This is a genomic window from Streptomyces sp. UF-297, from assembly GCF_058245575.1.
The window spans coordinates 55,939-105,243 of record NZ_JBSIBZ010000023.1; the positions used below are offsets into that span (position 1 = coordinate 55,939).

The 49,305-nt window shown below is 73.1% G+C and carries 44 protein-coding genes and 1 pseudogene (1 of these 45 only partly in view); 13 read left to right on the forward strand and 32 right to left on the reverse strand.

Annotated elements, in window-relative coordinates:
- Nucleotides 1-339, forward strand: partial view of an ABC transporter permease subunit gene (locus tag AC4IJH_RS16110; protein WP_490852421.1) — the final stretch only. It extends 2,439 nt beyond the left edge of the window; only the last 339 of its 2,778 coding nucleotides appear in the window; its start codon lies off the left edge, out of view; it ends in the stop codon at nt 337-339.
- A gap of 37 nt (nt 340-376) precedes the next feature.
- Nucleotides 377-1,093, forward strand: a complete 717-nt coding sequence (locus tag AC4IJH_RS16115; RefSeq protein WP_490852386.1) for an ATP-binding cassette domain-containing protein — start codon at nt 377-379, stop codon at nt 1,091-1,093.
- Nucleotides 1,094-1,110: 17 nt separating this feature from the next.
- Here AC4IJH_RS16115 and AC4IJH_RS16120 read toward each other — a convergent pair whose 3' ends face one another.
- Together AC4IJH_RS16120 and AC4IJH_RS16125 are read right to left on the reverse strand one after the other, a co-directional pair.
- Entirely contained in the window at nt 1,111-1,722 is a 612-nt protein-coding gene (locus AC4IJH_RS16120; protein ID WP_490852387.1) for a LysM peptidoglycan-binding domain-containing protein, read from the reverse strand.
- 160 nt (nt 1,723-1,882) lie between these two features.
- A complete protein-coding gene (locus AC4IJH_RS16125; RefSeq protein ID WP_490852388.1) occupies nt 1,883-2,524 on the reverse strand; it encodes a transglycosylase family protein in 642 nt (213 codons plus the stop codon).
- A 531-nt stretch (nt 2,525-3,055) separates the two neighbouring features.
- Here AC4IJH_RS16125 and AC4IJH_RS16130 point away from each other — a divergent pair.
- Complete coding sequence (locus AC4IJH_RS16130) at nt 3,056-3,844, forward strand: DUF8842 C-terminal domain-containing protein (RefSeq protein WP_490852389.1); 789 nt, start codon at nt 3,056-3,058, stop codon at nt 3,842-3,844.
- 158 nt (nt 3,845-4,002) lie between these two features.
- On the forward strand, nt 4,003-4,308 hold the full coding sequence (locus tag AC4IJH_RS16135; RefSeq protein WP_490852390.1) for a hypothetical protein: 306 nt from the start codon (nt 4,003-4,005) through the stop codon (nt 4,306-4,308).
- 96 nt (nt 4,309-4,404) lie between these two features.
- On the opposite strand, the gene der is transcribed toward AC4IJH_RS16135, so the two are convergent.
- The 4 genes from der to AC4IJH_RS16155 all read right to left on the reverse strand — a co-directional run bounded on the left by der (nt 4,405) and on the right by AC4IJH_RS16155 (nt 8,544).
- A complete protein-coding gene (gene der, locus AC4IJH_RS16140) occupies nt 4,405-5,865 on the reverse strand; it encodes a ribosome biogenesis GTPase Der (RefSeq protein ID WP_490852391.1) in 1,461 nt (486 codons plus the stop codon).
- 97 nt (nt 5,866-5,962) lie between these two features.
- Entirely contained in the window at nt 5,963-6,619 is a 657-nt protein-coding gene (locus AC4IJH_RS16145) for a lysophospholipid acyltransferase family protein (RefSeq protein ID WP_490852392.1), read from the reverse strand.
- Nucleotides 6,616-7,338, reverse strand: coding sequence for a (d)CMP kinase (cmk, locus tag AC4IJH_RS16150; protein ID WP_490852393.1), 723 nt, complete (start codon nt 7,336-7,338; stop codon nt 6,616-6,618). The genes AC4IJH_RS16145 and cmk overlap by 4 nt, the downstream gene beginning before the upstream one ends.
- A gap of 120 nt (nt 7,339-7,458) precedes the next feature.
- On the reverse strand, nt 7,459-8,544 hold the full coding sequence (locus tag AC4IJH_RS16155) for a prephenate dehydrogenase (RefSeq protein WP_490852394.1): 1,086 nt from the start codon (nt 8,542-8,544) through the stop codon (nt 7,459-7,461).
- A 194-nt stretch (nt 8,545-8,738) separates the two neighbouring features.
- Between AC4IJH_RS16155 and AC4IJH_RS16160 the strand changes: the two genes are divergently transcribed.
- Nucleotides 8,739-9,473: a nucleotidyltransferase domain-containing protein gene (locus AC4IJH_RS16160; protein WP_490852395.1), complete on the forward strand. Its 735-nt coding sequence runs from the start codon at nt 8,739-8,741 to the stop codon at nt 9,471-9,473.
- On the opposite strand, the gene AC4IJH_RS16165 is transcribed toward AC4IJH_RS16160, so the two are convergent.
- The 11 genes from AC4IJH_RS16165 to pyrG form a co-directional block, all read right to left on the reverse strand.
- A complete protein-coding gene (locus AC4IJH_RS16165) occupies nt 9,435-10,232 on the reverse strand; it encodes a nucleotidyltransferase domain-containing protein (RefSeq protein WP_490852396.1) in 798 nt (265 codons plus the stop codon). The genes AC4IJH_RS16160 and AC4IJH_RS16165 overlap by 39 nt on opposite strands.
- Nucleotides 10,219-11,238 carry an ADP-ribosylglycohydrolase family protein gene (locus tag AC4IJH_RS16170; RefSeq protein WP_490852397.1) on the reverse strand — a complete coding sequence of 340 codons (1,020 nt, stop codon included), beginning with the start codon at nt 11,236-11,238 and terminating at the stop codon, nt 10,219-10,221. The genes AC4IJH_RS16165 and AC4IJH_RS16170 overlap by 14 nt, the downstream gene beginning before the upstream one ends.
- 78 nt (nt 11,239-11,316) lie before the next feature.
- A complete protein-coding gene (locus AC4IJH_RS16175) occupies nt 11,317-12,429 on the reverse strand; it encodes a pseudouridine synthase (protein WP_490852398.1) in 1,113 nt (370 codons plus the stop codon).
- Entirely contained in the window at nt 12,429-13,136 is a 708-nt protein-coding gene (gene scpB / locus AC4IJH_RS16180) for an SMC-Scp complex subunit ScpB (RefSeq protein WP_490852399.1), read from the reverse strand. The genes AC4IJH_RS16175 and scpB overlap by 1 nt, the downstream gene beginning before the upstream one ends.
- Nucleotides 13,133-14,368 (reverse strand): segregation and condensation protein A, encoded by a 1,236-nt coding sequence (locus AC4IJH_RS16185; RefSeq protein WP_490852400.1) that lies wholly within the window; start codon nt 14,366-14,368, stop codon nt 13,133-13,135. Before AC4IJH_RS16185 ends, scpB begins: the two co-directional genes overlap by 4 nt.
- A 158-nt stretch (nt 14,369-14,526) precedes the next feature.
- Nucleotides 14,527-15,117 carry a hypothetical protein gene (locus AC4IJH_RS16190; protein WP_490852401.1) on the reverse strand — a complete coding sequence of 197 codons (591 nt, stop codon included), beginning with the start codon at nt 15,115-15,117 and terminating at the stop codon, nt 14,527-14,529.
- Nucleotides 15,102-16,118 (reverse strand): ParA family protein, encoded by a 1,017-nt coding sequence (locus AC4IJH_RS16195; RefSeq protein WP_490852422.1) that lies wholly within the window; start codon nt 16,116-16,118, stop codon nt 15,102-15,104. Before AC4IJH_RS16195 ends, AC4IJH_RS16190 begins: the two co-directional genes overlap by 16 nt.
- Before the next feature lie 488 nt (nt 16,119-16,606).
- The gene (gene ald, locus AC4IJH_RS16200; protein WP_490852423.1) at nt 16,607-17,722 is read right to left on the reverse strand and encodes an alanine dehydrogenase; all 1,116 of its coding nucleotides are present in this window, start codon (nt 17,720-17,722) and stop codon (nt 16,607-16,609) included.
- Between the two features lie 175 nt (nt 17,723-17,897).
- Nucleotides 17,898-20,030 (reverse strand): tetratricopeptide repeat protein, encoded by a 2,133-nt coding sequence (locus AC4IJH_RS16205; RefSeq protein ID WP_490852402.1) that lies wholly within the window; start codon nt 20,028-20,030, stop codon nt 17,898-17,900.
- Between the two features lie 194 nt (nt 20,031-20,224).
- Nucleotides 20,225-20,851, reverse strand: coding sequence for an NUDIX domain-containing protein (locus AC4IJH_RS16210; protein ID WP_490852403.1), 627 nt, complete (start codon nt 20,849-20,851; stop codon nt 20,225-20,227).
- A 92-nt stretch (nt 20,852-20,943) separates the two neighbouring features.
- On the reverse strand, nt 20,944-22,617 hold the full coding sequence (pyrG, locus tag AC4IJH_RS16215; protein ID WP_490852404.1) for a CTP synthase: 1,674 nt from the start codon (nt 22,615-22,617) through the stop codon (nt 20,944-20,946).
- A 409-nt stretch (nt 22,618-23,026) separates the two neighbouring features.
- Here pyrG and AC4IJH_RS16220 point away from each other — a divergent pair, with 409 nt between their 5' ends.
- Nucleotides 23,027-24,835 carry a glycoside hydrolase family 15 protein gene (locus AC4IJH_RS16220; RefSeq protein WP_490852405.1) on the forward strand — a complete coding sequence of 603 codons (1,809 nt, stop codon included), beginning with the start codon at nt 23,027-23,029 and terminating at the stop codon, nt 24,833-24,835.
- 67 nt (nt 24,836-24,902) lie between these two features.
- Here AC4IJH_RS16220 and AC4IJH_RS16225 read toward each other — a convergent pair whose 3' ends face one another.
- Both AC4IJH_RS16225 and AC4IJH_RS16230 read right to left on the reverse strand, forming a co-directional pair.
- On the reverse strand, nt 24,903-26,234 hold the full coding sequence (locus tag AC4IJH_RS16225; protein WP_490852406.1) for an MFS transporter: 1,332 nt from the start codon (nt 26,232-26,234) through the stop codon (nt 24,903-24,905).
- Between the two features lie 88 nt (nt 26,235-26,322).
- Nucleotides 26,323-27,471 carry a beta-1,3-glucanase family protein gene (locus AC4IJH_RS16230; RefSeq protein ID WP_490852407.1) on the reverse strand — a complete coding sequence of 383 codons (1,149 nt, stop codon included), beginning with the start codon at nt 27,469-27,471 and terminating at the stop codon, nt 26,323-26,325.
- A 158-nt stretch (nt 27,472-27,629) separates the two neighbouring features.
- On the opposite strand from AC4IJH_RS16230, the gene AC4IJH_RS16235 reads away from it, so the two are divergent.
- Both AC4IJH_RS16235 and AC4IJH_RS16240 read left to right on the forward strand, forming a co-directional pair.
- Nucleotides 27,630-28,661 carry a LacI family DNA-binding transcriptional regulator gene (locus tag AC4IJH_RS16235; RefSeq protein WP_490852408.1) on the forward strand — a complete coding sequence of 344 codons (1,032 nt, stop codon included), beginning with the start codon at nt 27,630-27,632 and terminating at the stop codon, nt 28,659-28,661.
- Nucleotides 28,662-28,772: 111 nt separating this feature from the next.
- Nucleotides 28,773-30,395 carry a PucR family transcriptional regulator gene (locus tag AC4IJH_RS16240; protein ID WP_490852409.1) on the forward strand — a complete coding sequence of 541 codons (1,623 nt, stop codon included), beginning with the start codon at nt 28,773-28,775 and terminating at the stop codon, nt 30,393-30,395.
- Between the two features lie 37 nt (nt 30,396-30,432).
- On the opposite strand, the gene AC4IJH_RS16245 is transcribed toward AC4IJH_RS16240, so the two are convergent.
- The 4 genes from AC4IJH_RS16245 to recN all read right to left on the reverse strand — a co-directional run bounded on the left by AC4IJH_RS16245 (nt 30,433) and on the right by recN (nt 35,706).
- Complete coding sequence (locus tag AC4IJH_RS16245; protein WP_490852410.1) at nt 30,433-31,218, reverse strand: phosphodiesterase; 786 nt, start codon at nt 31,216-31,218, stop codon at nt 30,433-30,435.
- 109 nt (nt 31,219-31,327) lie between these two features.
- The gene (locus tag AC4IJH_RS16250; RefSeq protein ID WP_490852411.1) at nt 31,328-32,455 is read right to left on the reverse strand and encodes a glycosyltransferase family 4 protein; all 1,128 of its coding nucleotides are present in this window, start codon (nt 32,453-32,455) and stop codon (nt 31,328-31,330) included.
- A 600-nt stretch (nt 32,456-33,055) separates the two neighbouring features.
- The gene (locus AC4IJH_RS16255) at nt 33,056-33,838 is read right to left on the reverse strand and encodes a hypothetical protein (RefSeq protein WP_490852424.1); all 783 of its coding nucleotides are present in this window, start codon (nt 33,836-33,838) and stop codon (nt 33,056-33,058) included.
- Between the two features lie 131 nt (nt 33,839-33,969).
- The gene (gene recN, locus AC4IJH_RS16260; protein WP_490852425.1) at nt 33,970-35,706 is read right to left on the reverse strand and encodes a DNA repair protein RecN; all 1,737 of its coding nucleotides are present in this window, start codon (nt 35,704-35,706) and stop codon (nt 33,970-33,972) included.
- A 221-nt stretch (nt 35,707-35,927) separates the two neighbouring features.
- Between recN and AC4IJH_RS16265 the strand changes: the two genes are divergently transcribed.
- On the forward strand, nt 35,928-37,367 hold the full coding sequence (locus tag AC4IJH_RS16265; RefSeq protein WP_490852412.1) for an FtsX-like permease family protein: 1,440 nt from the start codon (nt 35,928-35,930) through the stop codon (nt 37,365-37,367).
- A 139-nt stretch (nt 37,368-37,506) separates the two neighbouring features.
- Here the strand turns inward: AC4IJH_RS16265 and AC4IJH_RS16270 are convergent, their stop codons facing one another.
- Genes AC4IJH_RS16270 through AC4IJH_RS16280 form a run of 3 tightly spaced genes read right to left on the reverse strand, consistent with a single transcriptional unit; the run spans nt 37,507 to nt 39,741 of the window.
- Nucleotides 37,507-38,436 (reverse strand): NAD kinase, encoded by a 930-nt coding sequence (locus tag AC4IJH_RS16270; protein WP_490852426.1) that lies wholly within the window; start codon nt 38,434-38,436, stop codon nt 37,507-37,509.
- A 38-nt stretch (nt 38,437-38,474) separates the two neighbouring features.
- Nucleotides 38,475-39,290, reverse strand: coding sequence for a TlyA family RNA methyltransferase (locus AC4IJH_RS16275; protein ID WP_490852413.1), 816 nt, complete (start codon nt 39,288-39,290; stop codon nt 38,475-38,477).
- A gap of 7 nt (nt 39,291-39,297) precedes the next feature.
- The gene (locus AC4IJH_RS16280) at nt 39,298-39,741 is read right to left on the reverse strand and encodes a hypothetical protein (RefSeq protein ID WP_490852414.1); all 444 of its coding nucleotides are present in this window, start codon (nt 39,739-39,741) and stop codon (nt 39,298-39,300) included.
- A gap of 74 nt (nt 39,742-39,815) precedes the next feature.
- Here AC4IJH_RS16280 and AC4IJH_RS16285 point away from each other — a divergent pair, with 74 nt between their 5' ends.
- Complete coding sequence (locus tag AC4IJH_RS16285) at nt 39,816-40,163, forward strand: sterol-binding protein (protein WP_490852415.1); 348 nt, start codon at nt 39,816-39,818, stop codon at nt 40,161-40,163.
- Here the strand turns inward: AC4IJH_RS16285 and AC4IJH_RS16290 are convergent.
- The 3 genes from AC4IJH_RS16290 to AC4IJH_RS16300 form a co-directional block, all read right to left on the reverse strand.
- Complete coding sequence (locus tag AC4IJH_RS16290) at nt 40,147-41,079, reverse strand: ABC transporter ATP-binding protein (RefSeq protein ID WP_490852416.1); 933 nt, start codon at nt 41,077-41,079, stop codon at nt 40,147-40,149. The two genes, AC4IJH_RS16285 and AC4IJH_RS16290, sit on opposite strands and share 17 nt — an antisense overlap.
- A gap of 89 nt (nt 41,080-41,168) precedes the next feature.
- Entirely contained in the window at nt 41,169-42,263 is a 1,095-nt protein-coding gene (locus AC4IJH_RS16295; protein WP_490852427.1) for a FecCD family ABC transporter permease, read from the reverse strand.
- 11 nt (nt 42,264-42,274) lie between these two features.
- Complete coding sequence (locus AC4IJH_RS16300) at nt 42,275-43,333, reverse strand: FecCD family ABC transporter permease (protein WP_490852428.1); 1,059 nt, start codon at nt 43,331-43,333, stop codon at nt 42,275-42,277.
- Nucleotides 43,334-43,413: 80 nt separating this feature from the next.
- Between AC4IJH_RS16300 and AC4IJH_RS16305 the strand changes: the two genes are divergently transcribed.
- A complete protein-coding gene (locus AC4IJH_RS16305; RefSeq protein WP_490852417.1) occupies nt 43,414-44,451 on the forward strand; it encodes an ABC transporter substrate-binding protein in 1,038 nt (345 codons plus the stop codon).
- Nucleotides 44,452-44,498: 47 nt separating this feature from the next.
- Entirely contained in the window at nt 44,499-45,389 is an 891-nt protein-coding gene (locus tag AC4IJH_RS16310; RefSeq protein WP_490852418.1) for a siderophore-interacting protein, read from the forward strand.
- Nucleotides 45,390-45,566: 177 nt separating this feature from the next.
- Here AC4IJH_RS16310 and AC4IJH_RS16315 read toward each other — a convergent pair whose 3' ends face one another.
- Nucleotides 45,567-46,592 (reverse strand): HAD-IIA family hydrolase, encoded by a 1,026-nt coding sequence (locus AC4IJH_RS16315; RefSeq protein WP_490852419.1) that lies wholly within the window; start codon nt 46,590-46,592, stop codon nt 45,567-45,569.
- 125 nt (nt 46,593-46,717) lie between these two features.
- Between AC4IJH_RS16315 and AC4IJH_RS16320 the strand changes: the two genes are divergently transcribed.
- A complete protein-coding gene (locus tag AC4IJH_RS16320; protein ID WP_490852420.1) occupies nt 46,718-48,004 on the forward strand; it encodes a DUF1015 family protein in 1,287 nt (428 codons plus the stop codon).
- A gap of 92 nt (nt 48,005-48,096) precedes the next feature.
- Here the strand turns inward: AC4IJH_RS16320 and AC4IJH_RS16325 are convergent, their stop codons facing one another.
- Entirely contained in the window at nt 48,097-48,891 is a 795-nt protein-coding gene (locus tag AC4IJH_RS16325) for a tetratricopeptide repeat protein (RefSeq protein WP_490852429.1), read from the reverse strand.
- A pseudogene (locus AC4IJH_RS16330) lies at nt 48,828-49,305 on the reverse strand (hypothetical protein); the annotation flags it as partial. The pseudogene AC4IJH_RS16330 and the gene AC4IJH_RS16325, both read right to left, overlap by 64 nt.

Genomic DNA, 49,305 nt, shown 5'->3' on the forward strand with positions numbered 1-49,305 from the left:
CGGGCGCTGCGGCTGCTCGCGCTCGACGGCCCGCTGCGCGACGCCCCGGCCGCCGGGCTGGACACCGCCACCCTGCGCCGCGTCGAACTGGCCCGCGCGCTGGCCGCCCGCCCGCGCACCCTGCTCCTGGACGAACCGGCGGCCGGCCTGGACAGCGCCGAAGTCGGCGCGCTGGCAGCGGTGTTGCGCGCGCTGGCCGCCGACGGCACGGCGCTGCTGATCGTCGAGCACGACCTGGACCTGGTCGCGGGCCTGGCCCACACGGCGTACGCGATGGAGGCGGGCCGGATCGTCACCCGCGGCCCGGCCGCCCGCGTCCTGGCGGAGGCCGTCACATGAGCACCCCAGGCCGCACTCCCCTCGCGCGGACCGCGCCATGAGCGTCGAGATCGAGCTGTGCGCGGCCCGCGTGCGCTACGGCCCCCTGGAGGCCCTGCACGCCGTCGACCTGCCCGTACCCGCCGCCCGCCTCACCGTCCTGGTGGGCCGCAACGGCTCGGGGCGCACCACCGCGCTGCGCGCCCTGGCCGGCACCGTCCCGCTCGCCGCGGGCCGCGTCCTGTGGCGCGGCCGGGACGTCACCGGTGTCCCGGCCCACGCCCGGGCCCGCCGCGGGCTGACCTTCGTCCCCGACCGGGAGGCGGTCTTCGGCTCCCTCACGGTCGCCGAGAACCTCGAACTGTCCTCGCCCGATGGCGAGTTCGCCGCCGCGCTGACCGCCTATCCCCCGTTGCGCGCACTGCTCGCCCGGCGCGCCAGCACCCTGTCCGGCGGCGAGCAGCGCATGCTGGCCGTGGCCCGCGCGCTGCTCTCCCCCGCCCGCCTGCTGCTCCTGGACGAGCCGACCCAGGGCATGTCACCGGCCATGTCGACGCGCACCCATGAACTCCTGGGCGCGACAACCCAGTTGCTGCCGAAAGGCACCCCGCCCGGCCCCCGTACCGTCGTCGTCGCCGAGCAGTCGCTCCCGCCGTCCCTGTGCCGCGCCGCCACGGTCGTGCACGAACTGCGGCGCGGCACCCTCGCCTTCAGCGGCGAACCGGGCGAGCGGAGAGCGACCGGCGGCAGGGGCGGGGCTCACGGCCCGCTGTGACCCCGCCGCGGCGGTCCCTACGGGATCGCCAGCATCGTCCCGATGTTGAGCCGCTCGGGATGCGACCCGATCATGTAGCGGTTGGCGCGGTACAGCGCCTGCCACCCGCCCCGCACCTGGTACTTGCGGGCGATGGAGACCAGCGTCTCGCCGCCGCGTACGACGTGCACCCGGCCGTCCAGCCGGTAGCGCTTGGAGCAGTCGGGCCAGGCCGACCAGCCCTGGTCGCCCAGGACCCGCTCGGCGATGTCGATCTGCTGGGCGCGGGTGGCCAGGTCGGCGCGCGGCGCGTGGTCCAGCCCGCCGTGCTCCCGCCACGTCGACTGCCAGAACTGCAGCCCGCCGTAGTAGTCGTTGCCGGTGTTGGCCCGCCAGTCGCCGCTGCTCTCGCACTCGGCCAGACAACTCCACGGCCACTGTGCCGCTGCGCAGCTGTACGGCCCGAAGGGGCCAGGGGCGGGTCCGCCGCCACCGGCGTGGGCGGCGCCGGGCGCTCCCAGCACCAGGGCGGTGGCGAGGGCGACGAGTGCCCCGGTGACCCTCCTGCCGAAGGCCCGTACCCCCAGAGCGTGTGTGACGGCGGTTCTGGCGACGTTGGCGCGTCCACGCGCCGGAGTGTTGTCAGACATCGCGGGCCACGCTAGGCAGCGGCGCTCCCCGGGCCCGCGCCGCCGCGCCCTGAGCCGGTGGCGCCCCACCCGGTCGGGGTACCTCCGCCGAGTGGGGCGCCGGGCTCGGGGCCCTCGGCCGGATTCCCGCCCGCCTCGCGACGGCGGCGCGGCCGGCCGGTCAGACGCGCAGCCGCTGCCCGGGAACGATCAGGTTCGGATCGCCGCCCACCACGCTCCTGTTGGCGGCGTACAGCTGACGCCAGCCGACGTTGTGGGCCGCGGCGATCCGGCTGAGGGTGTCGCCCTGGCGGACCGTGTACGTGCCGCCGGTGCCCCGCCGCTGCTGGCCGCGGTCGGCGTGCCCGGTGATCCGCGGGGTCCGGTCCTGGCGCACCCGGGGCGCCGCGTAGGACTTCGACGGCTTGTAGGACTTGTGCGCCTTGGGCGCGGAGGGAGCACTGCCGTACGCCCCGGCCCGCACCGAGCACGTGGGCCAGGCGCCCCACCCCTGCGAGGCCTGCACCCTGGTCGCCACGGCGATCTGCTGGCTGCGGCTGGCCAGGTCGGCGCGCGGCGCGTAGGCGCCGCCGCCGTGCCCGCGCCAGGTGCTGGGGGTGAACTGGAGGCCGCCGTAGAAGCCGTTGCCGGTGTTGATGTGCCAGTTTCCGCCGCTCTCGCATCGGGCGATGCGGTCCCAGACCCCGCCGTCCGCCGCCTGCGCCGGCTGGGCGGTGGCGGCCAGCAGCGCGAGCGGAGCGATCAGTGCCGCTCCTGCCGGCGCCGCGATGTCACGACGTATGACGCCCTTCGAAAAAGGCATGAAATCCCTCTCGCCGGACCCGGGTCTCCCCCGGACGCCGCGTCCCCCCTGGCGCCTTGCGCGCCCTGGTTCCGCGTCGCCCCGCCCGCCGCGAGCGGTGCTGTGGTGCTGGTGCCGCACCCGGATCCACTGGGATCCCGGTGCGGACGGCGGGCGTCCCGGGCGGTGCTCGATGCACACGGCCGGAGAATGTATGGAGGTTTACGCCCCGTCATCAACCACATCGCCGTCGTTCCAGGCCAGTTGGGCGTTACTCAAGGTATCGCCCTTTTTCGGCCACCCACTTGATTCCCTGATTTCGGCATTTATGCCCCCGACGGCGAATCGATCTGTGACCCACCTCACCGCATCAACTTCCGTGCGCGGCACATCAGTTGTCATGGAGTGAGCGATTCCGCTCCCCATCTCACCCTGCGCGCCGGTTGGTTCGATTGCGCTCCTACCCGCGCGTGACTCCTGCCACAGATCGCCCGTTGTCTTCATATGAGCCGGGAAACACCCGGTGGCCGCGCACAGATCGAGGAGCCACCCGTGCCGCGCATGCTCGACGTCAGTAACGACGTTCGCGCCGAGATCGGCGACGAAGAGGCGGACCGCCTGCTGGCCGGTGACAACGCCCCCGGCCATTACGACTGCACTTCCTGCCGCACCCCGGGCGACAGCGAACAGGAGCGCACCAGCACCGTCCTGTTCGTGGGCGAGGAGACCGCGGTGCTCGCCTTCGCCCACGCCACCTGCATCCCCTCGCAGGTCGTGCCGGTCTCCGAGGAACAGCTCCAGGGGGCCGTACGCTCCATCACCGGCGAGGACGACACCGCCGCCCTCGCCCCGCAGGGCGGCGACCCCCGCCAGGCCACCCTGGGCGTGACCTGCGGGCTGGTCCTGGTCGAGGGCGAGCTGCGCCCGGCCCTGGTCGTCGAACCGGGCGGCCCCATCGCCCGCCCCGGCTCGCTCGGCCCCGGCGACGACTTCCTCCCGATGCTCATCGAGCAGGGCTTCCTGCCGGTGACGGACATGACCTCGCTGCCCTCGGCGAACGCCGGCTGGTCGGTCCTGCTGGCCATGGGCCGGCTGCACGCCGTCCTCCAGCCCGGCACCGGCGGCGGCCCGCAGACCTCCTGGTGGCAGGCCCACCAGCCGCTGCCGGTCTCCGACGGCTGGCGCGCCGCGGCCGTCAAATCGCAGACGGTGCTGGTGTACGCCGCCCCGGCGGGCTCCATCGGGCGCCAGCCGCGCGAGGATCTGATGCGCCAGGCGCTGGAGAAGGCCGCGGCCCAGGGCTCGCTGGTCGCCGCCGCGATGCCGCTCGCCGGCACCTGAGCGGATCGACGGTCCGCGTCATGTCCCCGGCCGCGCACCCGGCGCGCTCAGCCCTATCTCCGGTGGGCCCGCATCCCGCGGGCCACGGGGTCGTTGGCTCAGACGTGCACTCATACGACCCGACCTCCCGTATCCCGTACCCCCACTCGATCCCCGGCATGCGCCCGTCGCACGACATGACGGCCGCCGCGCACACCGCGGACCGCGCTTCGGCCACGCCGATCTACGACGCGCTGTACGCCGAGTACCGCCGCTCCTTCCGCGCACTGCCCGGGGACCACACGGGCGAGGAGGAGCTGAGCCTGGACGCCATGCGCCGTATCTGGGGCCGTACGACCGCCCCGGCCGGCCACTGGGAGCCCATGGCCCGCGGTCCGCAGCACACCACCCACTACCAGACGCGCGGCCACTTCCCGGCGGCCCTGCCCCCGAGCCCGCGAGACATGCGTCCGCACGGACGCTGACCGTGCCTGCGCGCGGACGCTGAAAGACAAAGCGGGGCCGGTGGTTCACCCACCGGCCCCGCTCCGCTGCGTCTGGCGAGCGCTTACCGCTTCTCGTTACTTCTTCTTGCTGCGCTTCTCGCGCACCCGCACCGAAATGTGGATCGGCGTCCCGTCGAACCCGAACTCCTCGCGCAGCCGGCGCTCGACGAAGCGGCGGTAGCCGGCCTCCAGGAAGCCCGAGGCGAAGAGCACGAAGCGCGGCGGCTTGGTGCCCGCCTGGGTGCCGAAGAGGATGCGCGGCTGCTTGCCACCGCGGATCGGGTGCGGGTGCGAGGCGACGATCTCACCGAGGAAGGCGTTCAGCCGCCCGGTGGGCACGCGGGTCTCCCACCCGGCCAGCGCCGTCTCGATGGCCGGCACCAGCTTCTCCATGTGGCGGCCGGTACGCGCGGAGACGTTGACCCGCATCGCCCACGGGATCTGCACCAGGTCGCGCTCGATCTCCCGCTCCAGGTAGAAGCGGCGCTCCTCGTCCAGCTGGTCCCACTTGTTGTACGCGATGACCAGCGCGCGGCCCGCCTCGACGGCCATCGTGATGATCCGCTGGTCCTGCACGCTGATCGACTCGCTCGCGTCGATCAGGACGACCGCGACCTCGGCCTTCTCCACGGCCGCCGCGGTGCGCAGCGAGGCGTAGTAGTCGGCGCCCTGCTGGAGGTGGACGCGCTTGCGGATGCCCGCGGTGTCCACGAACTTCCAGGTCTTGCCGCCCAGTTCGATCAGCTCGTCGACCGGGTCGCGGGTGGTGCCCGCCAGCTCGTTGACGACCACCCGCTCCTCGCCGGCGACCTTGTTCAGCAGCGAGGACTTGCCGACGTTGGGGCGGCCGATCAGGGCGATGCGGCGCGGGCCGCCGACAGCGGCGCCGAAGGTCTGCTCCGGCGCCTCGGGCAGCGCGTCCAGCGCGGCGTCCAGCAGGTCGCCCGTACCGCGGCCGTGCAGCGCGGAGACGGGGTAGGGCTCGCCCAGGCCCAGCGACCACAGGTAGGCGGCGTCCGCCTCGCCCGAGGGGCCGTCGACCTTGTTGGCGGCCAGCACGACCGGCTTGCCGGAGCGGCGCAGCAGCTTGACCACGGCCTCATCGGTGTCGGTCGCGCCGACCTTGGCGTCCACGACGAAGACCACCGCGTCGGCGGCCTCGATCGCGAACTCGGCCTGCATGGCCACGGACGCGTCGATGCCGAGCACGTCCTGCTCCCAGCCGCCGGTGTCCACCACCTTGAAGCGGCGGCCGTTCCACTCGGCCTCATAGGTGACGCGGTCGCGGGTGACGCCCGGCTTGTCCTCCACGACCGCCTCGCGGCGGCCGATGAAGCGGTTCACCAGCGTCGACTTGCCGACGTTGGGGCGGCCGACGACGGCGAGGACGGGCAGCGGCCCGTGGCCGGCCGCGGCGATGTCGCCCTCGACCTCCTCCAGGTCGAAGCCTTCCTCCGCGGCGAGCTCCATGAACTCCGCGTACTCGGCGTCGCCAAGCGCACCGTGCTCGTCGCCGGTGGGGATCTGGTCGTTCATGAAGTCCGTTCCTCGTTCACTACAGTCGTGTGCGGCTGACGCCGCACGGTCGTCGATGGGCCTCCCGCTCGGGGACGGCCCACTACTCAAGTGTCGGTCAGCGCCCGGTGAGGCGCCTGGCCTTTTCCAGGTGGTCCCGCAGCCGCTCCTGGATGCGCACGGTCGCCTCGTCCAGCGCCGTGCGCGTGCGCCGCCCGCTGCCGTCGCCCGCCTCGAAGGGGTCTGCGAAGACCACGTCGATACGGCCGCGCAGCGGCGGCAGTGCCCGTATGGCCCTGCCGCGGCGTTCGGTACTGCCCAGCACCGCGACCGGGACGACCTGCGCCCCGGACCGCAGCGCGAAGTACGCCAGGCCCGCCCGCAGCGAGGCGAAGTCCCCCTCGCCCCGGGTGCCCTCGGGGAAGATCCCCAGCACCCCGCCGCGCTCCAGCACGCCCAGCGCGGCGGTGATGGCGGTCCGGTCCGTGCTGTCCCGGTCCACCTTCACCTGGCCGATCCCGCGCAGGAAGGGGTCCAGCGGGCCGACGAACGCTTCCTTCTTGATCAGGAAGTGCACCGGCCGCGGCGCGGTCCCCATCAGCATCGGGCCGTCGATGCCGTGCGTGTGGTTGACCGCGAAGATCACCGGGCCGCTGGCCGGTACCCGCCAGGCACCCAGCACCCGCGGCCTGAACAGCCCGTACATCAGGCCGATGCCGATCCGCCGCCCGAGTGCGGCGCCCGCCGCGCTCGGCGCCCTGCCGGTTTCGGTCACTTCGCGGCCCGCTTCTCCTCGATCAGGGTGACCACGCACTCGATGACCTGCTCCAGCGTCAGTTCGGTGGTGTCCACCTCCACCGCGTCCGGCGCCTTGGCCAGCGGCGAGGTCTTACGGCTGGAGTCGGCCGCGTCCCGCTTGACCAGCGCCTCGCGGGTGGCGGCGAGATCGACCGCCTGCTGGGGGTCCTTGCCCTTGAGCTCCCCGCTGCGCCGGGCGGCCCGCGCCTCGGGGGAGGCGGTCAGAAAGATCTTGAGGTCGGCGTCCGGAAGCACCGTGCTGCCGATGTCCCGCCCCTCCACCACGATGCCGTCCGGGGCCTCGGCGGCGATCGTCCGCTGCAGGTCCGTGATCAGGCCGCGGACCTCGGGCACCGCGCTGACGGCGCTGACCGCGGAGGTGACCTCCTGCGTACGGATGGGGCCCGCCGCGTCCAGGCCGTCCACGGTGATGGTCGGCGCGGAGGGGTCCGTACCGGAGACGATCACCGGCTTGGCGGCGGCGTCCGCCACGGCGACGGCGTCGTTCACGTCGATGCCGTTGTTCAGCATCCACCAGGTGATCGCGCGGTACTGGGCTCCGGTGTCCAGGTACCCCAGGCCCAGCTTGGCGGCGACCGCCTTGGACGTGCTGGACTTGCCCGTGCCTGCGGGGCCGTCGATGGCGACAACGACCGGGCGGGCGGTTGCCGGGGCGGTCCGGGCGGCGGTTTCCACGGTGTCGAGCACCTTCCTTGATCACGGGCAGGCCATGGGTCACTACGTATCTGGCTCCCGACAAGGTTACTGGCTGGCAGCACCGCCCCGTGCAGCCCGCCCGCCCCGGGGGCGCTCCGTTCACCGGCGGATGGACCAGCCCCGCTCCCGCAGCGCCCCGGTGAGCGCCTCGGCCGCCTGCGGCTCGACCATGAGCTGGATGAATCCCGCCTGCTGCCCGGTGGCGTGCTCGATGCGGACGTCCTCGATGTTGACCCCGGCCCGGCCGGCGTCGGCGAAGATACGGGCCAGCTCGCCGGGCTGGTCCCCGATGTGCACCGCGACGATCTCGTAAGCGGCCGGGGCCGCGCCGTGCTTGCCCGGCACCCGCTCCCGCCCGGCGTTGCCGCGCCGCAGCACATCGGCCACCCCGCCGGCGCCCGCCGCGCGCTTGTCCTCGTCGGCGGACTCCAGCGCCCGCAGGGACCGTACGGTCTCGTCCAGATCCGCCGCGACCTCGGACAGCACATCGGCGACCGGACCGGGATTGGCGGACAGGATGTCGATCCACATCCGCGGGTCGGAAGCGGCGATCCGCGTCACATCCCGGATGCCCTGCCCGCACAGCCGCACCGCGGTCTCATCGGCGCCCTTGAGCCGCGCCGCGACCAGGCTGGAGACCAGCTGCGGGGTGTGCGAGACGAGCGCCACCGCGCGGTCGTGCGCGTCGGCGTCCATCACCACCGGCACCGCCCGGCACAGCGCGACCAGCTCCAGCGCCAGATTCAGCACCTCGGTGTCGCCGTCCCGCGTCGGGGTGAGCACCCACGGCCGCCCCTCGAAGAGGTCGGCGGTCGCGGCCAGCGGCCCGGAGCGCTCCTTGCCCGACATCGGGTGCGTCCCCAGATACGGCTTCAGGTCGCACCCCAGCGCCTCCAGCTCGCGCCGCGGCCCGCCCTTCACGCTCGCCACGTCGATGTAGCCCCGGGCGATACCGCGCCCCATCGCCCCGGCCAGCGTCGCCGCCACGTGCGCCGGCGGCACCGCCACGACGGCCAGGTCGACCGGCCCCTCGGGCGCCTCGGCCGTACCGGCCCCCAGCGCCGCCGCCGTACGGGCCTGCGCCGGGTCGTGGTCCTCCAGGTACACCTGGACGCCCCGGGCGCTCAGCGCCAGCGCGGCGGACGTGCCGATCAGTCCCGTCCCGATGACGATCGCGGTCCTCACTGCGCATCCCCCGCTTCGCCCCGCGCCCGCCGGACCGCTCCTACCGCCACGTCGCCGCTCCCTGCTGCTCAACCGGCGCCCCGGATGTCCCGGCCGCCGAATTTCCTGTGATCAGGGTAGCCAGCCCCACTGACAGCCGTCGCCGCGGGAATTCAGGTGGCACCCACTCCCCCGCGCACCGCACAATTCCCGCCATGCCCACCGTTTCCGCAGGCCGAGCGCCTGATGACCACGCTCTGGTCACCGAGCACACCATCTACTCCTGCGTCATGGGCTCGCGCGCCTTCGGCCTGGCCACCGAGGGCAGCGACACCGACCGCCGCGGCGTCTACCTCGCCCCCACCCCGCTGTTCTGGCACTTCGAGAAGCCGCCGACGCATGTGGAGGGCCCGCGCGAGGAGGAGTTCTCCTGGGAGCTGGAGCGCTTCTGCGCGCTCGCGCTGCGCGCCAACCCCAACCTCCTGGAGTGCCTGCACTCCCCCTTCGTCGAGCGCCTGACGGACACCGGCCGCGAGCTGCTCGCGCTGCGCGGCGCGTTCCTCTCCCGCGAGGTCCACCGCACCTTCGGCCGCTACGCCCTGGGCCGGCTCAAGAAGCTCCAGGCGGACGTGCGCCGGCACGGCGCGCCCCGCTGGAAGCACGCCATGCACCTGCTGCGCCTGCTGGGGACCTGCCGCGACCTGCTGCTGACCGGCACCCTCGTCCTCGACGTCGGCGACGCCCGCGAGGACCTGCTGTCCGTCAAGCGCGGCGAGGTCCCCTGGCCCGAGGTCGAGCGCCGGATGCGGACGCTGGCCGATCAGGCCGAGCGCGCCGAGTCCCGCTCACCGCTCCCGCCCGCCCCGGACCACGCCCGCGTCGAGGACTTCCTGCTGCGCACCCGCCGCGCCTCAGCGCTCGCTTCTGGCCCGTACGACCACGTCCTCTAGCGCGTCGTACCCGCTGGGAGCCGACGGCAGCCGGGAGGCGGCCTGCGCCGCGTCCAGCCGTGCGTGCAGCGCCTGCACGTCGCCGCGCACCCGGTCGGCCGCGACCACCTCGGCCGCTGAGCCGTGCTCGGCCGCCGCCTTCGCCGCGATCAGCTCGGGCACGTACGCGGGCGCCGCCAACTGGCCGATCAGCGTGGGCAGATGGGCCTGGATCCGGCCGCTCTCCATCAGGTGGATGCCGGTCAGCAGCACCCGCAGCGTGTAGAGCAGCGGCTTGAGCTCGCCGGTCTTCTCGAAAAGCCGCCACTGGGTGGTGGCGAAGCCGCGGTAGTGGTGGGCGTGGTGGCCGGTGATCACGCCGGGGGCCAGCGCCACCAGCTCGGCGTGGGCCTCGGTGGTGTGCACGACCAGCGGCGAGAGCAGCTGTTCCAGTACGTAGCCGTTGCGGCGCAGCATCAGCCGGGCGAACTTGCGCAGGTCGTGCGAGACCAGGTCCATCTCGACCCCGTCGCGCTCCCACATGCGCGTGGCGGTCTCGGCCGGCTCGCGCAGCCCGATCAGTGCGCGCACCGGCAGCAGATGCGCCCCGCGCAGGTCCACGTCCGAGTCGCGGGAGGGGAATCCGTACAGGTGCGCCCCCGAGACCGTGGCGAAGACCAGCGGGTCGTCCTCGGCGGCGATCACCGCGGCCAGGTCCACCTCGGGCAGCCCGGCCGCCCGCAGCACGCTCTCGCGCGCCGCCGTCTCAGCCCCGCTCATCCCACAGCCCTCCCAGCTCCAGCAGCCCGTCGCGGTACTCGATGCGCCCGGCCCACTCCGCGGGCCAGGCCCCGGCCCCCAGGTGGGCGCCCGCGAAGGCACCGGCCAGGCAGGCGATCGAGTCGGAGTCCCCGGAGGAGCAGGCCGCCCTGCGCAGCGCGGTGAGCGGCTCGTCGGGGAAGAGCAGGAAGCACAACAGGCCGGTGGCGAGCGCCTCTTCGGCGATCCAGCCCGCGCCCGTGGCCAGGCACGGGTCGGCCTCGGGGTCGGGCGCGCCCAGCGCCGCCTCCAGACGGTCCAGCGCGCCCAGGCAGTCGTCCCAGCCACGGGCGATGAAGTGCTCGGGGGTGGGGTCCTGGGCCCGCCGCCACAGGTCACCGAGCCAGTCCTGGTGGTAGCGGGTGCGGCTGTCGTGGGCGTACGAGCGCAGCAGGGCGGGGAGTTCGGCGGGGCGGGCGCCCTGCGTGAGCAGGTACACCGCGTGCGCCGTCAGATCGCTCGCGGCGAGCGCCGTCGGGTGCCCGTGCGTCAGCGCGGACTGCAACTGCGCGGCACCGGCCCGCTGCGCCTCGCTCAGCCCGGGCACGAGCGCGAGAGGCGCCACCCGCATATTGGCGCCGCAGCCCTTGGAGCCGATCTGGCTTGCCTCGGCCCAGGGCCTGGCGTCCTCGCTCAGCAGTTGGCAGGCCCGCAGGCAGGTGTTGCCGGGCGCCCGGTTGTTGTCCGGCGAGCGCCACCAGTCCACGAACTCCCGGCGTACGGGCGGCACGAACCGCGCCGGGTTCAGCGGCCCGCGCTCCATCGCCCCGCGCAGCCCCCGCCCCAGCGCCAGCGTCATCTGGGTGTCGTCGGTGACGTACGCGGGCGCGGGCAGCGCCATCTCGCGCCACGGCCCGCTCTTGGCCAGGATCGAGGGCACATCGCTGAACTCGGTGGGAAAGCCCAGTGCGTCACCGAGCGCGAGGCCGATGAGCGACCCGGTCGCGGCGGACTGCGTGGAGGACAAAGAAAACCACCCCTTAATCGTCATGGTGACAATAAGGGGTGGTTCCGAGGTTCCGCAAAGCGGTTTCCCAGCGGATTCCTAGAGGTCGACCTCGCGCATCAGCATGCCGACCTCGGTGTTGGTCATCCGCCGCAGCCAGCCGGACTTCTGGTCGCCGAGGGCGATCGGGCCGAAGCCCGTGCGCACGAGCTTCTCGACCGGGAAGCCCGCCTCGGCGAGCATCCGGCGCACGATGTGCTTGCGGCCCTCGTGCAGCGTGACCTCGACGAGGTAGTTCTTGCCGGTCTGCTCGACGACCCGGAAGTGGTCGGCGCGGGCGTAGCCGTCCTCCAGCTGGATGCCGTCCTTCAGCCGCTTGCCGACCTCGCGGGGCAGCGGGCCGGTGATGGCCGCCAGATAGGTCTTCTGCACGCCGTACTTCGGGTGGGTGAGGCGGTGGGCGAGCTCTCCGTGATTGGTGAGCAGGATGATGCCCTCGGTCTCGGTGTCCAGCCGCCCGACGTGGAAGAGCCGGGTCTCGCGGTTGTTGACGTAGTCACCGAGGCACTGACGGCCGTCGGGGTCCTCCATGGTGGAGACGACGCCCGCCGGCTTGTTCAGCGCGAAGAACAGGTACGACTGGGTGGCGACGGTCAGGCCGTCGACCTTGATCTCGTCCTTCTCGGGGTCGACCCGGGTGCCCTGCTCGATGACGATCTTGCCGTTGACCTCGACCCGGCCGGCGTCGATCAGCTCCTCGCAGGCGCGCCGGGAGCCCATGCCGGCCCGGGCGAGCACCTTCTGCAGCCGCTCGCCCTCCTGCTCCCCGAAGGTCTTGGGGGTCTTGATCTTCGGCTTGTCGGCGTACCGCTGCCGGTTGCGCTCCTCGGTACGGGCGTCGTACTCGCGCGAGCGCGAGGGAGCCGTACGGCCGCCGCCCCGCTGGGGGGACTGCCGGGGGCCGCCCTTGGCGCCACCGCGGGCCGCGGCACCGCGTCCGCGCTTCGGGCCCTGGGCGGAGTCGCCCACGTCGTAGGTGCGCTCCTCGGGGCGGGGGCGGCGCGGGTTGCTCCCGCGCGGGTTGCGGTCGTCGCGGCTGTTACCGGCACCCCGGTAGTTGCCGCGGCCGCCGCTGCTGCCGCGGCCGCCGCTGTTGCCACCACGGCTCCCGCCGTTGTTTCCGCTGCTGTTCCTGCCGCTGCTGCTTCGCATTAAATGTCCGTCTTGTCGTCTGCGTCCTCGGAATCCGGTGCATCCGGATCGAACGACGGGATACCTTCCTGGGTCTCGCCCTCGACCGCGTCCGCCTCGGGGAGGAAGGGTGCGAGCTCGGGGAGCTCGTCCAGGCCGCGCAGGCCCATCCGCTCCAGAAAGTAATTCGTCGTCCTGTACAGGATCGCACCTGTTTCGGGTTCCGTCCCCGCCTCCTGCACCAGGCCGCGCTGGAGGAGGGTGCGCATCACACCGTCGCAGTTGACCCCGCGTACAGCCGATACACGCGACCGGCTGACCGGCTGACGGTACGCGACCACGGCCAGAGTCTCCAATGCGGCCTGGGTGAGCCGGGCCTGCTGGCCGTCCAGGACGAAGCTCTCCACGGCGTCGGCGTACTCGGCACGGCTGTAGAAACGCCAGCCGCCGGCCACCAGGCGCAGGTCGAAGCCGCGGCCCTGGCGGGTGTACTCCTCTGACAGCTCGCGCAGCGCGAGCGCGACCTCGCGGCGCGGCCGGGCCAGCACCCTGGCCAGGTGCTCCTCGGTCGCCGGCTCGTCGACGACCATCAGGACCGCCTCCAGGGCGGGCCCCAGCGCCAGCTCCGCGACACCCAGCGCCCCGGCCGGCTCCCCGCTGCCATTGCCGCTGCCGTCGCCCGGACCGCCCGCCTCCGGGCCGTCGTACGCCTCGTCCACACCGCTCATCCTGCCGAGCCTTCCTCCGTACGGTCCCCCACGATCCCCTCGGCCCCCTCGACGGCCTCCTCAGCGGCCTTCCCGGCGCCGCCCTCCTGCGCGAGCCGCTCCTGTGCCGTCAGATCGAACTCGTCGGTGACGACCGGCTGTGCCCCCTCCACGGCCACCCAGCGGACCGTGAGCAGCCCCAGGGCGTCCTCCTGGTCCAGGGTGACCACGCGCTCGCGGTACAGCTCCAGCAGCGCCAGGAAGCGGGCCACCACGGTCAGCGTGTCCGGCGCGTCCTCGGTCAGCTCGGCGAAGCTCGCCTCGCCCGCCTCCCGCAGCCGCGCGACCAGCACGTCGGCCTGTTCGCGCACGCTCACCAGCGGCGCGTGGATGTGGTCGACGTACACCTGCGGCTCGGGCTTGGGCTGCATCGCCTTGACGGCCAGCTCGGCGAAGCCCGCGGCGCCGATGCTGATGACGACCTCGGGCAGCAGCTCGGCGTGCTGCGGCTCCATCCCGACGGTACGGGGGTAGCGCCGGGCCTCGTCCGCCAGCCGCCCGCTGAAGATGTCCGCGATCTTCTTGTACGCGCGGTACTGCAGCAGCCGCGCGAACAGGAGGTCGCGCGCCTCCAGCAGGGCCAGGTCCGCCTCGTCCTCCACCTCGGCGGCGGGCAGCAGCCGCGCCGCCTTCAGGTCCAGGAGCGTGGCGGCGACGACGAGGAACTCCGTGGTCTGGTCCAGGTCCCAGTCGGGACCCATGGCCCGGATGTGGGCCATGAACTCGTCGGTGACCTTCGAGAGCGCCACCTCGGTGACATCCAGCTTGTGCTTCGCGATGAGCTGCAACAGCAGGTCGAAGGGCCCCTCGAAGTTGTCCAGCCGGACGGTGAACTTCCCGTCCCCGGACTCCTCCTGCGCCCCTTCCCCCTCCTGTGAGCCGTCACCGTCCGACGTCCCGGCCTCAACAGCGGGTCCGGCAGCACGCTCAGCCGCCTGAGGAAGCTCCGTTACGGCCTCCTGAGGAGGCTCCGGCACGGGCTCCGGACTCCGGGGCCCGGCGAGGACCGCGGGAGCGCACAGAGGCCGCTCCTGCGCCCCCACTTCCGGCTCTTCCGGCTCTTCCGGTTCCGGTGCGGCAGCCGCCTCCGGATCCGCCCCCGGCCCGCGGCCGAGCCGCCGGCGGGGCGTACGCGCGGGATGGTCCGCGGAGAAGGCAGGGGCGACGGGGGCGTCGTCGTCGGTCGTCGGCATCGTGGTCCATGGTGCTGCGGTCCCCGCCACAAGCGGCGGGCTGGCCACCGGAGGGCGGTGCCCACCGGTGGCCGCAGGCTATCCCGCTGAGCGCGCGGCGACGCCGATCGCGGCGCCCGCGGCCCCACCGGACGTGGCGGGCCGCGCCCGGCGCCCGGTCAGCGCCCGCGCAGCCGCCGCACCAGGATGCTCGCGTCGCCGCGCGATTCGAGGTCGGCCAGGACCACGGCGACCGCCTCGCGCACGATGCGCCCGCGGTCGACGGCCAGGCCGTGCTCGCCGCGCAGGACGAGACGGGCGTGCTCGAGGTCCATCAGCTCCTCGGCGGAGACATAGACCGTGATCTTCTCGTCGTGCCGCTCGCGGCCGCTGGGGCGGCGGTTGGCGCCCCGGCCGCGGCGGCGGGTCGGTACGGCCGCCTGGGCCGGGTCCGGCTCGGGGGCCTCCTGCCGGCGGCGGCCCTTGGACTGCTCGGCCGCTTCGCGTCCGCTGTGCTCGTGCTCGGCCGACGCGGCGCGCCCCGACCCGCTCTCGCCGTCCTGCGCCCCGTCCTCGGCCCCCGTCCGGGGGGTCCGCTCCGCCGGGTCGCTCTCGCCGCCCGGCGCGGGGACGCGCGGGGTCTCGCCGTTCGCGCCGCCCGTGCCGCCTGCCTGGCGCCGGGAGGACTTGGGCGAGGACGCCTGCAGCGCCATCCCCCCGGTCGTACGGAAGAGCTCGTCGGCGCCCGGCAGACTCACTCGGCGTGACACCGGGCGAGCACCTCCCTGGCGAGCTGACGATAGGCGGCGGCACCGACGGAGTTGGAGGCGTACGTGGTGATCGGCTCGCCCGCGACGGTGGTCTCGGGGAAGCGGACCGTACGGCCGATGACGGTGTGGTAGACGTGATCGTCGAATGCCTCGACGACCCGCGCCAGGACCTCGCGGCTGTGCACGGTGCGCGAGTCGTACATCGTCGCCAGGATGCCGTCGAGCTCCAGGTCGGGGTTGAGCCGCTCCTGGACCTTCTCGATCGTCTCGGTGAGCAACGCCACACCGCGCAGCGCGAAGAATTCGCACTCCAGCGGAACGATGACCTTGTGGGCCGCCGTGAGGGCGTTGACCGTGAGCAGACCCAGCGAGGGCTGACAGTCGATCACGATGTAGTCGTAGTCGGCCATCAGCGGCTTCAGGGCGCGCTGGAGCGTCGACTCGCGGGCGACCTCGCTGACCAACTGCACCTCGGCGGCTGACAAATCGATATTGCTGGGAAGCAGATCCATATTCGGGACCGCTGTCTTCAGCAAAACCTCGTCGGCCGACATGCCCCGCTCCATGAGCAGGTTGTAGACCGTCAGGTCCAGTTCCATCGGGTTGACGCCGAGGCCGACCGACAGGGCGCCCTGCGGGTCGAAGTCGACGAGCAGGACCCGTCGCCCGTATTCGGCGAGCGCGGCGCCCAGATTGATGGTCGAGGTGGTCTTGCCGACCCCGCCCTTCTGGTTGCACATCGCAATGATCTTTGCCGGGCCGTGGTCGGTCAGCGGTCCCGGGATCGGGAAGTACGGCAGGGGACGCCCCGTCGGACCGACCCGCTCGCGGCGCTGGCGGGCAGCGTCCGGCGCGAGCGTGGCCGCGTATTCGGGATCCGGCTCGTACTCCGCGTCCGGATCGTAGAAGTGCCCCTCGGGCAGGTCGTCGTAGTCGGCGAGGCGGGCAGGATCTGAGCCGCCCTTGTCGCCGGCCATGGCGTTCACTTGATGGCCGTCCATGCTCTGATGGGCTGTCGTCGTCATGCTCTGGTGGGCTGCGAAGGTGTGGACAGCTACGGAGCCGACAGCCTTTAGCCCCGAGGGACCCTGGCCCCGTGCAACCGCTCCTGGTTGACCACCTCCGGGAGAAAATGTCGACTCATTCACAAGTCGTCTTACCTCCTTGGATGTGACCAGGAAACTTATCGATAGGTCAGCGTGGCACCATGCCGACGGTTGGCGACTCTATGGCGTGTCGGGCGTTCGCAGCAACACAATCCGCCGTACCCGGCCCGATGTGTCGGCAACCGAACACCCAGATGTCAAGGGTGCAAGGCGCACAACCGGGGTGTTTCGGGGGTGTGCGAAACGGTTAAAGGGCTATGTTCACGGCGAGTTGAGGACGCCTCCTACCGTGTCCGACATAGGGCGTGTCGCAAACGCGACCGGCCGGGCCTTGCTGACAAGGCCCGGCCGGGTGTGCGCTATTGACGCGCGTCGTTGACGGCTCAGCCGAGAAGCGAGCTCAATTCGACCGATTCCAGCCCGTGCGCCTCGGCGACCGGGCCGTAGACGACCTTGCCGTCGTGGGTGTTCAGGCCCTTGGCGAGGGCCTCGTCGCGGCGCAGCGCCTCGACCCAGCCGTTGTTGGCCAGCGACACGATGTAGGGCAGCGTGGCGTTGGTCAGCGCGTGGGTGGAGGTGTTGGGGACCGCGCCGGGCATGTTGGCGACGCAGTAGAAGACCGAGTTGTGGACCTCGAAGGTCGGCTCGGCGTGGGTGGTGGGCTTGGAGTCCTCGAAGCAGCCACCCTGGTCGATCGCGATGTCGACAAGGACACTTCCCGGCTTCATCTTGGCGACGAGCTCGTTGGTGACCAGCTTGGGAGCCTTGGCGCCCGGGATGAGGACCGCACCGACGACCAGGTCGGCCTCGACGACGGCCTTCTCCAGCTCGAAGGCGTTGGAGACGATCGTCTGCACCTTGGTGCCGAAGATCTTGTCGGCCTCGCGGAGCTTGTTGATGTCCTTGTCCAGCAGCGTGACGTGGAAGCCCAGGCCCACCGCGATCTGGACGGCGTTCCAGCCGGAGACACCACCGCCGATGACGACGGCCTTGCCCGCCTGGACGCCGGGGACGCCGCCCGGCAGCACGCCGCGGCCGCCGGCCTGGCGCATCAGGTGGTACGCGCCGACCTGCGGGGCGATACGGCCCGCGACCTCGGACATCGGGGCGAGCAGCGGCAGCTGGCGGCCCGCGGTCTCCACCGTCTCGTAGGCGATGGCCGTGGTGCCGGACTCCAGCAGCGCGTCGGTGCACTCGCGGGAGGCGGCCAGGTGCAGGTAGGTGAAGAGGGTCTGGTCCTTGCGGAGGCGGTGGTACTCCTCCGCGATCGGCTCCTTGACCTTCAGCAGCAGGTCGGCGGTGGCCCAGACCTCATCGGCGGTGCCGAGGATGTTCGCACCGGCGGCGACGTACTCCTCGTTGGTGATGGAGGAGCCGAGACCGGCGTCCTTCTCGACGAAGACCTCGTGGCCGTTGCGTACGAGCTCGTGGACACCGGCGGGCGTGATCGCCACCCGGAACTCGTTGTTCTTGACCTCGCGGGGGATGCCGACCTTCACGTCGATCACGGTCCTTGTAAGAGAGCTTGCAGGAGAAAGATCCATACATCCGCAGATGCGACGGATGTCCGGACAGGCCGCGGCGGACGCGACCAACCCAGTCTATTGAAGGATCTGCTGTTGTCTAGCCTTGCAAAGCATTAATTACCGCGAGAAACTCCACCGATTTCGTAGGTCACTCCGGTTGATCTTCGATGAGCTGCTCCCCGAGACCGCGATGCAGCCGTGCCGCCGCCGGGTCCCCGAGCCGCTCGTAGGTATCCGCAATCCGCAGCTGAAGTGCGGCTTCGAGGCGCTCATCCTTGGCGAGCCGGGCGCATTCGAGCGCTTCGAAACAGGTCCGCAGCGCCTCCTCAGGCCTCCCTGCGTACTCCTGTACCCGCGCCGCCTCACCCATCGCGCGCGCCTGCCCGAGTACGTCACCTAGCCTGCGGTAGGCCCCCGCGGCGGCCCGCCACTGCCCCAGGGCCGCGCCCCAGCGCGCAGCGTAGGTGAGCACCGCGCCGATCCGGCCGTGCAGCCGCGCCGCGTCGGCGCTCTCGTCCCGGGTCAGCCGCAGCTCCAGCGCCCGCCCGTACCAGTCGGCGGCCCGCGCCCAGTCCCCCAGCTCGGTGTACGTGCCGCCCAGCGACTCCAGCGCGCGGCCGGTGGCGACGGCGTCCTTGACCGAGCGCGCCGCCTCCAGCGCGCCCCGGTAACGGGCGAGCGCGTCCTGGGCGCGTCCGGCCTGCCCGTCCAGGTCGCCGAGGTTCAGCAGCGCGGCGGCCTTCTCGCGCGCCAGACCGCGCCGCTCGGCGACCTCCAAGACCAGCCCGTGCAGTCCGTACAGGTCCGCGGCGGCGGCCTCGGCCCCCTGATGGGTGATCAGGGTCCGTACCAGCGCGGCCATCAACCGCCGGTCCAGGGTGTCCAGTTCACCGTCCTCGACCGCGATACGGGCCGAGTCCAGCAGCGCCGCACGGCGGCTGTGCAGCCACTGGGCCGCCTCCTCGGCGGACCCGAAGCGCAAGGAGCGCGGCAGCCCGGAGAGCCGCTGGCGCGCCGGGGAGTCGGCGGGCTCGCCCATGGCCCGGCAGGACTGGAGCAGGCGTACGGTCCGCTCCAGCATCCTGGCGCGGGCGAGCTGGATCTCGGCGGGCCGCTCCCGTTCCTGGAGCAGGGGCCGCACCAGTGGTGCCAGACAGCCGGGCAGACGGTACTGGGGGCGCGCGCCGGCCCCGGTGGACGCGGCGGTGCCGCCCGGCACCGGGCGCAGCAGGCCGAGCCCCGCGAAGTCCGCCAGGGTGGTCTCCGCGGCGGCCACCGAACAGCCCGCCAGCGCCGAAGCGGTGTGCGCGTCCACCAGGCCGCCGGGCGCAAGAGTGATCAGCCGCAGTATCCGGGCGGCCGGCTGCGGCAGGGTGGCGAGCACGAGGCGGAAGGCGCGCGACAGCGGCCGGGCGCCGGTGGGCTGCTCGTCCGGCAGGGGCAGCGCGCGCAGCGCCTGGAGCAGGTCGGCCACCGAGGCCTTGGGCCGGGCCGCGAGCCAGCCGCCCGCCAGGACGAGGGCGGCGGGCTGCCCCCCGCACTGCTCGGCCACCGCGTCGGCCGAGCGCGGGTCCACGGTGATCCGCGTCGGCCCCGCGTAGCGGCCCAGCAGCTCCAGGGCGGCGGCGCTGTCCAGGCCACCCAGCGCGCACGGCCGTACGCCGGTGATGCCGGTCAGCGGGCCCTGGGCGATGACGACGACCAGGCAGTCGGGGGCGTCCGGCAGCAGCGGTTCGACCTGCCGCGCGCCCGGGGCGTCGTCCAGGATCAGCAGCGCGCGGCGCCCGGCCAGCGCGGTCCGCAGCGCCTCGGTCAGCTCGTCCGCGCCGGCGCCGGGCGGGGCCGGGGCGTCCAGACCGGCCAGCAGCTCGCGGGCGACCTGGTCGGTGGGGGCGGGATCGCCGCCGGGGTCGGTCAGGCGGGCCCGCAGCACCCCGTCGGGGTACTCCTCGGCGAGCTCGCGGGCCAGCTCCTCGGCCAGGGCGCTGCGGCCGGAGCCGGGGCGGCCCGCGATCAGCAGCACTCGGCTGCGCGAGCCGCGGCGCCCCGAGAGGGTGTCGAGGCCGGCGCGATCGATGTCGGCGCGCAGCGCCTTGAGTTCACGCCGGCGACCGACGAAATCCGTGGCGGCGGGGGCCGTTGCGGCCGCGGGTACGGTGGGCCGGGCGGCGCCGCTGCGGCTCGTACGGCCCTGTGGAGCGTCCTCGGTATCGGTGCTGGGCACCCTGCGGCCGCGCGCCGCCGCGACGGAACTGTCGTTCCCCACCGCCTGATCCGTCACGGGCCACGCTCCCGTCCACCTGCGCGTTCGGCCCCGCCGCGGTCGCGAACGGGAACGCGACCGAGCGTAGTTCACGACCCGTCACACCCCCTGCGGAGCGCGGCGGTCGGGTCACCCGTCCGGATCAGCCCATGATCGCACCGGAGCCCGGCGGGCCCGCCGGCCGATGGCGCGGCGGCGTGCGGGCGGGGTGGCTACGCCTCGAACGGGCGCGCCGGCCAGGGCGCGTCGGCCGGCCGCAGCGCGTCCAGCCCCTGGCCCGCCTGGGCGGCGGTCAGCGCCATCACGCCCACGACCAGGCAGTTGTTGTGCAGCTCACCCGCCAGTACGCCGCGCACGAGCTCGGCGAGGGGCACCCGCGCCTCCTCCATGTCGGCCTCCTCCTCGGAGACCTCGAAGCGCTCGCCCTCCGCCTCGGACAGGTCGCGCGCCAGGAAGATCCGTACGGCCTCGTCGCAGCCGCCGGGGGTGGTGTAGACGTCCACCAGCACCCGCCAGTCCTCGGCCTTGACGTGCGCCTCCTCGTACAGCTCGCGCTGGGCGGCGTGCAGCGGGTTCTCGCCGGGGACGTCCAGCAGCCCGGCCGGGATCTCCCACAGCTTCTGGCGCACCGGGTGGCGGTACTGGCGCAGGACCAGGACCCGGTCCTGGTCGTCCAGGGCGACGACGGCCACCGAGCCGGGGTGGACCTGGTAGTCGCGCTTGACGGTGGTGCCGTCGGGCATGACGACCTCGTCCGTACGGACGCTGGTCTTGTTGCCGGTGAAGGGCGTCACACTCGCGGTGACCTGCCACTCCTCCGGGGTGTCCTTGATCGCCATGTACGTCGTACGTCCTTCCGGGCTCCAGAAAGCAAGGGACCGGGGCCCGGACCCGTGAAGGTCCGGACCCCGGTCCACCGTATCGGCTGGGCCTACTTGGCCGGCTTGCCGGTCTTGCGCGCGGCTTCCTGCTGCTGCACAGCCGCCTTCACCAGGCCCGCGAAGAGCGGGTGCGGGCGGGTCGGGCGGGAGCGCAGCTCCGGGTGCGCCTGGGTGGCGACCAGGTAGGGGTGCACCTCGCGCGGGTACTCGACGTACTCCACCAGCTTGTTGTCCGGGGAGGTGCCGGAGAAGAGCAGACCGGCCTTCTTCTCCAGCTCACCGCGGTAGGAGTTGTTGACCTCGTAGCGGTGGCGGTGGCGCTCCTCGACGTACGGCTGGTCGTTGTAGACCTCGCGCACGATCGATCCTTCGGCCAGCTTGGCGGGGTACATGCCCAGGCGCATCGTTCCGCCCATGTCGCCCTCGCCCGCCACGATGTCCATCTGCTCGGCCATGGTCGAGATGACGGGGTGGGCGGCGGCCGGGTCGAACTCGGTGGAGTTGGCGCCCTCGATGCCCGCCAGGTTGCGCGCGGCCTCGATGACCACGCACTGCAGGCCCAGGCACAGGCCCAGCAGCGGGATCTTGTTCTCGCGGGCGTAGGTGATCGCGCCGACCTTGCCGTCCACACCGCGGTCGCCGAAGCCGCCGGGGATGCAGATCGCGTCGCAGTCGCCGAGCTGCTTCTTGGCGCCGGCCGCGGTCTTGCAGTCGTCGGAGGTGACCCACTTGATCTTCACGCGGGCCTTGTTGGCGAAGCCGCCGGCCCGCAGCGCCTCGGTGACCGAGAGGTAGGCGTCCGGCAGGTCGATGTACTTGCCGACCAGCGCGACCTTGACCTCGTGGTCGGGGTTGTGGACGCGGTCCAGCAGGTCCTCCCACTGGGTCCAGTTCACATCACGGAAGGGCAGGTCCAGCTTGCGGACGACGTAGGCGTCCAGGCCCTCGGTGTGCAGCACCTTGGGGATGTCGTAGATCGAGGGGGCGTCGATGGCGGCGACCACCGCGGCCTCGTCCACGTCGCACATCAGCGAGATCTTGCGCTTGATGGCGGTGGGGACCTCGCGGTCCGCTCGCAGCACGATCGCGTCCGGCTGGATACCGATGTTCCGCAGGGCGGCGACGGAGTGCTGGGTGGGCTTGGTCTTCAGCTCACCGGAGGGGCCGATGTAGGGCAGCAGCGAGATGTGCACGACGAAGACGTTGTCGCGGCCGACCTCGTGGCGGACCTGACGGACTGTCTCCAAAAACGGCAGCGACTCGATGTCGCCGACAGTGCCGCCGACCTCGGTGATCACAACATCGACATCCTCGGTCGCCATGCGACGGATGCGGTGCTTGATTTCGTTGGTGATGTGCGGGATGACCTGCACGGTGTCGCCGAGGTACTCACCGCGGCGCTCCTTGGCGATCACCGTGGAGTAGACCTGGCCGGTGGTGACATTCGCCGAGCCGTCGAGGTCTACGTCCAGGAATCGCTCGTAGTGACCGATATCCAGATCAGTTTCGGCACCGTCATTCGTGACGAATACCTCACCATGCTGGAACGGATTCATCGTGCCGGGGTCGACGTTCAGGTACGGGTCGAGCTTCTGCATCGTGACCCGAAGGCCCCGCGCCTTGAGGAGCGCACCCAGGCTGGAGGCGGTGAGCCCCTTGCCGAGAGAGGAGGCGACGCCCCCGGTGACGAAGAGGTGCTTGGTCGTCGTGGATTTGGGCGGCATGGCCAAGAGGGAGCTCCCGTGGTCGCGAGGTGGAGAGGTGCGATGCGGCGCTGGCCCCGGATGATCAGGGGGTGCCGTCGCTGCGGTTCGGGGGTGCGGAGTCGTCTGCGTCTTCTTCCGGTCCCACCGGTCCACGGGGTACCAGGCTATCAGCGACCTGGCATGGTCGCTTCCGGGCACGCGCGTGGAGCACTACGTGACCCAGGCCACCCGTTCGGCTCAGCACTGCGCTCAAGAGAGTCGCGCGGATCACTTCCGTGCGTCGTATCCTGCTCGGACACTCGCTACGAGCCGTCCGGCAAGGCACCACCCCCGCCCCAATCCCGGACCCCAAGCTCGGCGGAGTTTCATGGACAGGACGGACAGATCACACGTCCCACGGGGGGCGTCACCGCAGTTCTGACGGGAGATGCACGTGGCCGGGCGCATCGAGGACTACGCACTCATCGGCGATATGCAGACCGCCGCCCTTGTCTGCCGGGACGGCACGGTCGACTGGCTGTGTCTCCCCCGCTTCGACTCCCCCGCGGCCTTCGCCGGCCTGCTGGGCACGGAGGAGAACGGGTTCTGGCGGATCGGACCGGCCCACACCGCCGAGGGGAAACCACTGCCCGCCGACCGCCGCCGCTACCGGGGGGACTCGCTCGTCCTGGAGTCGGAGTGGGACACCCCGCGCGGGACGGTGCGGGTGATCGACTTCATGCCGCCGCGCGACGGGGCACCGCAGCTGATCCGCATCGTGGAGGGGGTCAGCGGGCGGGTGCCGATGCGCTCGGCGCTGCGGATGCGGTTCTCCTACGGGTGGGTCGTGCCGTGGGTGCACAAGGTGGACGGCCGTACGGTGGCCGTCGCGGGGCCGGACTCGGTGTGGCTGGACTCCGACGCCGAGACCTACGGCAAGGACCTGACCACGTACTCCGACTTCACCGTCGGCCCCGGTGACCACATCGCCTTCACCATCAGCTGGCAGCCCTCGCACCACCAGCAGCCCGCGCTGCCGGAGCCGGAGGCGGCGCTGGAGGCCACCGAGAGCTTCTGGCGCGAGTGGGTGGACCACTGCACCTACCACGGGCCCTACCGGGACGCGGTCGTACGCTCGCTGATCACGCTCAAGGCGCTGACGTACGCGCCGACCGGCGGGATCGTGGCGGCGCCGACCACCTCGCTGCCCGAGGACGTGGGCGGCTCGCGCAACTGGGACTACCGCTTCACCTGGCTGCGGGACGCGGCGATCACGCTCTCCTCGCTGCTGCGCACGGGCTACCGCGAGGAGGCCAGGGCCTGGCGCGAGTGGCTGCTGCGCGCGGTGGCCGGCGACCCGGAGAACCTCCAGATCATGTACGGGATCGCGGGCGAGCGGGAGTTGGGCGAGAACGAGCTCAACTGGCTGCCGGGGTATGAGAATTCCAAGCCCGTACGGGTCGGCAACGGAGCGGCGGGCCAGCTCCAGCTGGATGTCTACGGCGAGGTCACCGAGGCGCTGCACCTGGCGCACATGACGGGGCTGGCCCGTAACGACTACGCCTCGCTGCTGCAGCTGAAGCTGATCCAGTGGGTGGAGAAGCACTGGGACGAGCCGGACGAGGGCATCTGGGAGGTCCGCGGGCCGCGCCGGCACTTCGTCCACTCCAAGGTGATGACCTGGGTCGCGGTGGACCGCACGATCAAGCTGATCGAGTCGGGCGACGTGGACGGGCCGCTGGAGCGGTGGCAGGAGCTGCGCGAGACGATCCACCGCGATGTGTGCGAGAAGGGGTACGACCCCGAGCGCAACACCTTCACCCAGTCCTACGGCTCCAAGGAACTGGACGCCTCGCTGCTGCTGATCCCGCAGATGGGCTTCCTGCCGCCGGACGACAAGCGGGTCATCGGCACGATCGAGGCCATCCAGCGGGAGCTGGGCACCGAGGACGGCTTTGTGCTGCGGTATCCGACGCAGGGCGAGGAGGCCGGGGTGGACGGCCTGGAAGGGGACGAAGGGGCCTTCCTGGCCTGCTCGTTCTGGCTGGCCGACGACCTGGCGATGATCGGCCGGGTGGAGGAGGCCCGCAAGCTCTTCGAGCGGCTGCTGTCCTTGCGCAACGACCTGGGGCTGCTGGCCGAGGAGTGGGACCCGCGCCTCAAGCGCCAAGTGGGCAACTTCCCCCAGGCGTTCAGCCACGTCCCGCTGATCGACACGGCGCTGCGGCTGACGGCGAGCGGGGCCTACGGGGCGTGAGCGCCGGACTCCGGCCGGTCCGTGTGCGGGCCGGCCGGACCGCTGTCCGGGTGTGTTCGGGGGCGGATCAGGGTCGTACGCGGACCAGTTGACGCACCGTGAGGACCACGACCGGCAGGACGAGGACGGCCGTGGCCGCGTTCAGCCCGCCGTAGCCGACGGCCGCGACGACGGCACCGGCCAGGGCGCCGCCCGCGGCTCCGGCGAGGTTCATCAGGGTGTCGGTCAGGCCCTGGGCCTCGGCCCGGTGCTCGGGCGCCGTGGACTCGCTCAGCAGGGTGGAGCCCGCGACGGTGGCGCAGGACCAGCCCACCCCCAGGAGCAACAGCCCGGTGACGATGGCCCATTGGGTGCCGCCCGCCAGTCCCGCGACGAGCGCGGCGCAGGCGTAGACGCCCTGGCCCAGGAGGATGACCCGCGGGCGGCCGATGCGGTCGGTGAGCCAGCCCACCAGCGGTGAGAAGGCGTACATCCCGGCGATGTGCACGCTGATGGTGAGGCCGATGACGCTCAGCGCGGCGCCGTGGTGGGAGAGATGGAGGGGCGTCATCGTCATCACCGACACCATGACAGCGTGGCCGAGCACCACCGAGACCAGGCCGAGCAGGGCGGCGGGTGAGGAGCGTACGTGGCGCAGCGCCCCGCGCATCCGGGCGCCGAAGGGGGCACCGGCGGCGCGGGCGGCGGGCGGGGTGCCGGTGCCCGCCAGGCGGAGCGGATCCGGGCGCAGCAGGGCCCAGACCAGTGCCCAGCCCAGCAGGAAGGCGCCGACGGAGAAGACGAAGGTGCCCGCTTCCTCGGGGAGGCCGAGCGCCCGGGCGACCGGTTCGCCGGGGCCCGTGAGGTTGGGGCCGATGACGCTGCCCGCCGTGGTGGCCCACACGACCATGGACAGCGAGCGGGCCCGGTGGGACTCCTCGGCGAGGTCGGTGGCCGCGTACCGCGCCTGGAGGTGGGAGGCGGTGGCGGCGCCGATGAGCAGGCTGCCCAGCAGGAGCAGCGGGAACCAGCCGAGCCGGGCGGCGGCGAGCACGACCAGCGAGCCGGCGGCGGCTATCAGCCATCCGGCGCCCAGGCCCACGCGGCGGCCGCGGGAGCGGGAGAGCGCGGCGAACGGGATGCCCAGCAGGGCTGCGCCCAGGGTGGTGAAGGTGGTGGCGAGGCCCGCGGTGGCCTCGGACCCGGTGAGGCGGCCGGCCAGCAGGGCGCCCGAGGAGAGCATCGCGCCCATGCCGATGCCGGCGACGATCTGGGCGGCCATCAGGACCTGGACCGTACGGCGCTGCACCGCGGCGACTCGCGCGCGCTCGGCGCCCTTGGGTGTTAAGGGTGGTCCGGTCGGTGGGGGCGAGTCGGCCGGTTGTGCAGGGTCTGTGGGGAATTGCGCGGCTCCTGACATGCGGCTCAGCGTAGGAGCGGCTACCAGGGCGCGTGCCGGGGTCGGACGAGTCCGTCACAACGGAGGCCCAAAAGAGGCCAGTTCGGGGTCAGAACGGGGTGAGCGTGAGGGTGATATCGCGCGGCGCCCCGTCCTCGATGTAGGAGGCGAAGCCGGCCACGTCGTCGAAGGCGAAGCCGTACGCCCTGCCGTCGAGGGTCGCGGTGTGCATGGCGCGGGCGTAGTGGTTGGTGAGCCGCTCGCGGTAGAAGACGGCGGGGTCGGTGGTGGGCTGGGCCGGGTGAGACAGCAGGGTGGAGCGGTTGAGGGCGGCGCCGAGGACGGCGGCGACGGGCCCTGTGGTGCCGTCGTTGGGGGCGGCCAGCGCGCCGTCGCAGAAGAGGACGTCACGGGTGGTGGGCTTGGCGAAGGAGACGGTGGCGGGGCCGGTGAAGGTGAGCCTGCCACCGGTGACCCGGCCGGTGAAGGTGCCGGCGGCCGTGGTGACCTTGACGTCCTTGGTCGCGTACGCGGCCCAGGCCCGGTCGATGTACGGGGCCAGGAAGTCCCGGGGGAACCGCCCCGCGTCCAGGCCGTGGCCGGGGGCGAGAATGCGGCGGTCGCCGACGACCAGGCCCGAAAAGCCCTCGGTGGCGGCGAGTTCGGAGAAGAGGCGGGCGCGGGCGCCGTTCTTGAGGGTGCCGGTGGTCTGGTCCCTGGCGCCGGTGAGCCGGATGGCGAGCGGCACGCTGAACATGTCGACCATGGTGGTGTTGCAGTACATGCCGTTCTGGTTGTACGTGAACTCGGCGCAGTCGTGCAGGACTTGGTAGTTGGGGTCGGACTCGACCCAGCCCGCGGGGTAGGCGAGGGCGGGTCTGCCGTTGCCGTCCCGTACGGCCTTGAACTTCAGCTTGGCGCCGAGCGCGGTGTAGATCCGGCCCGACATCCGCGGCAGGTGCAGGGTGGTGGTGCCGGTGGCGGCGAGCGGCAGGGCGTAGTCGGTGTAGCCGTCGGGGCCGTTGTCGGAGAGGGCGACCGGCCGCAGCTGTCCGCCGGGGGCGACCCTGACCTGCTGGGTGCCGTCGTTGCCGACGATGTATATCCAGATGGACGCGTTGGTGTAGCGGCCGGTGTTGTTGACGATGCGCAGCGGCATCGTGGCGGCGCCCGGGAGCGCGGCGGCGTGTCCCGGCCAGGCCGCGGCGGTGGCGGCGCCCGCGGCGAGGCCGCCGAGCAGCGTACGGCGGCTGATCATGGCGTGACTCCCTGCTGTACGGGGGCGGGGACCGGCGCCGCGACAGGGCGGCCGGGGCGGGCCGCCGGAGCTTCTGGGAGCGCTCTCAGCCCGCAACAAGGCACCCTGCCCATTCGTTGTCGGACCGTCAAGTAACCGCGTATGAAAAGGTGTTGGACATGTCTGGAAGCAAGGACGCACGCCCGACCCTGGACGCCGTCGCCACCCTCGCCGGGGTCTCCCGCGCCACGGTCTCCCGCGTCATCAACGGCGGTACGGGCGTACGGGCCACCGTCCAGGAGCGGGTGCGCCGCGCGATAGCCGAGCTGGGGTACGTCCCCAACAGCGCGGCCCGCTCGCTGGTCACCCGCCGCACCGGCGCGGTGGCCGTCGTCATCGCCGAACCGGAGACCCGGGTCTTCACCGACCCCTTCTTCGCCCAGCAACTGCGGGGAATCGGGCGGGAGTTGTCGGCCTCCGACACCCAGCTCCTGCTGCTGCTCGTGGAGAGCCGCGAGGACTACGACCGCATCGGCCGCTATCTGGCGGCCGGGCACGTCGACGGCGCGCTGATGTTCTCGCTGCACCGCGACGACCCGCTGCCCGCCATGGCCGAGGCTTGCGGGCTGCCCACGGTCTACGGCGGGCGGCCCGGCTGGGCGGGCGCCCGGCGCGAACCGCGCCCGCTGTACGTCGACACCGACAACCGCGGCGGCGCCCGCCAGGCCGTCACCCGCCTCCTGGCCCGCGGCCACCGCCGGATAGCGATCATCACCGGCCCGCTCGACCAGACCTCGGCCCAGGACCGGCTGGACGGCTACCGCGACGCGCTGGCCCCCCAGGTGGCCGACCCGCGGCTGATCGCGGACGGCGGCTTCACGGCGCAGGGCGGCGAACTGGCGATGGCCCGGCTCCTGGACGCCGCACCGGACCTGGACGCCGTGTTCGCCTGCTCCGACCTCATGGCCTCCGGCGCGCTGCGCACCCTGCGGGCCCGCGGCCGGCACGTCCCCGACGAGGTGGCGGTGGTCGGCTACGACGACCTGGACCCGGCCACCCTGACCGACCCGCCGCTGACCACGGTGCGCCAGGACGTCGAGGAGATGGGCCGCCTGATGGCCCGGCTGCTGCTGCGCCGGCTGGCGGGTGACGGGGCGGACCTCGCGCCCGTGGTCCTGGAGGCCACGCTGGTCGTGCGCGAGTCCGGCTGAACCGCGCGTACGCCGGGAGCGATCCGCCCGTACGGGCCGGGCCCCGTACCCTGACGCCCCGTACCGGACCATGTCATTCCGCCCGCCGGAATACGGGTAGCGTTCGACGCCATGGGGCCGGAGGCGAACACCGAAGCGGAGATCACGGTACGCAGGGCACTGGAGCTGCCCGCGCTGCGGCGCGGCCTGCCCGAGGTGCTGGCGGGCGAGGACGGACTGGACCGCGCGGTGCGCTGGGTGCACACCGGCGACGCCCCCAATATCGCCGCGCTCCTCAAGGGCGGCGAGCTGCTCCTGACGACCGGCCTCGGCGTCGGCGCCCGCCCCTTCGAACAGCGCGCCTTCGTCCAGCGGCTCGCCGACCGCCGCATCGCCGCGCTCGTCGTGGAGCTGGGGGCGCGCTTCGACTCCCTGCCCCCGGCGATGGTCGACGGCGCGCGGGCCTGCGGCCTGACCCTGATCCAGCTGCACCGCGAGGTCCCCTACGTCGCGGTCACCGAGGAGATCCACACCGAGATCGTCAACAGCCACTACACCCGGCTGCGCCAGGCCGACGAGGTGCTGCGGCACTGTACGGACGTGCTGCTGCGCGGCGGCGGGGCACCCGAAGTACTGCGCCTGCTGGCCGCCTTCACCGGCAATCCGCTGTGCCTGGAGGCGCCCGACGGCAGCCCGCTGTACGCCGCCGGGCCGGACGGCGCGGGCGGCGCCCCGGACGCCGACCCGCTCCAGGCCTGGAAGGGGCTGCGCGAAACCGGCCTGCGGGTGGACGTCCCCGGCGGCGGCCCAGGCCCCGACGCCGTCCGCGCCCGGCTCGTCCTGCTCCCCGTCAACTCCCCCCTCGCGCCCGTCCACCGCATCGCGGCCGAGCGCGCCGCCGACCTCCTGGCGGTCGTCATGCTCCAGTCCCGCCAGGAGGAGGCGCTGGCCGCGCGCGGCCGCGGCGACTTCCTCGCCGACCTGGCGGAGGGCCGGATCGCCGCCGCCGAGGCGCCCGCCCAGGCACGGCTGCTCGGCTTCCGCCCCGGCACCGACCCCGTCCTCCCGGTGGTCATGCGGCTGCCCTCGGCCCTGCCCCCGGGCAGCTGGGCGCTGCTGGCCCAGGCCCTGCGCGAGGAGCTGGCGGCCCCCGGCGTACCCGTACTCCTCGGCGTACGTCCCGTGGAGGGCCGGGTCCCGATGCTCGTCGGCGTCCGCGCGGACCGGGACCACACCGCGGTCGCCGACCGGATCGCCACGGCACTGCACGCGGGGGTGGTGCGCGCCGGACTCGACCGGCCCGCCGGCCCGCGCCCGGTGGTGGTCATCGGCACTCCCGGCGACTGGGCGGCGGCGGGCCCCGGCCTGCGGCACGCGGCCCAGGCGGCGGCCGCCGCCCAGGGACTCCCGGGGCAGCCCTGGTACGACGCCCGCCGTCTGGACATCGAGCTGCTGCTGTGGCGGATGCGCGAACACGGCGAACAGGGCGTGCTGGCCGACTTCGTGGACCGCGCCATCGGCCCCCTGCTCACCCACGACCGGACCGCCCGCCAGCCCCTCCTGCCCACCCTGGAGGCGTATCTGGCCAGCGCGGGCCGCAAGGCCGAGACGGCACGCGACCTGAACGTCAACCGCCAGACGCTCTACGACCGCCTGGCCCGCATCGCCCAGCTCCTCGGCACGGACCTGGAGGACCCGCAGACCGTACTGGGCCTGCGCCTCGCGCTGCGGGCGCGCCGCCATACGGAGGGGTAGTACGGCGGGGTGGTGCGGCGGGGCAGTTCGGCGGGACCTAGAAGCCCACGGTCAGCGCGGCCGCGTGGCTGACCGGCACGGTGTGCGTAATCCAGTGCGCCCCGGCCCGCAGGTGCAGCAGGAAGCCGGTGGGCTCGTGCAGATAGCCCATGGCGCGGTCGGCGCGCAGGCCCAGCTCGCTCTGCCGGTAGGTGCTGGGCGCGACGGCGAGGGTGGTCCCGGCGAACGCCGCGGTGACGGGCCGGTGGACGTGCCCCGCCAAGACCCGTACGACGCGCTGGTGGCGTGCCAGGACCTGCCCCAGCTCCGCGCCGTCGGCCAGCCGCATCCCGTCCAGGTACGGGATGCCGACCGCGACCGGCGGGTGGTGCACACACACCAGCGCGGGGATACCGGGGCGGCTCGCCAACACCCGCTCCAGCCAGTCCAGCTGCGCGCCGCCGAGCCGCCCGGCGGGGGTGCCGGGCGCGTGCGAGTCCAGCGCCACGACCGTCAGTTCCGGGCGCTCCGCGGCGTAGTGCGCCTGCTTCGCCTCCGCCAGATACGGGCCGCCGGCGAAGGTGTCGAGGAAGGCCGCGGGTTCGTCGTGGTTGCCGGGCAGCAGATACAGCGGCAGCGGGAAGCCGTCGAGCAGGTCCCGCAGCGCCGCGTACTCCTCGGGGTGCCCGTGGTCGGCCAGGTCGCCGGTGACGACCACGCAGTCCGGCCGGGGGTCCAGGGCCAGTACGCGGCCGAGCGCCCGGTACAGCCCGGCGGCCGGCTCGGCCGCGAGGGGGCCGGTGGTCAGGTGCGGATCGCTGAGATGTGCGACGGAAAGGGTCATAGGGCCACCGTCCCGCCGCCGTTCGGGCCTGGTCCACCGGTCCGGCTGTGGGCGAAACCGGCCGCCGCCGCGTACCGGCGCAGGGGGCGCAATGACCGGACGGAGCGGCTCAGCGGCCGCTCTGCGTCAGCTCGTCGTAGATGCTGAGCACCTGCGCGACCGTGTCGTCCTCGGTGGGCCACTCGGCGGCCTGCGCGCGGCCCGCCTCGGCCAGCGCCTCCTGGCGCGCCCCGTCCGCCAGCAGCTCGCCGACCGTACGGGCCAGCGCCGCGGCATCGCCGTAGGGGACCAGTTCGGCGGCCCTGCCGACCAGTTCGCGGGTGCCGCCGACGTCGGTGGCCACCAGCGGCACCCCGGCGCGCAGCGCTTCCTGGGCGATCAGGGAGCGGGCCTCCCAGCGGCTGGGCAGCACCGCCAGGTCGGCGGCGGCGAGGAGTTCGAGCACATCGTCGCGGCGGCCCAGGAGGCGTACGGGCAGGCCCTCGGCGTCGATGCGCTGCTGCAGCGCCGCGCGCGAGGCGCCCTCCCCCGCGATGACCACCAGCGGCTGCGGGTCCATCGCGCACCAGGCGTGGGCGGCGTCCAGCAGGACTTCGTGCCCCTGGTGCGCGTCCAGGCGCCCGATGGCCAGGATCAAGGGGCGGTCCATGGCGCCCAGTTCGGCGCGTTCCTTGTAGCGCGTGCGGTCCGGGTCGTCGGGCAGGGTGCCGGGGCGGGGCGGGGGTACGGCGACGGGCGCCAGGCGGGCATCGCGCGCGCCCCGCTCGCGGGCGCGGTCCACCAGCTCCGAGCACGCGCCGAGGACGACGGAGGCGGCCCGCGCCACCCGGCGCTCCATCAGGGCGGTGAGACGGGCGAGCGCGCCGTTCGCGTGCGCCTTGGTGTGCAGCGTGACGACCAGGGGTACGCGGCGGCCGCTGAGCGCCAATGAGGCGCGCAGGCCCGCGTGCAGACCGTGCGCGTGCACCAGATCCGCCTCGCCGCAGGCCGCGCGCAACGCGGCGACGCTGCCCGGGTCCGTGCGCGGCGCCACCCGCTCGAAGTGCGCGCCGGTGCCGGTGAAGTCGTAGACCTCCTCGGTCTCGTCCGCGGCGCAGACCGTCACCCGCACCCCGCGGGCGACCAGCCCGGCGGACAGGGAACGGACATGCGCGGCGCTGCCCGCGCCGCCGCGGCCCAGCACCTGGACCGTGCGCAGCGGCGACTGTCCGTGCGACGGGACCGGTGTGCTGCTCACCTGGGCGGAACTCCTGGTTCGGGGGAGAGTGCAGATCGGGGGATCGTACGGGTGTGACGCCTGTTGCACGAGTGGTAGTCCGAAATTCAAGGAGGGATGGGCGGACTCGCCTCATTCAGGATGCCAGCCCGCGGCGTCAATTCAGCACCGGCTACGAGCCGTTCCGGTGGCATTGCTCGCCCGAACGCCCGCGGGACCACCCACACGGGCGACAACTCGGCCAAGTCTGCCCGTCCCGGCGATCGGGAACAGTCCCAGGCGAAACACATCGGCAACCCGAGGCTGTTCGGAGATGACCGAAGAAGATCCGCACAACGCCGTCGCACGGACCGGCACATCCGCCGTAGCTCCCCAGGCAGAGGGACTGGTGAGGGGATGGGGATGCGGCGGGACAGACTGTCCGCCAAGTCCGTTTTGTCGTACGGGTGGTGAGGCTGTGGGGCTCGGGCGCCAGGGCCCGGACGCTGCGAGTCTGCGGGATGGTGACTCTGACGGGCTGCGGGGGCGGAGTTTCTGCGGGTCTGCGGGGCGGTGGCTCTGCGGGCCTGCGGTGCGGTGGCTCTGCCGGGCTGTGGCGCTGCAACGCCGTAGGGCAGCGGCCTACGCCCCCTCGGCCCCCGCCGCGCGGCTGACCCGGTCACCGGCGGCCGCGGCCGCGATCAGGCCGATGGCGTGCGCGGCCAGACCCGCGCGGCCGTTGCCCGCGACGATGGCCAGCCCCAGGCCCGCGCCCAGCGCGTGGACGCCGGTGTCCCCGAGCATGGTCCGCTCGCCGAGGTCGTCGGCCAGCACCGCGGCCGCGGCCCCCATCGGCGCGGCGGACAGCGCCCGCGCGGGCCCGCGGCGCAGCAGCCCGGGCGCCCCGACGGCCAGTACGGCGCATGCGGCCCGGCCCGGCCGTACGTCCAGCAGATTGACCAGATGCGCCGAACCCGCGACGACCACCCCGGCCAGCAGCTTGTCGACGGGCCGCTCCTTGAGCAGGGCGCCGGCGGCCAGCCCGGCGGCCCCGATCCCGAACAGCTTCACGGCGCCGCTGGTCAACTCCCCCTCGCGCAGCGCCGAGAGGTGCGCGCCGAAGCCGCGGCGCGCATCCTGCGCGCCCGCCACGTCGTCGTACGCTCCGCAGCCCGCGGCGGCGAGCATCGCCAGCGCCGCCGCGCCACGGGTACGGGCGGGCAGCCCGGGCGCGGCGAGGGTCGCGGCCACCGCGCCGACGGCCACTGCGGGCCCGGCGTACAGGTCGACGGTGCTCCCCGCGTAGTTCTTGCGCTCCCACAGTCCGGCGCCGCCCGGCACGCGGCGCCTGAAGGCTCCGTACACGGCGCGCGTGGTCCCCAGCGCCCCGGCCGCCGCGGCGAGCACCCGGACCGCCCCGCGCACCCTGCCGCCCGCCTCTGCCCCGCTCTCCACGTCTTGCCCCCGCTCCGCTTTGCGCACGCCTCTTCCGTGCTCTGTACGCGTCACCCTACGGGCCGCGCGACGGCGGCCCGCACCGGGCACCCGACGCGGGCTCAGCGGCCCGTACGCGCCGTCTCCAGCAGCTCCTCGGCGTGCGCCCTGGCCGTCTCGGAGTCCTCCTGGCCCGCGAGCATCCGGGACAGTTCACGGACCCGTTCCTCGCCCTCCAGGACGGTCACGCCACTGCGGGTGACCGAGCCGTCGTTGGTCTTCTCCACCAGCAGCTGGCGGTCCGCGAAGGCCGCGACCTGCGGGAGGTGGGTGACGACCACGACCTGCGCCGACTTGGCCAGCCGGGCCAGGCGGCGGCCGACCTCGACCGCGGCCTTGCCGCCGACGCCCGCGTCCACCTCGTCGAAGAGATAGGTCGGTACGGGGTCCGAACCGGCGAAGACGACCTCGACCGCGAGCATGACGCGGGAGAGCTCACCGCCCGAGGCCCCCTTGGCGATGGGGCGCGGCGGGGCACCGGGGTGCGGGGCCAGCAGCAGTTCGACCTCGTCGGCGCCGGCCGGTCCGTACAGCACACTCCGGCCGCCGACCTCGATGCCGTCGGCCTCGTCCGCGCCGTCGGCCACGGGCGCCTGGCGGATCTCGACGCTCACCCGGGCGTGCGGCATGGCCAGTTCGGCCAGTTCGGCGGTCACGGCGGCGGCGAAGTGCTTGGCCGACTCCGTGCGGGCGTCGGTCAACGCCTGCGCCAGGTCGCCCAGTTCGGCGCGGAGCGCGTCCCGCTCGGCGGTCAGCTCGCCGATCCGGTCGTCGTCGCCGTCCAGTACCGACAGCCGCCCGGCGCTCTCCTCGGCCCAGGCCAGGACGGCGCCGATGTCCTCGCCGTATTTGCGGGTGAGGTGGGTCAGCGCCGCGCGCCGCTCCTCCACGGCGGCCAGCCGCAGCGGGTCGGCGTCCAGGCCGTCCGCGTAACTGGCCAGCTCGCCCGCCACGTCGGACAGCAGGATGCCGATCTCGCCCAGCCGCTCGGCGAGCGCGGCCAGGGCCGGGTCGTGGTGGCGTACGGCCTCCAGGGCCCGGTGGGCGCCCGCGACCAGGGTGGTGGCGTCCACGACCTCCGGGTCCTCCGGGTTGCCTGCCAGCGCGCCGTGGGCGAGGGAGGCGGCGGAGGCCAGGGACTCGGCGTGGCCGAGCCGCTCGGCCTCGGCGGCCAGTTCGGCGTCCTCCCCCGGCTGCGGCTCGGCGGCCGCGATCTCCTCCAGCCCGAAACGCAGCAGATCGGCTTCCTGGGCGCGTTCGCGGGCCCGGGTCGTCAGCTCCTCCAGCTCCACGGCGACGGCCCGCAGACGGCGGTAGGCGGCCGTGTACTTGGCCAGCGGCACGGACACCGCGTCCCCGGCGTAGCGGTCCAGGGCCTGGCGCTGGCGGGCCGGGCGCAGCAGCCCCTGCTGGTCGGTCTGGCCGTGCACGGCCACAAGGTCGTCCGCCAACTCGCCCAGCAGCCCGACCGGTACGGACCGGCCGCCCACATGGGCGCGCGAGCGGCCCTCCGCCGAGACCGTGCGGCTGATCAGCAGCGCGCCCTCGTCCAGTTCGGCGCCCGCCTCTTCGGCCCGTACCGCCGCCGGGGCCTGCGGCCCGACCTTGATACGGCCCTCCACCACGGCCGATCTGGCGCCGATCCGCACCAGGGCGGGGTCCGCGCGACCGCCGAGCAGCAGGCCCAGGCTGGTGACGACCATGGTCTTGCCCGCGCCCGTCTCGCCCGTCACCGCGGTGAAACCGGGCGACAGCTCGACGACGGCGTCGTCAATGACGCCCAAGGACCGGATCCGCATCTCCTCCAACACGGATACGACCTTACGAGGTCAGGTGCCCGCCCCGCGACGGCCTCCTGCCTCTCCTCGTTCCGGCTCCGGCCCGGCAAGGGGACGACACCGGACGTTACGGGCGCGGTACTGGGGAAAACCCCACCCCGGAAACGGATGAATGCCTCATGGTCCCGCCACCCTCGCCTGCGTCACGCTGAACAGCGAACGCAAGTCGGAAGGATGTGCAGATGGTCAGGGGAACGACGCCCGGGGGGACGCGGGCCGCGAGGCCGACGGTCGGGGGACCGGCGGCGGGCGGCCCGGCGGCGGGCGGTCGGGTGCTCGGCAGCGGACTGGCGCGGGCGGCGCTGCGCGGCCACCGGCCCGCGTTCGTGGGGACCGCCGTCACCGCGCTGTTCGCCGCGGCGGTCGTCAGCGCGACGACGACCATGCTGGCGGCGACGGGCTCCGGCTCCGTGCCCGCCGACGCCCGCCGCGCGCTGGCCGAGCGCGGCATCGGCGACATGGCCGTCGTGCTCCTCATCGGCTCCGTCTACATGTCGATTTTCGTGATCGCCTCGACCATGGGCACGGCCGTCGCCCAGCAGCACCGCGAGTTCGCGATGCTGCGCTCGATCGGCGCCCGGCCGCGCCAGATCCGGCGGGCGGTCGCCGCGCAGGCCGTGACCGCGGCCGTCCCCGCCGCGCTGGCCGGGTGCGCGCTGGGCGCGGTCCTCGCCCGCTGGTGGTTCGAGGGCATGGTGGCGCACGGCCTGATCCCGCGCGGGGTCGCGTTCGGCTTCAGCTGGCTCGCGCTGCCCGTGAGCCTGGCGGTGGCGGTGGTCACCTCCGCGCTGGGCGGGGTGCTCTCCGCCGTCCGCTTCGCCGCGCTGCGCCCCGCGCGGGCGCTGTCCGAGGCCGCGACGGGCCGCCGCACCCTGGGCGTACTGCGCCTGCCGCTCGGCCTGGCGGCGGTGGCGGGCGCCGTGATCGTCTCCCGGGTGCTGTCCACACAGCCGGACAAGGCGGCCCAGGGCTCGTTCCTGGTCCTGCTGCTGTTCTGCGTCGGCGTCGGCCTGCTCGGCCCGCGCATCATCGGCCCCGCGGCCTGGCTGGTCTCCCGGCTCATCGGCCGGTTCGGCAGCACGGCCGAGCTGGCGATGCTCAACATCACCACCCAGTCCCGCCGGTTCGCCGCCGCGGTGGTCCCACTGGTCCTGGTCGTGGCGTTCGGCACCACCAAGATCGCGATGCACACCACCGCCCAGCACCACACCGGTTCGGCGGGCCCGCCGGCCGAGGTCTGGCTCGACTATGTCGGCACGGGTCTGTACGCCGCCTTCGCCGCCATAGCCGCCGCCAACACCCTCGCCATGGTCACCGCCGAGCGCCGCCGCGACCTGGCCCTGCTGCGCCTGGTCGGCACCCACCCGCGTCAGGTGCGCGCCATGGCCGCCTGGGAGTCCGCCGTCGTCACGGCCACCTCCCTGCTCCTGGGCGCCGCCATCGCCCTGTTCACCCTCGCCCCCATGCTCCGGGCGGCATACGGCACCTCACTCCCGTACCTCCCCCTGCCCGTCCTCGCCGCGATATCCGGCGGCACCTTCCTGCTCGCCCTGCTCTCCACCGGCATACCGGTCCACACGGCCCTGCGCCACCGCGCCACCGCAGCCCTGGCCGCGGCGTGACCCCGCTCATAAGAAGCGCGGGGCCGCGTCGATATGCGGCTCCGCCGCGTGGGCGCGCCCAGCCCCCACCGGCCCGCAGCTCCCTGACTGCCCTTCCCGTTCCAGCGAAGCACCCAGCGCGGAGCGCTAGTGGAGGGCGCTAGTGGGGAGCCCCCCGCCACCCCGCCACCGGCAGGGCGAACTTCGCGACCAGCCGGTCGGTGAAGGAGGCATGGTGCAGCCGGGCGAGCCGTACCGGCACGGCCCCGCGCCGCACCTCGACGCGGGCACCGGCGGGCAGTTCCACCGTCCGCCTGCCGTCGCACCACAGCACACCGTGCGGCGTCTTGGGCTGCACCTCGACGGCCAGCACCGACTGGGGGGAGGTCACCAGCGGCTTGGCGAACAGCGCATGCGCGCTGATCGGCACCATCAGCAGCGCCTCGACCTCCGGCCACACCACCGGCCCGCCCGCCGAAAACGCATAGGCGGTCGACCCGGTGGGCGTCGCACAGACCACGCCGTCGCCGCCGAAGCGCGAGACGGGCCGCCCGTCCACCTCGGTCACGACCTCCAGCATCCGCTCGCGCGCGGCCTTCTCCACCGACGCCTCGTTCAGCGCCCAGTCGGTGTGCACGACGCTGCCGTTGTTGCGTACGAGCACATCGAGCGTCATCCGCTCCTCGACCTCGTACGAACGCGTCACGACCCGGTCCACGACCTTGTCCAGATCGTCCCGCTCGGCCTCCGCCAGGAAGCCCACCCGCCCGAGGTTGACGCCGAGCATCGGCACCCCGGACGTGCGCGCGAAGTCGGCGCCGCGCAGCAGCGTCCCGTCCCCGCCGAGCACGACCAGCAGCTCACAGCCGTCGGCCGCGCACTGCTCGTGCTCGACCACCTCGACGGCCGGCGGCAGCGGCAGATCCACCGCCTCCTCCGCCAGTACGCGCACCCCGATCCCGCTGCGCAACAGCCCCTGGACGACGAGTTCGGCGCTGCGGATGGCGGCCGGCCGCCCGGTGTGCGTCAGCAGCAGGACCGTACGCCCGCCCCCCTCCGCTCCCCCCTCCGCCGCCGGTGCCTGGCGCACCTGACCCTCTTCGGCCCCTGCGAACTCTTCTGTAGTGGTCAACGCGGCCCCTCCGCCACTGCACGGTCGACATCCGCCGGGTCGAGTGCAGGCGCCCCGGCGCGCAGCCACAGAAAGTACTCGACATTGCCGGAAGGACCCGGCAGCGGGCTGGCGGTCACACCCAGTACACCCAGACCCAACTCGGCGGCCTTGCCCGCGACCGTGCGCACCGCCTCGGCCCGCAGCTCGGGGCTGCGTACGACGCCCCCGCTGCCCAGCCGCTCCTTGCCCACCTCGAACTGCGGCTTGACCATCAGCACCAGGTCGGCGTCCGGCGCCGCGCACCGCGCCAGCGCGGGCAGCACCAGCCCCAGCGCGATGAAGGACAGATCGCCGACGACGAGGTCGACGGGCTCGCCGTCGATCTGCTCCAGCGTCAACTCGCGTACGTTCGTGCGGTCCTTGACGGTGACCCGCTCATCGCTCTGCAGCGACCAGGCGAGCTGCCCGTAGCCCACGTCCACGGCGACGACATGCCCCGCGCCGGCCCGCAGCAGTACGTCGGTGAAACCGCCGGTCGAGGCGCCCGCGTCCAGCGCCCGCCGCCCCTCGACCTTGAGCCCCTGGGGCACGAAGGCCGCGAAGGCACCGGCGAGTTTGTGGCCGCCGCGCGAGACGTAGTCCGGGTCGCCCTCGTCCTCGCGCACGACCACGGCCGCGCTGGTCTCCACTTGGGTGGCGGCCTTGGTCGCGGTCGTGCCGCCGACGGTCACCCGCCCCGCGGCGATCAGCTGGCTCGCGTGCTCCCGCGAGCGGGCCAGCTTGCGGCGCACCAGCTCCGCGTCGAGTCGGCGTCGTGCCACTCCTGCCACCTGTGGTTCAGCTCCTGTTGTCGTACGTAGCAAAAGCCCCGGGGCCCGGGGTGTTCCCCGGCGTTCCGGGAGGCGCGGGCGGCCCGGGGCGCTGGTCGAGGGCGGCCAGCGCGTCACGCAGCCCACGGTGCACATCCTCGTACACCTGGAGATGCCCGCTGGCGGCGAGGTGGTCGGCATCGGCCAGCCGCCGCAGCTGCTCGTCCACCGCGCCGTGGCCGGTGGGCGTGACGGGCACCCCGATCGGCCGCGGTCCGGCAGGCTGTACGGGTCCCTCGGAGGCGGATGCGGCAGGTCCGGCGGTTACGGCGGGCTCGTCGGCAACCTCCGCCACAGCGGTCATCCCCACCTCGCCCGCCTCGCTCGTCCCATCCAGCACATCCGGCCTACCCGGCCCGTCCGGCGCACCGGTGGACTCCTGTGCCCCCGGCTCCGACGTCGGCTCTTCCATGCCCCCGACGCTACCTCGAACTGTCCCGCCACCGGCGTACGAGCCGTACCCGACCTGGCGTATCGTCGATCACGATGGCAACCCTCGACCAGTGCCGCGCCGCTCTCGACCGCCTGGCACACAACCTCTCCACCGCCAACGGCCAGGTCCGCGGCGCCGCCGCGCTGGACCGCTCGCTGAGCTGCCGGATCACCGACCTCGACGTCACCTTCCTCGGGCGCCTGGCCGACGGCAGCATCCAGGACGTCACCAGCGTCCCTGGACCGCCGCCCGAGCGGGCGCAGATCCGGCTGACGATGGCGGGCGACGACCTGATCGCGCTGGTGGACGGCCGGCTCAACTTCGCGCGGGCCTGGGGCAGCGGCCGCGTCAAGCTGGAGGCCGGCCTGCGCGACCTGCTGCGCCTCAGGACTTTGCTGTAGCCACGGCCGTACGGCTGCCCTCGGCGGCCTCGTCCGTACGCCCGTCCCCAGCCGCCGCAGCCGCCTTGCCCGTCCCGTCCGCGCCCTCCGACTCCGCCACGGCCGCGTCCGCCCTCTCCGACTCCCCCGCCCGCGCCCTGCGCGCGGCCGGGATCACCAGTGGCGTCCCCGTCTCCGGATCGTCGATGATCTGGCACTTGAGCCCGAAGACCCGCTCCACCAGCTCGGCCGTGACCACCTCCCGCGGGGTGCCCTCCGCGACGACCCTGCCGTCCCGCATCGCGATCAGGTGCGTGGCGTAGCGCGCCGCGTGGTTGAGGTCGTGCAGCACGGCCACCAGCGTGCGCCCCTGCTCCTCGTGCAGCTCGGCGCACAGATCCAGCACCTCGATCTGGTGCTGGATGTCCAGGTAGGTGGTCGGCTCGTCCAGGAGCAGCAGCGGCGTCTGCTGGGCGAGGGCCATCGCGATCCACACCCGCTGCCGCTGCCCGCCGGAGAGTTCGTCGACATAGCGCTCCGCCAGCTCGCCGACGCCGGTCGCCGCCATCGACTCCTTGACGATCCGCTCGTCCTCGGAGGACCACTGGCGCAGCAGGCCCTGGTGGGGGTAGCGGCCGCGGGCCACCAGGTCCGCGACGGTGATCCCGTCCGGCGCGATGGAGGTCTGCGGCAGCAGGCCCAGGGTGCGGGCGACCTTCTTGGCCGGGAGCGAGCCGATGGAGGCGCCGTCCAGCAGAACCGTTCCCGCGGTCGGCTTGAGCATCCGCGACAGGGCGCGCAGCAGCGTGGACTTGCCGCAGGCGTTCGGCCCGACGATGACGGTGAAGGACCGGTCCGGAATGGCGACCGACAGATTCTCGGCGATGACCCGCTGGTCGTAGGCGAGGGTCGCGTTCTCGGCCGAAAGACGGCTCACTTCAGCACTCCTGGGGGTTGAACGGCCATGGTGGCCAGGGGGAGGAGCCCCGCGGGTATCGGGTCGCGCGGCGGGCCGGTCCGGCCGGCTCATATCCGCCCCGCCTTGCGCTCGGAGCCCAGCAGCCACAGCAGGTAGACGCCGCCGACGACACCGGTGAAGACACCCACCGGCAGCTGGTCGGCGCCGAAGACCCGCTGCGAGAGCCAGTCGGCGGCGACGAGCAGGGCGGCGCCCATGAGGGCGGAGGACAGCAGATTGGGCCCGGGCGAGCGGGTCAGGCGCCGGGCCAGCTGCGGCGCGGTCAGCGCCACGAAGGAGATCGGCCCGGCCGCCGCGGTCGCCGCGGCGGTCAGCAGCACGGCCACGCTCAGCAGCACGATGCGCACCCGGTCGACCTTGACGCCCAGCGCGTACGCGGCGTCGTCGCCCATCTCCAGCATCCGCAGCGGCCGCCCGTAGACCAGCGCCAGCGGTACGAGTACGGCGCACACCGCGAGCAGCGGCCAGACCTGTGCCCAGTCCCGCCCGTTGAGCGAACCGGTCATCCAGGTCGTGGCCCGGGTCGCCTCGACGATGTTCGCCTTGGTCATCAGGTACAGGATGACCGCGTGCAGCATGGCGGCGGCGCCGATGCCCACCAGGACGAAGCGGTATCCGTGGATGCCGCGCTTCCAGGCGAGCAGGAAGATGGCGAGCCCGGTGACGATGCCGCCGATGACCGCGCCGCCGGCCACGGCGAAGGAGTCGCCCTGCAGGTAGACGATGACGAACAGGGCGCCGACGGCGGAGCCCTGGTTGAAGCCGAGGACGTCCGGACTGCCCAGCGGATTGCGGGAGATGGTCTGGAAGAGCGCCCCGGCGAGTCCGAAGCAGACGCCGACCAGCAGCCCGACCAGGACGCGCGGCAGCCGCAGGTCCTGGACGATGAACTCCTGCGCGGTGGTGCCGCCGCCGGTGAGGGTGCTGAGCACCTCGCCCGGCGACATCGAGAAGTCCCCGGTGCCGATGAGCGCGACGGCGGCGGCCAGCGCCACCACCACCAGCGCGACGGCGACGACGACGGCCCGGGTGTCCACCCGCAGCGAGATCCCGTTGCGCAGGCGCACCGCCCGCACCGGCCTGGCACTCACGTGCTCGGGCGCGGCGCCCTCGGTGGCGTCGTCGGCCCGCTCGGGCTTCACAGCTTGGGCGTTCACAGCTGGGCCATCCTCCGCCGTCGTACGAGATAGATGAAGACCGGTCCGCCGATGACGGCCGTGACGATGCCGACCTGGAGTTCGCCGGGCCGGGTGACGACCCGGCCCACGATGTCGGCGCCCAGCAGCAGGACCGGCGAGAGCACCGCGGAGTACGGCAGGATCCAGCGCAGGTCGGGCCCGGTGATGGCGCGTACGACATGCGGCACCATCAGCCCGACGTAGACGATCGGGCCGCAGGCCGCGGTCGCCCCGCCGCACAGCAGGGTGACGACGATCATCGCCAGCACCCGGGTGCGGGTCAGCTTGGCGCCCAGCGCCCGCGCCTGGTCGTCGCCCAGCGCAATGGCGTTCAGCGGCCGCCCGATCAGGAGCGCGATGACCGCGCCCACCGCGAGGAACAGCGCGACCTGGTTGACGGTGGTCATCGTGGCCGAGGCCAGCGAACCCACCGTCCAGAAGCGCATCTTGTCCAGCGCCGCGGTGTCCATGAGGTTGACCGCGTTGATGTAGCCGATGAGGACGGCGGTGACCGCGGTGCCGGCCAGCGCGAGCCGTACGGGCGTGGCGCTGCGGGTGCCGCCCAGGATGTAGACCGCGACCGAGACCACCGCGGCGCCCAGGAAGGCGAACCACACATATCCGGTCAGCGAGGTGATGCCGAAGAAGCTGATGGCGGAGACCACGGCGGCCGCCGCGCCCGCGTTGATGCCGAGGATGCCCGGGTCCGCGAGGGGGTTGCGGGTCAGCGCCTGCATCACGGTGCCCGCCAGGCCCAGGGCGGCGCCGACCATCAGTCCGAGCAGGGTGCGCGGCAGCCGTACGTCCCGGATGATCACGTCGGTGTCGGTGCCGGAGTAGTGGAAGACCCCGTGCCAGACCTGGTCGAGGGGTATCTGTTTCGCGCCGATGGCTATGCCGAGGACGGTGATGACGGCCAGTACGCCCAGGGAGGCGATCAGCCCCGCTGAGCGCGCGGCGTATCGCCGACGTGGTGCCTCGGTGGCCTGGGGCGCACCGCGCGATGCTTCGGCTTCAGGGGGGCTGTCAACCAACACAACGGTTAGGTTAGCCTACCCTCACGATCGGCTTTCAAGCCCTCCGACAGCACCGTTCAGGAAGAAGCGCATCACCCATGAGCACCCCCCGCACCCTAACTCTGTCCCGCCGCGGCCTGATGGCCGCAGGCGGCGCCGTCGGCATCGGCGCCCTGCTCGCCGCGTGCGGGGACAAGGACGGGGGGAAGGGCGCGGGGGCGGCCAAGGAGGGTGCCGAGAGCGGCCCTTGGACCTTCACCGACGACCGCAAGGAGAAGGTGAGCCTGAAGTCCGTACCGCAGCGCATCGTGGCCTTCACCGGCACCGCCGCCGCGCTGCACGACTTCGGCATCGACGACCAGATCGTCGGCGTCTTCGGCCCGACCAAGCTGCCCGACGGCAAGCCCGACCCGCAGGCCGGCGACCTGGACGTCAACAAGGTCACCATCCTCGGCAACAAGTTCGACCAGTTCAGCGTCGAGAAGTACGCCCAGCTCAACCCCGAGCTGCTGATCACGAACATGTACGAGCCGGGCGCCCTGTGGTTCGTCCCGGAGGCCAGCAAGGACAAGATCGTCCCGCTCGCCAAGACCGTCGCGATCACCGCCTCCCGGGTCTCCCTGCTCAAGATCATCGAGCGTTACGCCGAGCTGGCCCGGTCCCTGGGCGCCGACCTGAAGGCCAAGAAGGTCACCGACGCCAAGGCCCGCTTCGAGAAGGCCTCCCAGTCCCTGCGCGAGGCCGCCAAGTCCCGCCCGCTCAAGGTGCTGGCCTGCTCCGGCAGCCCGGACCTCTTCTACGCCTCCAACCCGGGCATGAACGCCGACCTGATGTACTTCCGCTCCCTGGGCGTGGACATCATCGTGCCGGACAAGCTGGACAGGGCCGGCTACTTCGAGAGCCAGAGCTGGGAGAACGCCGGCAAGTACAAGGCCGATGTCCTCCTGCTGGACAACCGCACCTCGGCCCTCCAGCCCAAGGAGCTGGCCGGCAAGCCGTCCTGGAGCCAGCTGCCCGCCGTCAAGGCCGGACAGATCATTCCCTGGTCCAGCGAGCCGCGCTTCTCCTACGCGGGCTCCGCACCGATCATCGAGTCCCTCGCCAAAGCGATCGAGAGCGCCAAGAAGGTCAGCTGAACCGTTCCACCAGCCGCACGAGCTGAACCCCGGGAGGATTTCCCCGCATGTCCACCACGACCGCCGCCCCCGCCACCGTTCCGTTCCGCTTCTTCGATGTCCACGTCGTCCGCGCGCAACGGCTCAGCCCCTCCATGGTCCGGGTCACCTTCGGCGGCGAGCAGCTCGGCGAGATGGCGGCCGGCGGCCGTGACCAGCGCTTCAAACTCTTCCTCCCGCAGCCGCACCAGGACATGCCCGTCTTCGAGGACCAGAGCGAGGGCTGGTACCCCGCCTGGCGTGCGCAGGACCCTGCCGAACGCAGCATCATGCGCTCGTACACGGTCCGCGAACACCGCCGCGAGGACGGGGAGTTCGACGTGGACTTCGCCCTGCACGGCGATGGGCACGGCACCGACGCGGCCGGCGGCCCCGCCTCCCGCTGGGCGGCGCACGCACGGCCCGGCGACCGCCTGACCGTCCTCGCCCCGACCGTCGAGGACAACGGGGGCGTGGACTTCCGCCCGCCCTCCGGCACCGACTGGATCCTGCTCACCGCGGACGAGACGGCGCTGCCGGCCGTGGCCGGGATCCTGTCCTGGCTCTCCCCCGGCACCAAGGCCAAGGTGTGGATCGAGGTCCCGCACGCCGAGGACCGCCAGGAACTGCCCACCTTCGCCGACGCCGACATCACCTGGCTGGTGCGCGAGGGCGCGGGCAAGGACCGTACGGAACTGGTCCTGGACGCGGTGCGCTCCGCCGAGCTGCCCGAGGGCACCCCGTACGCCTGGATCGCGGGCGAGGCCGGTACGGTACGCGCCCTCCGCCGCCACCTGGTGCGCGAGCGCGCCTTCGACCGCAAGTCCGTGGAGTTCACCGGCTACTGGCGGCGCGGCGCCACCGAGGAGGACCTCATCGAGGAGGCGACGGCAGGCACCGCCGCCCCCGACGAGGGCTGATCGCCACCACCTGCCGTAAGGGCCCGCTCCATCGAAGGAGCGGGCCCTTCTGCGCTCCCAGGCCCGGCTAAGGGGCAGCATCGCTGTGCGGCTCCGCCGCGTGGGCGCCACCGCCCCTCCCGAAACAGCCCGCAGTTCCCCGACCGCACCGCGAGCGGAACGCTCGAAGCAGAGCCCTCACAGCCCGATACGGGCCAGCGCCTTGCCCGCATCGGCCGTGCAGCTGCCGTCCCCGGCCGCCGTCCACGCCGCCGCGCACAGCGCCCGCAGCCCGTCGAGCACATCGCCCTCCCCCTCCACGGCGAACTCGCCGTCGGCCACCGAAGCGGTCCAACCCCCGCACCGGAAGCCGGAGTCCGCCTCCTCGACACCGGGCTGCCCGGTGAGCACCCCGCGCAGATCGGCGTCCACGTACGTCGGCCGGTGCTGCGGCGGCGCGGCCAGCAGCTCCGCGGCGGTGGTGACGCCGGTGAGGACCAACAGCGAGTCCACGCCGCCGTTGTAGGCACCCTCGATGTCCGTGTCGAGCCGGTCCCCGATCACCAGCGGCCGCTGCGCCCCGGTCCGGATCACCGTCTCCCGGTGCATCGGCGGCTGCGGCTTCCCGGCCACCTGCGGCTCGGCACCCGTGGCGATCCGTACGACCTCCACCAGCGCGCCATTGCCCGGCGCGATCCCGCGCTCCTTGGGAATCGTCAGATCCGTGTTGGAGGCGAACCACGGCACCCCGCGCTGCACCGCGTAGGACGCCTCGGCCAGCCGCTCCCAGTCCAGCTTCGGGTCGTACCCCTGCACCACGGCCGCCGGATCCTCCTCGGCCGACTCCACCGGCACCAGCCCGCGCTCGCGCAGCGCCACCCGCAGCCCCTCGCCGCCGATCGCCAACACCCTCGCCCCCTCGGGCACTTGCTCGGCGATCAGCCGCGCCACCGCCTGCGCGGAGGTGATCACATCCCCCGGCTCCGTCGGCAGCCCGAAGCCGGTGAGCTGATCGGCCACCGCGTCCGGCGTGCGGGAGGCGTTGTTGGTGACGTACGCGAGGTGCATCCCGCCGTCCCGCGCCGTCGTCAGCGACGCCACCGCGTGCGCGATCGCCTTGCCCCCTGCGTAGACGACCCCGTCCAGATCCAGCAACGCCGTGTCGTACGCCTCGCTCAGCGCACGCTCGCACCCTCCGGGCCGCATCCGAACCCGATCGCTCATGCCGTCTCGCTCCTCACACCTGTGCACCCCGCACGAAGCAACCTTGCGCGCCCGGGCACTTCCTGCCGGTTTCCGTCTCTCCCCCCGATCATCCCTCACACGTGCGGGCGACATAGCATTTCCCAATGACCACCACCGACGGCCTCCGCCTCGCCCCCTTCCGCGGACTGCGCTACGCGCCGGACCGGGTCAGTTCGCTGACCGCCGTCACCTCGCCGCCGTACGACGTGGTGGTCAGGCCCGACGGCGTACGCCACCTGGAGACCGCCGACCCGTACAACATCGTCCGGCTGATCCTCCCCCAGGCCACCGACCCGGCCACCCGCCACCGCAAGGCCGCCGAGACGCTGCGCCGCTGGCGCGAGGAGGGCGTCCTGGCCCCGGACACCGAGCCCGCGCTGTACGTCTACGAGCAACGCAAGGGCGACGTCCTGCAGCGCGGCATCATCGGCGCGCTCGGCCTGGACGGGCCCGTCCTCCCCCACGAGGACGTCATCCCCGAAGTCGTCGAGGACCGCGCCGCCCTGATGCGCGAGGCCGCCGCCAACTTCGAGCCGCTGCTGCTGTCCTACCGCGGCAGGGGCGCGGCGACCGGCGCCACCGCCGTCATCGAACGCACCGCCCAGCGGCCGCCGCTGCTCGCCACGACCACCGAGGACGGCTTCGCGCACCGCCTGTGGGCCGTCACCGACCCCGCCGACCTCGCGGCCGTGGACGAGGACCTCGCCCGCCGCAACGCCCTGATCGCCGACGGCCATCACCGCTGGGCCACCTACCAGCGGCTGCGCCAGGAGCACGGCGAGACCTCCGCCAACGGCTCCCCCTGGTCCTACGGCCTGGTCCTCCTGGTCGACACCGCCCGCTACCCCCTCCAGGTACGCGCCATCCACCGCGTCCTGCCCCACCTCCCGCTCGCCGACGCGCTCGACCAGCTCGGCGACGCCTTCCGGGTCCGCAAGGTCCCGGGCCCCCTCGCCGCCGCCCAGGGTGCCCTCGACGCCACCCGCGGCAGCGCCTTCCTGCTGTCCGCCGGCGCCATCGACCCCACGGCGGCGGACGACTTCCACCTACTGGACCGGCCCGACCCCGAGCTGCTCGCCCGTACGATCCGCGCCGACCGCCCCGAGGCCTGGCGGCAGTTGGACGCGACCGTGCTGCACTCCGTACTCCTCGACGCGGTCTGGCGCATCCCCGACCACCCCTCCGAGATCAGCTACATCCACAACACCGCGGACGCCCTCGAACAGGCCGGACGCCACGGCGGCACGGCCGTCCTGATGCGCCCCACCTCGGAGGAGACGGTCCGTCAACTCGCCCTGCACGGCGTGACGATGCCCCGCAAGTCCACCTCGTTCGGCCCCAAGCCCGCCACCGGCCTGATCCTGCGCACCCTGGACGACACCGAGCACTGACCCCCAACTCCCCCTGACGCAGGCGCTGAACGACGAAGGGCGGGACCCCGACCGGGGTCCCGCCCTCACTCACACGTCACACGCCAGACGCGTCAGCCCTTGTCGGCCTGCCCGTCCTCGCGCCCCGCCTCGCCCTCGGCCGCATCCACGACCGCGGGCTCCGGCGCGGGCTCCGCCCCGGCCGCCTCGCCGTCCTCGTCCTCGCTCTCCTCGAGCGCGTCCGTGAACTCCACACCGTCCAGCTCCGCCAGCCGGTCCGAGGCGTCCGTCGTCCCGCCCTGGTCGGCCTCCAGCGCCTTGGCGAACCACTCGCGTGCCTCGCCCTCGCGCCCGACCTCCAGCAGCGCGTCCGCGTACGCGTACCGAAGGCGCGCGGTCCACGGGTGTACGGCGTTCGACGCCAGCTCGGGGCTCTGCAGCGTCACCACCGCGGCGTCGGGCTGGCCCATGTCCTGGCGGGCACCGGCGGCCACCAGGCGCATCTCGACCTGCCCGGCCCGGTCCAGCTTCTGCACCTCGGGCTCACCGGCCATCGCCAGCGCCTTCTCCGGACGCCCGAGCCCGCGCTCGCAGTCGGCCATGACCGGCCACAGCTCGACGCTGCCGGTCATCCGCCGCGCCGCCCGGAACTCCGCCAGCGCCTCGCCGTACTTCGCGACGGCGTACGCGGCAAAGCCGGCCGCCTCGCGCACCGCGGCGACACGCGACGCCAGCCGCAGCGCCACCCGCGAGTACCCGTACGCCTTCTCCGGGTCCTCGTCCAGCAGCTTCGCGACCATCACCAGGTTCTTGGCGACGTCCTCGGCGAGCGTCTTCGGCAGGCTCAGCAGCTCCTGCCGCACATCCTTGTCGATCTCCTCCCCGGTGACGTCCTCCGGAATCGGCAGCCGCTTGATCGGCTCCCGGTCCCGCCCCCGGTCGTCCCCACGGAACCCACCACGGTCATCCCGCCCACGCCCGGCGCCATACCCCCGCCGGTCATCCCGCCGGAAGCCACCCCGGTCATCATCCCGGCGCGGACCCCGGTCGTCCCGACGGAACCCACCGCGGTCGCCGCCCCGATCGTTGTCCCGACGGAACCCACCACGGTCGCCGTCCCGCCGGTCATCACGGCGGAAACCACCCCGGTCGTCATCGCGACGCGGCCCACGATCATCACGGCGGAAACCACCGCGGTCGCCACCCCGGTCATTGTCCCGACGGAACCCACCGCGCTCATCATCGCGACGCGGACCCCGGTCATCGCGACGGAACCCACCACGCTCGCCGTCACGCCGGTCATCACGGCGGAAACCACCCCG

What these genes read in the sequence shown, in the direction of transcription:
- AC4IJH_RS16120 (WP_490852387.1), bottom strand. Translation starts at nt 1,722, where the DNA reads ATGTCTGACAACACTCCGGCGCGTGGACGCGCCAACGTCGCCAGAACC.
- AC4IJH_RS16310 (WP_490852418.1), top strand. Translation starts at nt 44,499, where the DNA reads ATGTCCACCACGACCGCCGCCCCCGCCACCGTTCCGTTCCGCTTCTTC.
- AC4IJH_RS16160 (WP_490852395.1), top strand. Translation starts at nt 8,739, where the DNA reads ATGCCCACCGTTTCCGCAGGCCGAGCGCCTGATGACCACGCTCTGGTC.
- AC4IJH_RS16320 (WP_490852420.1), top strand. Translation starts at nt 46,718, where the DNA reads ATGACCACCACCGACGGCCTCCGCCTCGCCCCCTTCCGCGGACTGCGC.
- AC4IJH_RS16210 (WP_490852403.1), bottom strand. Translation starts at nt 20,851, where the DNA reads ATGGCGATCAAGGACACCCCGGAGGAGTGGCAGGTCACCGCGAGTGTG.
- AC4IJH_RS16230 (WP_490852407.1), bottom strand. Translation starts at nt 27,471, where the DNA reads ATGATCAGCCGCCGTACGCTGCTCGGCGGCCTCGCCGCGGGCGCCGCC.
- AC4IJH_RS16285 (WP_490852415.1), top strand. Translation starts at nt 39,816, where the DNA reads ATGGCAACCCTCGACCAGTGCCGCGCCGCTCTCGACCGCCTGGCACAC.
- AC4IJH_RS16135 (WP_490852390.1), top strand. Translation starts at nt 4,003, where the DNA reads ATGCGCCCGTCGCACGACATGACGGCCGCCGCGCACACCGCGGACCGC.
- AC4IJH_RS16125 (WP_490852388.1), bottom strand. Translation starts at nt 2,524, where the DNA reads ATGCCTTTTTCGAAGGGCGTCATACGTCGTGACATCGCGGCGCCGGCA.
- AC4IJH_RS16220 (WP_490852405.1), top strand. Translation starts at nt 23,027, where the DNA reads ATGCACGTGGCCGGGCGCATCGAGGACTACGCACTCATCGGCGATATG.
- AC4IJH_RS16165 (WP_490852396.1), bottom strand. Translation starts at nt 10,232, where the DNA reads ATGAGCGGGGCTGAGACGGCGGCGCGCGAGAGCGTGCTGCGGGCGGCC.
- AC4IJH_RS16175 (WP_490852398.1), bottom strand. Translation starts at nt 12,429, where the DNA reads ATGCGAAGCAGCAGCGGCAGGAACAGCAGCGGAAACAACGGCGGGAGC.
- AC4IJH_RS16315 (WP_490852419.1), bottom strand. Translation starts at nt 46,592, where the DNA reads ATGAGCGATCGGGTTCGGATGCGGCCCGGAGGGTGCGAGCGTGCGCTG.
- AC4IJH_RS16195 (WP_490852422.1), bottom strand. Translation starts at nt 16,118, where the DNA reads ATGGACGGCCATCAAGTGAACGCCATGGCCGGCGACAAGGGCGGCTCA.
- AC4IJH_RS16185 (WP_490852400.1), bottom strand. Translation starts at nt 14,368, where the DNA reads ATGCCGACGACCGACGACGACGCCCCCGTCGCCCCTGCCTTCTCCGCG.
- AC4IJH_RS16115 (WP_490852386.1), top strand. Translation starts at nt 377, where the DNA reads ATGAGCGTCGAGATCGAGCTGTGCGCGGCCCGCGTGCGCTACGGCCCC.
- AC4IJH_RS16280 (WP_490852414.1), bottom strand. Translation starts at nt 39,741, where the DNA reads ATGGAAGAGCCGACGTCGGAGCCGGGGGCACAGGAGTCCACCGGTGCG.
- pyrG (WP_490852404.1), bottom strand. Translation starts at nt 22,617, where the DNA reads ATGCCGCCCAAATCCACGACGACCAAGCACCTCTTCGTCACCGGGGGC.
- AC4IJH_RS16265 (WP_490852412.1), top strand. Translation starts at nt 35,928, where the DNA reads ATGGTCAGGGGAACGACGCCCGGGGGGACGCGGGCCGCGAGGCCGACG.
- AC4IJH_RS16235 (WP_490852408.1), top strand. Translation starts at nt 27,630, where the DNA reads ATGTCTGGAAGCAAGGACGCACGCCCGACCCTGGACGCCGTCGCCACC.
- AC4IJH_RS16245 (WP_490852410.1), bottom strand. Translation starts at nt 31,218, where the DNA reads ATGACCCTTTCCGTCGCACATCTCAGCGATCCGCACCTGACCACCGGC.
- AC4IJH_RS16240 (WP_490852409.1), top strand. Translation starts at nt 28,773, where the DNA reads ATGGGGCCGGAGGCGAACACCGAAGCGGAGATCACGGTACGCAGGGCA.
- AC4IJH_RS16305 (WP_490852417.1), top strand. Translation starts at nt 43,414, where the DNA reads ATGAGCACCCCCCGCACCCTAACTCTGTCCCGCCGCGGCCTGATGGCC.
- der (WP_490852391.1), bottom strand. Translation starts at nt 5,865, where the DNA reads ATGAACGACCAGATCCCCACCGGCGACGAGCACGGTGCGCTTGGCGAC.
- recN (WP_490852425.1), bottom strand. Translation starts at nt 35,706, where the DNA reads ATGCGGATCCGGTCCTTGGGCGTCATTGACGACGCCGTCGTCGAGCTG.
- AC4IJH_RS16225 (WP_490852406.1), bottom strand. Translation starts at nt 26,234, where the DNA reads ATGTCAGGAGCCGCGCAATTCCCCACAGACCCTGCACAACCGGCCGAC.
- scpB (WP_490852399.1), bottom strand. Translation starts at nt 13,136, where the DNA reads ATGAGCGGTGTGGACGAGGCGTACGACGGCCCGGAGGCGGGCGGTCCG.